Source organism: Mesorhizobium sp. WSM3866 (assembly GCF_002294795.1).
Lineage (GTDB): Bacteria > Pseudomonadota > Alphaproteobacteria > Rhizobiales > Rhizobiaceae > Mesorhizobium.
In genome coordinates, this window is record NZ_NSGC01000008.1 from 164,170 (window position 1) to 218,643 (window position 54,474).

The 54,474-nt window shown below is 63.7% G+C and carries 60 protein-coding genes and 2 pseudogenes (2 of these 62 cut by a window edge); 39 read left to right on the plus strand and 23 right to left on the minus strand.

What is annotated here, in order from left to right:
- Positions 1-843, plus strand: partial view of an extracellular solute-binding protein gene (locus tag CK222_RS19450; RefSeq protein WP_066993114.1) — the 3' portion only. 300 nt of this gene lie to the left of the window's left edge; the window shows 843 of its 1,143 coding nt (coding positions 301-1,143); the start codon falls outside the window, past its left edge; the stop codon is at positions 841-843.
- The gene (locus CK222_RS19455) at positions 836-1,996 is read left to right on the plus strand and encodes an ABC transporter ATP-binding protein (protein ID WP_095801462.1); all 1,161 of its coding nucleotides are present in this window, start codon (positions 836-838) and stop codon (positions 1,994-1,996) included. Before CK222_RS19450 ends, CK222_RS19455 begins: the two co-directional genes overlap by 8 nt.
- A gap of 36 nt (positions 1,997-2,032) precedes the next feature.
- On the opposite strand, the gene CK222_RS19460 is transcribed toward CK222_RS19455, so the two are convergent.
- Positions 2,033-3,013: a GlxA family transcriptional regulator gene (locus tag CK222_RS19460; protein ID WP_066993111.1), complete on the minus strand. Its 981-nt coding sequence runs from the start codon at positions 3,011-3,013 to the stop codon at positions 2,033-2,035.
- 199 nt (positions 3,014-3,212) lie between these two features.
- Here CK222_RS19460 and CK222_RS19465 point away from each other — a divergent pair, with 199 nt between their 5' ends.
- The 10 genes and pseudogenes from CK222_RS19465 to CK222_RS19510 all read left to right on the plus strand — a co-directional run bounded on the left by CK222_RS19465 (position 3,213) and on the right by CK222_RS19510 (position 13,083).
- Positions 3,213-3,899, plus strand: a complete 687-nt coding sequence (locus CK222_RS19465) for a GntR family transcriptional regulator (RefSeq protein ID WP_067321755.1) — start codon at positions 3,213-3,215, stop codon at positions 3,897-3,899.
- Positions 3,900-4,059: 160 nt separating this feature from the next.
- Positions 4,060-4,271: pseudogene (locus CK222_RS32950) on the plus strand (diguanylate cyclase); the annotation flags it as partial.
- Between the two features lie 228 nt (positions 4,272-4,499).
- Positions 4,500-5,420, plus strand: a complete 921-nt coding sequence (locus CK222_RS19475; protein ID WP_095801463.1) for a dihydrodipicolinate synthase family protein — start codon at positions 4,500-4,502, stop codon at positions 5,418-5,420.
- Positions 5,405-6,922: an aldehyde dehydrogenase gene (locus CK222_RS19480; RefSeq protein WP_095801464.1), complete on the plus strand. Its 1,518-nt coding sequence runs from the start codon at positions 5,405-5,407 to the stop codon at positions 6,920-6,922. The genes CK222_RS19475 and CK222_RS19480 overlap by 16 nt, the downstream gene beginning before the upstream one ends.
- Positions 6,919-8,250, plus strand: coding sequence for an FAD-binding oxidoreductase (locus CK222_RS19485; RefSeq protein ID WP_095801465.1), 1,332 nt, complete (start codon positions 6,919-6,921; stop codon positions 8,248-8,250). The genes CK222_RS19480 and CK222_RS19485 overlap by 4 nt, the downstream gene beginning before the upstream one ends.
- 83 nt (positions 8,251-8,333) lie before the next feature.
- Positions 8,334-9,185: a glycine betaine ABC transporter substrate-binding protein gene (locus tag CK222_RS19490; protein ID WP_095801466.1), complete on the plus strand. Its 852-nt coding sequence runs from the start codon at positions 8,334-8,336 to the stop codon at positions 9,183-9,185.
- Positions 9,186-9,262: 77 nt separating this feature from the next.
- The gene (locus CK222_RS19495; RefSeq protein ID WP_095801467.1) at positions 9,263-10,354 is read left to right on the plus strand and encodes a glycine betaine/L-proline ABC transporter ATP-binding protein; all 1,092 of its coding nucleotides are present in this window, start codon (positions 9,263-9,265) and stop codon (positions 10,352-10,354) included.
- A gap of 15 nt (positions 10,355-10,369) precedes the next feature.
- Positions 10,370-11,216, plus strand: a pseudogene (locus CK222_RS19500) (ABC transporter permease subunit).
- Positions 11,213-12,073, plus strand: a complete 861-nt coding sequence (locus CK222_RS19505) for an ABC transporter permease subunit (protein WP_067321777.1) — start codon at positions 11,213-11,215, stop codon at positions 12,071-12,073. The pseudogene CK222_RS19500 and the gene CK222_RS19505 overlap by 4 nt, the downstream one beginning before the upstream one ends.
- Positions 12,074-12,084: 11 nt before the next feature.
- A complete protein-coding gene (locus CK222_RS19510) occupies positions 12,085-13,083 on the plus strand; it encodes a 4-hydroxyproline epimerase (RefSeq protein WP_095801468.1) in 999 nt (332 codons plus the stop codon).
- A gap of 360 nt (positions 13,084-13,443) precedes the next feature.
- Here CK222_RS19510 and CK222_RS19515 read toward each other — a convergent pair whose 3' ends face one another.
- From CK222_RS19515 to CK222_RS19535, 5 genes are all read right to left on the minus strand, one after another.
- Positions 13,444-14,397, minus strand: a complete 954-nt coding sequence (locus tag CK222_RS19515; RefSeq protein WP_095801469.1) for an EamA family transporter — start codon at positions 14,395-14,397, stop codon at positions 13,444-13,446.
- A gap of 137 nt (positions 14,398-14,534) precedes the next feature.
- Positions 14,535-15,104 carry an EF-hand domain-containing protein gene (locus CK222_RS19520; RefSeq protein WP_245433109.1) on the minus strand — a complete coding sequence of 190 codons (570 nt, stop codon included), beginning with the start codon at positions 15,102-15,104 and terminating at the stop codon, positions 14,535-14,537.
- Positions 15,105-15,238: 134 nt separating this feature from the next.
- The gene (locus CK222_RS19525; protein WP_095801471.1) at positions 15,239-16,390 is read right to left on the minus strand and encodes an FAD-binding oxidoreductase; all 1,152 of its coding nucleotides are present in this window, start codon (positions 16,388-16,390) and stop codon (positions 15,239-15,241) included.
- A 24-nt stretch (positions 16,391-16,414) separates the two neighbouring features.
- Positions 16,415-17,734 (minus strand): aspartate aminotransferase family protein, encoded by a 1,320-nt coding sequence (locus CK222_RS19530; protein WP_095801472.1) that lies wholly within the window; start codon positions 17,732-17,734, stop codon positions 16,415-16,417.
- An 88-nt stretch (positions 17,735-17,822) separates the two neighbouring features.
- Positions 17,823-19,313, minus strand: coding sequence for a winged helix-turn-helix domain-containing protein (locus tag CK222_RS19535; RefSeq protein ID WP_164748385.1), 1,491 nt, complete (start codon positions 19,311-19,313; stop codon positions 17,823-17,825).
- A gap of 175 nt (positions 19,314-19,488) precedes the next feature.
- Here CK222_RS19535 and CK222_RS19540 point away from each other — a divergent pair, with 175 nt between their 5' ends.
- On the plus strand, positions 19,489-20,205 hold the full coding sequence (locus CK222_RS19540) for a class I SAM-dependent methyltransferase (protein ID WP_067321804.1): 717 nt from the start codon (positions 19,489-19,491) through the stop codon (positions 20,203-20,205).
- Positions 20,206-20,382: 177 nt separating this feature from the next.
- Here CK222_RS19540 and CK222_RS19545 read toward each other — a convergent pair whose 3' ends face one another.
- The gene (locus CK222_RS19545) at positions 20,383-21,288 is read right to left on the minus strand and encodes an alpha/beta hydrolase (protein WP_095801474.1); all 906 of its coding nucleotides are present in this window, start codon (positions 21,286-21,288) and stop codon (positions 20,383-20,385) included.
- A 194-nt stretch (positions 21,289-21,482) separates the two neighbouring features.
- On the opposite strand from CK222_RS19545, the gene CK222_RS19550 reads away from it, so the two are divergent.
- The 4 genes from CK222_RS19550 (at position 21,483) to CK222_RS19565 (ending at position 24,060) form a co-directional block, all read left to right on the plus strand.
- Positions 21,483-22,631: an amidohydrolase gene (locus CK222_RS19550; protein WP_095801475.1), complete on the plus strand. Its 1,149-nt coding sequence runs from the start codon at positions 21,483-21,485 to the stop codon at positions 22,629-22,631.
- 191 nt (positions 22,632-22,822) lie between these two features.
- Entirely contained in the window at positions 22,823-23,185 is a 363-nt protein-coding gene (locus CK222_RS19555; protein ID WP_067321824.1) for a VanZ family protein, read from the plus strand.
- The gene (locus tag CK222_RS19560; protein WP_095801476.1) at positions 23,136-23,501 is read left to right on the plus strand and encodes a hypothetical protein; all 366 of its coding nucleotides are present in this window, start codon (positions 23,136-23,138) and stop codon (positions 23,499-23,501) included. Before CK222_RS19555 ends, CK222_RS19560 begins: the two co-directional genes overlap by 50 nt.
- Positions 23,491-24,060, plus strand: coding sequence for a DNA-3-methyladenine glycosylase (locus CK222_RS19565; RefSeq protein WP_095801477.1), 570 nt, complete (start codon positions 23,491-23,493; stop codon positions 24,058-24,060). The genes CK222_RS19560 and CK222_RS19565 overlap by 11 nt, the downstream gene beginning before the upstream one ends.
- Before the next feature lie 18 nt (positions 24,061-24,078).
- Here the strand turns inward: CK222_RS19565 and CK222_RS19570 are convergent, their stop codons facing one another.
- Positions 24,079-24,369: a DUF982 domain-containing protein gene (locus tag CK222_RS19570; RefSeq protein WP_095783366.1), complete on the minus strand. Its 291-nt coding sequence runs from the start codon at positions 24,367-24,369 to the stop codon at positions 24,079-24,081.
- A 149-nt stretch (positions 24,370-24,518) separates the two neighbouring features.
- Between CK222_RS19570 and CK222_RS19575 the strand changes: the two genes are divergently transcribed.
- Positions 24,519-24,878, plus strand: coding sequence for a hypothetical protein (locus tag CK222_RS19575; protein ID WP_095801478.1), 360 nt, complete (start codon positions 24,519-24,521; stop codon positions 24,876-24,878).
- A 92-nt stretch (positions 24,879-24,970) separates the two neighbouring features.
- Here the strand turns inward: CK222_RS19575 and CK222_RS19580 are convergent, their stop codons facing one another.
- Positions 24,971-25,573, minus strand: coding sequence for a cupin (locus tag CK222_RS19580; protein ID WP_095783468.1), 603 nt, complete (start codon positions 25,571-25,573; stop codon positions 24,971-24,973).
- A gap of 218 nt (positions 25,574-25,791) precedes the next feature.
- Here CK222_RS19580 and CK222_RS19585 point away from each other — a divergent pair, with 218 nt between their 5' ends.
- Entirely contained in the window at positions 25,792-26,316 is a 525-nt protein-coding gene (locus CK222_RS19585; protein WP_127241652.1) for a hypothetical protein, read from the plus strand.
- Between the two features lie 61 nt (positions 26,317-26,377).
- On the opposite strand, the gene CK222_RS19590 is transcribed toward CK222_RS19585, so the two are convergent.
- Genes CK222_RS19590 through CK222_RS19610 form a run of 5 tightly spaced genes read right to left on the minus strand, consistent with a single transcriptional unit; the run spans position 26,378 to position 30,693 of the window.
- Positions 26,378-27,541, minus strand: a complete 1,164-nt coding sequence (locus CK222_RS19590; protein ID WP_095801480.1) for an arabinose transporter — start codon at positions 27,539-27,541, stop codon at positions 26,378-26,380.
- A gap of 34 nt (positions 27,542-27,575) precedes the next feature.
- On the minus strand, positions 27,576-28,592 hold the full coding sequence (locus CK222_RS19595; RefSeq protein WP_095801481.1) for a zinc-dependent alcohol dehydrogenase family protein: 1,017 nt from the start codon (positions 28,590-28,592) through the stop codon (positions 27,576-27,578).
- Between the two features lie 28 nt (positions 28,593-28,620).
- On the minus strand, positions 28,621-29,016 hold the full coding sequence (locus tag CK222_RS19600; RefSeq protein ID WP_067321846.1) for a cupin domain-containing protein: 396 nt from the start codon (positions 29,014-29,016) through the stop codon (positions 28,621-28,623).
- Positions 29,017-29,035: 19 nt separating this feature from the next.
- On the minus strand, positions 29,036-29,506 hold the full coding sequence (locus tag CK222_RS19605; protein ID WP_095801482.1) for a cyclophilin-like fold protein: 471 nt from the start codon (positions 29,504-29,506) through the stop codon (positions 29,036-29,038).
- Complete coding sequence (locus CK222_RS19610; RefSeq protein WP_095801483.1) at positions 29,503-30,693, minus strand: MFS transporter; 1,191 nt, start codon at positions 30,691-30,693, stop codon at positions 29,503-29,505. Before CK222_RS19610 ends, CK222_RS19605 begins: the two co-directional genes overlap by 4 nt.
- A gap of 148 nt (positions 30,694-30,841) precedes the next feature.
- Between CK222_RS19610 and CK222_RS19615 the strand changes: the two genes are divergently transcribed.
- From CK222_RS19615 to CK222_RS19630, 4 genes are all read left to right on the plus strand, one after another.
- Positions 30,842-31,735, plus strand: a complete 894-nt coding sequence (locus CK222_RS19615) for a LysR family transcriptional regulator (RefSeq protein WP_095801484.1) — start codon at positions 30,842-30,844, stop codon at positions 31,733-31,735.
- A gap of 147 nt (positions 31,736-31,882) precedes the next feature.
- Positions 31,883-32,710: a transporter substrate-binding domain-containing protein gene (locus CK222_RS19620; protein ID WP_095801485.1), complete on the plus strand. Its 828-nt coding sequence runs from the start codon at positions 31,883-31,885 to the stop codon at positions 32,708-32,710.
- A 49-nt stretch (positions 32,711-32,759) separates the two neighbouring features.
- Complete coding sequence (locus CK222_RS19625) at positions 32,760-34,040, plus strand: FAD-binding oxidoreductase (RefSeq protein WP_095801574.1); 1,281 nt, start codon at positions 32,760-32,762, stop codon at positions 34,038-34,040.
- An 18-nt stretch (positions 34,041-34,058) separates the two neighbouring features.
- On the plus strand, positions 34,059-35,030 hold the full coding sequence (locus CK222_RS19630) for an amino acid ABC transporter permease (RefSeq protein ID WP_095801486.1): 972 nt from the start codon (positions 34,059-34,061) through the stop codon (positions 35,028-35,030).
- Positions 35,031-35,033: 3 nt separating this feature from the next.
- Here the strand turns inward: CK222_RS19630 and CK222_RS19635 are convergent, their stop codons facing one another.
- Together CK222_RS19635 and CK222_RS19640 are read right to left on the minus strand one after the other, a co-directional pair.
- The gene (locus CK222_RS19635; protein WP_095801487.1) at positions 35,034-35,849 is read right to left on the minus strand and encodes a PfkB family carbohydrate kinase; all 816 of its coding nucleotides are present in this window, start codon (positions 35,847-35,849) and stop codon (positions 35,034-35,036) included.
- 45 nt (positions 35,850-35,894) lie between these two features.
- Positions 35,895-36,908 carry an SIS domain-containing protein gene (locus CK222_RS19640; RefSeq protein ID WP_095801488.1) on the minus strand — a complete coding sequence of 338 codons (1,014 nt, stop codon included), beginning with the start codon at positions 36,906-36,908 and terminating at the stop codon, positions 35,895-35,897.
- A 187-nt stretch (positions 36,909-37,095) separates the two neighbouring features.
- On the opposite strand from CK222_RS19640, the gene CK222_RS19645 reads away from it, so the two are divergent.
- From CK222_RS19645 to CK222_RS19660, 4 genes are all read left to right on the plus strand, one after another.
- Positions 37,096-37,827, plus strand: coding sequence for a GntR family transcriptional regulator (locus CK222_RS19645; protein WP_095801575.1), 732 nt, complete (start codon positions 37,096-37,098; stop codon positions 37,825-37,827).
- A gap of 438 nt (positions 37,828-38,265) precedes the next feature.
- Entirely contained in the window at positions 38,266-38,844 is a 579-nt protein-coding gene (locus tag CK222_RS19650) for a TetR/AcrR family transcriptional regulator (RefSeq protein ID WP_095801489.1), read from the plus strand.
- Between the two features lie 39 nt (positions 38,845-38,883).
- Positions 38,884-40,182 carry a beta-ketoacyl-ACP synthase II gene (gene fabF / locus CK222_RS19655; protein WP_095801490.1) on the plus strand — a complete coding sequence of 433 codons (1,299 nt, stop codon included), beginning with the start codon at positions 38,884-38,886 and terminating at the stop codon, positions 40,180-40,182.
- A 54-nt stretch (positions 40,183-40,236) separates the two neighbouring features.
- The gene (locus tag CK222_RS19660; RefSeq protein WP_095801491.1) at positions 40,237-41,052 is read left to right on the plus strand and encodes an oxidoreductase; all 816 of its coding nucleotides are present in this window, start codon (positions 40,237-40,239) and stop codon (positions 41,050-41,052) included.
- Between the two features lie 73 nt (positions 41,053-41,125).
- Here CK222_RS19660 and CK222_RS19665 read toward each other — a convergent pair whose 3' ends face one another.
- Positions 41,126-43,075 (minus strand): GGDEF domain-containing phosphodiesterase, encoded by a 1,950-nt coding sequence (locus tag CK222_RS19665; protein WP_245433102.1) that lies wholly within the window; start codon positions 43,073-43,075, stop codon positions 41,126-41,128.
- A gap of 478 nt (positions 43,076-43,553) precedes the next feature.
- On the opposite strand from CK222_RS19665, the gene CK222_RS19670 reads away from it, so the two are divergent.
- On the plus strand, positions 43,554-45,089 hold the full coding sequence (locus CK222_RS19670) for an FAD-dependent oxidoreductase (RefSeq protein ID WP_095801493.1): 1,536 nt from the start codon (positions 43,554-43,556) through the stop codon (positions 45,087-45,089).
- Positions 45,090-45,357: 268 nt separating this feature from the next.
- On the plus strand, positions 45,358-45,543 hold the full coding sequence (locus CK222_RS19675) for a hypothetical protein (protein WP_066992988.1): 186 nt from the start codon (positions 45,358-45,360) through the stop codon (positions 45,541-45,543).
- A 54-nt stretch (positions 45,544-45,597) separates the two neighbouring features.
- Here the strand turns inward: CK222_RS19675 and CK222_RS31775 are convergent, their stop codons facing one another.
- Positions 45,598-45,930: a hypothetical protein gene (locus CK222_RS31775; RefSeq protein WP_127215351.1), complete on the minus strand. Its 333-nt coding sequence runs from the start codon at positions 45,928-45,930 to the stop codon at positions 45,598-45,600.
- Positions 45,931-46,256: 326 nt separating this feature from the next.
- Between CK222_RS31775 and CK222_RS19685 the strand changes: the two genes are divergently transcribed.
- The 5 genes from CK222_RS19685 (at position 46,257) to CK222_RS19705 (ending at position 48,107) form a co-directional block, all read left to right on the plus strand.
- A complete protein-coding gene (locus CK222_RS19685) occupies positions 46,257-46,487 on the plus strand; it encodes a hypothetical protein (protein WP_095801494.1) in 231 nt (76 codons plus the stop codon).
- Between the two features lie 82 nt (positions 46,488-46,569).
- Positions 46,570-46,731 carry a hypothetical protein gene (locus CK222_RS32355; RefSeq protein WP_095801495.1) on the plus strand — a complete coding sequence of 54 codons (162 nt, stop codon included), beginning with the start codon at positions 46,570-46,572 and terminating at the stop codon, positions 46,729-46,731.
- A gap of 118 nt (positions 46,732-46,849) precedes the next feature.
- The gene (locus CK222_RS19695; RefSeq protein ID WP_066992982.1) at positions 46,850-47,155 is read left to right on the plus strand and encodes a hypothetical protein; all 306 of its coding nucleotides are present in this window, start codon (positions 46,850-46,852) and stop codon (positions 47,153-47,155) included.
- A 342-nt stretch (positions 47,156-47,497) separates the two neighbouring features.
- Positions 47,498-47,797 (plus strand): DUF982 domain-containing protein, encoded by a 300-nt coding sequence (locus tag CK222_RS19700; RefSeq protein WP_067321894.1) that lies wholly within the window; start codon positions 47,498-47,500, stop codon positions 47,795-47,797.
- 22 nt (positions 47,798-47,819) lie between these two features.
- Entirely contained in the window at positions 47,820-48,107 is a 288-nt protein-coding gene (locus CK222_RS19705; protein ID WP_067321896.1) for a DUF982 domain-containing protein, read from the plus strand.
- A gap of 51 nt (positions 48,108-48,158) precedes the next feature.
- On the opposite strand, the gene CK222_RS19710 is transcribed toward CK222_RS19705, so the two are convergent.
- Positions 48,159-48,668, minus strand: coding sequence for a DUF892 family protein (locus CK222_RS19710; protein ID WP_095801496.1), 510 nt, complete (start codon positions 48,666-48,668; stop codon positions 48,159-48,161).
- 212 nt (positions 48,669-48,880) lie between these two features.
- Here CK222_RS19710 and CK222_RS19715 point away from each other — a divergent pair, with 212 nt between their 5' ends.
- On the plus strand, positions 48,881-49,069 hold the full coding sequence (locus CK222_RS19715) for a DUF3606 domain-containing protein (protein WP_095778947.1): 189 nt from the start codon (positions 48,881-48,883) through the stop codon (positions 49,067-49,069).
- Between the two features lie 44 nt (positions 49,070-49,113).
- Positions 49,114-49,236 (plus strand): hypothetical protein, encoded by a 123-nt coding sequence (locus tag CK222_RS33385; RefSeq protein ID WP_259979811.1) that lies wholly within the window; start codon positions 49,114-49,116, stop codon positions 49,234-49,236.
- A gap of 288 nt (positions 49,237-49,524) precedes the next feature.
- Here CK222_RS33385 and ligD read toward each other — a convergent pair whose 3' ends face one another.
- Complete coding sequence (gene ligD, locus CK222_RS19720; RefSeq protein ID WP_095801497.1) at positions 49,525-51,294, minus strand: DNA ligase D; 1,770 nt, start codon at positions 51,292-51,294, stop codon at positions 49,525-49,527.
- Between the two features lie 238 nt (positions 51,295-51,532).
- On the opposite strand from ligD, the gene CK222_RS19725 reads away from it, so the two are divergent.
- Positions 51,533-51,751 carry a hypothetical protein gene (locus CK222_RS19725; RefSeq protein WP_141247089.1) on the plus strand — a complete coding sequence of 73 codons (219 nt, stop codon included), beginning with the start codon at positions 51,533-51,535 and terminating at the stop codon, positions 51,749-51,751.
- 248 nt (positions 51,752-51,999) lie between these two features.
- On the opposite strand, the gene CK222_RS19730 is transcribed toward CK222_RS19725, so the two are convergent.
- Genes CK222_RS19730 through CK222_RS19740 form a run of 3 tightly spaced genes read right to left on the minus strand, consistent with a single transcriptional unit; the run spans position 52,000 to position 52,641 of the window.
- Positions 52,000-52,257: a helix-turn-helix domain-containing protein gene (locus CK222_RS19730; RefSeq protein ID WP_095801499.1), complete on the minus strand. Its 258-nt coding sequence runs from the start codon at positions 52,255-52,257 to the stop codon at positions 52,000-52,002.
- A gap of 23 nt (positions 52,258-52,280) precedes the next feature.
- Positions 52,281-52,463 (minus strand): hypothetical protein, encoded by a 183-nt coding sequence (locus tag CK222_RS19735; protein ID WP_066992959.1) that lies wholly within the window; start codon positions 52,461-52,463, stop codon positions 52,281-52,283.
- The gene (locus tag CK222_RS19740; protein ID WP_066992956.1) at positions 52,447-52,641 is read right to left on the minus strand and encodes a DUF3606 domain-containing protein; all 195 of its coding nucleotides are present in this window, start codon (positions 52,639-52,641) and stop codon (positions 52,447-52,449) included. Before CK222_RS19740 ends, CK222_RS19735 begins: the two co-directional genes overlap by 17 nt.
- A gap of 387 nt (positions 52,642-53,028) precedes the next feature.
- Here CK222_RS19740 and CK222_RS19745 point away from each other — a divergent pair, with 387 nt between their 5' ends.
- Both CK222_RS19745 and CK222_RS19750 read left to right on the plus strand, forming a co-directional pair.
- Positions 53,029-54,027 (plus strand): L,D-transpeptidase, encoded by a 999-nt coding sequence (locus tag CK222_RS19745; RefSeq protein WP_095801500.1) that lies wholly within the window; start codon positions 53,029-53,031, stop codon positions 54,025-54,027.
- 148 nt (positions 54,028-54,175) lie between these two features.
- A protein-coding gene (locus CK222_RS19750) for an FAD-dependent oxidoreductase (RefSeq protein ID WP_095801501.1) crosses the window boundary here: on the plus strand, positions 54,176-54,474 show its 5' portion. Its footprint extends 2,140 nt past the window's final position; 299 of the gene's 2,439 nt are visible here — the first part of the coding sequence; its start codon is at positions 54,176-54,178; its stop codon lies off the right edge, out of view.

Genomic DNA, 54,474 nt, shown 5'->3' on the forward strand with positions numbered 1-54,474 from the left:
GCGAAGCCAGGCGACTTCCAGATCGTGCATTCGTCCGGCGTCAACTACTACATCAAATACGTCAATGCCGGCATGAACTCGGAGATCAACGAGGCCAACATTCCCAACATGGCGAATGTGCTGCAGCCGATGATCGAGCCGTTCCGCAAGCTGACGCCAAAGCTCTCGGCGGTGCCCTACGACTACGGCACCACCGGCATCGCCTACAACACCAAGGTGATCTCGCCCGAGGAGGCGAAGGAAAAGGGTGCCGGCCTGCTGCTCGACAAGAAATACGCCGGCAAGGTCGGCGGCTATGCCGACATGACCACCCGCGTCTGGTACGCGGCTTTGGCCACCGGACAGGATCCCAACAACATCAAGGACATGGATACGATCTGGGCCAAGGTGCGCGAGACGCGCGACCTCGCCAAGAAATTCTGGAGCTCCGGCGCGGAACTGATGGACCTGTTGTCCAAGGGCGAGATCGTGGTGACCGACGCCTGGTCGGGCCGCGTCGCCGCCCTGCAGGATCAGGGCCATCCGATCGGCTATCTCGATCCGGCGGGCTCCTATGCCTGGATGGAGGACATGCTGATCCTGAAAGGCTCGCCGATGACCGAATGCGAAGAGCTGATCAACTTCATGCTCGATCCGGCGACCTCGATCGCGGTGGCCGAGGGCCAGAGCTACCCGCCGTCGCTCGACCCGACCAAGGTGAAGCTAACCGAGAAGATCGAGAAGCTGCCGGCTTTCGACAAGACCGGCTCGATGAAGGCGCTGACCTTCGCCGATCCGGTCTACTGGGCGACCAACGAGGACGCCTGGACCAAGCAGTGGGACAGGATCGCGAAAGGTGCCTGACAGAAGCGAAGCGTCACTCAGCCCCCGGCCGGTCTCGGCCGGGGCACCCGGCACAGCTCCCAACATGAGTGCGGAGCAGCCAGCGGTCGAGTTCCGCGACATCGACATCGCCTATGGCAAGTTCGTCGCGGTGCGCGACTTCTCGCTGTCGATCCGCAAGGGCAGTTTCGTCACCCTGCTTGGGCCGTCGGGCTGCGGCAAGACGACGATCCTGCGCTCCATCGCCGGGCTGGTCGACATTTCGGGCGGCCAGATCATGATCGATGGGCGGCGGGTCGACGACGTGCCGATCTACAAGCGCAACATCGGCTTGGTGTTCCAGAGCTACGCGCTGTTCCCGCACAAGAGCGTGTTCGACAATGTCGCCTTCGGCCTGAAGTATCGCAACGTGCCGAAGCCCGAGATCGCGCGCAGGGTCGGCCGGGCGCTCGACATGGTGCGGCTGCCGGGCAGCGAGAAGAAGCTGCCCTCACAATTGTCGGGCGGGCAGCAGCAGCGCATCGCGCTGGCGCGGGCCATCGTCTTCGAACCGCAGGTGCTGCTGCTCGACGAGCCGCTATCGGCGCTCGACGCCAACATGCGCGAGGAGATGCGCGTCGAGATCAAGAAGATCCAGAAGGCAACCGGCATCACCGCCATCTTCGTCACCCACGACCAGGAAGAAGCGCTCTCCATGTCGGACCGCATCGTGGTGATGAACGCCGGCTCGGTCGAGCAGATCGGCACGCCGGAGGAAGTCTATGAGCGGCCCGCCACCGCCTTCGTCGCCGACTTCCTCGGCAAGGCCAACATGCTTGCCGGCACCGTCAGCAGATCTGACGGGCAGATAGCGGTGACGCTTGCCGCTGGCCAGACGGTCAACGTGATGTCGCCGCGGCCGCTGGCGCCGGGCAGCAAGATCACCGTGGTGGTGCGGCCGCAGAAACTGTCGGTCGGTCCTGCAGCAGGCGGCAACCGGCTCTCCGGCCGGGTCGTCTCGACCTCCTATCTCGGCGGCAGCGCCATTTACGAGATCGACTTCGGCGGCAAGACGAGCATCCGCGCCAACGCGCCGATCAACGGCCGCATCGTCCGGGAGGGCGAGATCATCGAGGTCGGGTTCGATCCGAGCGGCTGTGTTTTGCTGGACGAGAACGGGCAGCGGATTTCGTAGCCTACCAAGCCCCTGTTCGCATCGGCCTTAAGGAATTCACTGCTTCGCCGCTTGAGCAGCCAAGCGGCCTGGATGCCTGAGGTTGGTCGGCGTGATGCCGGTGTGCTGGCGGAATACCCGGCTGAAGTGCCCGGCATTTTCGAAGCCGCACCTGTAGGCGATGTCGCCTATCTGCAGGTCGCTGCCTTCCAGCAGCGACTTGGCGTAGTGAACCCGGAGCGCCAGGTACGCGGCCATCGGGCTTGTGCCCAGCTCGGTCGCGAAAAGACGCTCGAGCTGGCGCCGGGAGCAATTCAACCGGCTTGCGATCTCGGTGACCGATATCTTTTCCTGCAGGCTGCTTTCCATCAGCAGCAAGGCCCGTTTCACCGCACGGCTCGACGCTTCGGGAAACAGGTCGCCGACGGGCTGCACGTCCCGGATGTTGCGGATGCGATCGAGCACAAGGATCTTGGCGGCTTTTTCCGCCGCCTTCTGACCGATGAATTGCGACACGAAATAACCGGCGAGGTCTGCCGCGCCGGTGCCGCCGGCACATGTCGCGCGGCCGCGGTCGACCGAATAGAGGCTGTCGGCATGCGCATTCACATCGGGGAATTCGGCGCGAAAATCCTTGATGTGGAACCAGCTGACGGCGGCGCTGTAGCCGTCCAGCAAGCCGTAGCGGGCCAGCACGAAGCTTCCCGTGCACAGCGCGGTTATCGGCACGCCCTTGTCGGCGGCCCGCAGAAGGAACGCCTCCTTTTCAGCGCTGAGATTGCGGTTGGTGTCGAGCAGGCCTCCGACCACGACGACGTTGTCGAAGTCCTCCGGATTGCCGATCGCCTTGGTCGGCAGCAATTCGACGCCACAGCTCGCCCGGATCGGCAGGCCGCGCTCGCCGACGATCTGCCAGTCGAACTCCACCCTGCGGCTGCGATCGCCCTCATCGCCGGCGAGCCGCAGCGTGTCGATGAAAAGCGACAGCGGCGACAAAGTGAAATCGCGCACCAGGAGAAACGCAAACTTCTTGGCCATGCTTTGCGGACCTGTCCCTTGCGTTATCCGAAGCTCATTCAGACAAGATCGCCGTCCGGGCTGTCATTGTGCCACCGATCCATCCGGTCTTATATTGTGTACCAAGAAAATACAATCCGTTGACTCACTTGCAAGTGCATGCGACTCTTCCAACCGTGCCAGGTATGTCGATTGGCAGAGATGATTCCGAAGGTGCGCGATGAAGGGAAGCAAGGGCAGTCTCTATGACGATCTGAAACGTCGCATCCTGACAATGGAACTCGATCCTGACGAGGATCTGGACGAGGTGGCGCTGAGCGAGCGCTATGGCCTGTCGCGGACCCCTGTCAGGGAAATCTTCCGCCGGCTGGAGGGCGAAGGTTACATCGAGATCCGCGCGAACCGGGGCGCCAGGGTCGTTCCGATGAACCATTCGACCCTTCGGCAATTCTTCCTGGTCGCCCCCATGGTCTACGCCGCCATCGGCCGGTTGGCCGTGCAGAATTTCAAGCCTTCGCAGATGGTAGACCTGAAGGACACGCAGGAGCGTTTCCGCGCCGCCAGCAAGTCAGGCGACGCGCTTTCCATGGTGGTCGAGAACAACAGGTTTCACGAGATCATCGGTGAGATGTCCGCCAACGCCTATCTTCAGCCCAGCCTCGGCAGGTTGCTGATCGACCACGCCCGCATCGGCCATACCTTCTTCCGCCCACGCAATGACGACATGCGCAAGCGGCTGCAGACGGCGGTCGAACATCATGACGGCTTCATCTCGGCCATCGGCGCGCATGACGAGGATGCCGTCGTCGACCTGGTGTTCGAGCACTGGGAACTGTCGCGCGAGAACATGGAAATGTTCATCGCGCCGCAGGGAATGAAGGCGGACGCGCTGGTCGGCGATAACTGACGGCCGCTTAGGAAAGCGATTGCGGCCGGGATAGGAAGAACGCCTGCTGCCGGGCCCGGTGCCGGCAGCGAAATCTCCCGCTTAAGACGCAGATTCCGCGGCCGCCACCTCGGGGCACCGATCCGTCAGGCCTGTTCCAGCCAGACCTTTTGCACCGCCGATCGCCGAGGAAGGCAAGAAGGGCGGAACGCTTCGCCTCGGCATGGTCGTGAAGCAAAAAAAGGTCCGCGGGTCGAGATGGCCAATATCAGCCGCACCTGACTGGAGCCGCTGGTCAGGTACCCGCGAATTCACTTCACTTTCGAATCGGTTCTGCTGGAGAGCTGGGAGATCTGCGGCGACGCCACCGAATACCTGCTCCATGTCCGCAAATGCGCGACGGGCGCGCTCTCCAGAATTGTACTCGTGCCATATTTTTTATGTGTACGTAAATTATACAATCTGTTGACTCTCGGATGCTGACGTGCAATCTTGCGCGTTATCAAACGCGATCAACCGGTTTCGAGCGCTGCGAATCCCCGCTTGGGAATTCGCGGATGGCCTCCGTTTTGCCGAATGACGCATTGGTCGAAACGGCCACTCCATCGATGGAGAAATGTCTTGAAGTTTGAGGGCATCTACACGCCGGCGGTGACGCCGATCGGTCCGGACGGTCAGATCGATAACGCGGCCTTCGCCGACGTTCTCGAGTCGCTCATCGAAGCCAAGGTGCACGGCATCATCGTTGGTGGATCGACCGGTGAATATTATGCCCAAAGCGCCCAGGAGCGCTTCGAGCTCGGTGCTTATGCCAAGCAGGTGATCGGCACCCGCCTTCCGCTGGTCATCGGCACAGGCGCTACCAGGACCGAAGATTCGGTCGAATACGCCAAAGCGGCGAAGGAGATCGGCGCCGACGCGATCCTCGTCTCGTCGCCGCCATATGCCTTGCCGACGGAGCGCGAGAACGCGGTTCATGCGCTCACCGTTGACCGCGCGGCCAACCTCCCGATCATGCTCTACAACTATCCGGCCCGCATGGGCGTGATGATGGGCGAGGAGTATTTCTCTCGCGTCGGCAAATCCCGCAACGTCGTCGCCATCAAGGAAAGCTCCGGCGAAATGGGCAATTTGCACCGGCTTGCCCGCAAGTTCCCGCACATCTCGCTTTCCTGCGGCTGGGACGATCAGGCGCTGGAATTCTTCGCCTGGGGCGCCAGGAGCTGGGTCTGCGCCGGCTCGAACTTCCTGCCGCGCGAGCACGTCGCGCTCTACGAGGCCTGCGTGCTCGAAAAGAACTTCGACAAGGGCCGCGCCATCATGAGCGCGATGCTGCCGCTGATGGACTTTCTCGAATGCGGCAAGTTCGTCCAGTCGATCAAGCATGGATGCGAGCTGATCGGCCTGAAGGCAGGCGGCGTGCGGGCGCCGTTGCGGCCTCTCAATTCGGAAGAAAAGCGATCCCTCCAGACTGTCGTCGCCACGCTGAAGCGGACGGTCGCCCAGATCACGTCGGGAGCAAACCAATGCATGAGCCTTTGACCGCCGCCGAATACAAGGCGCTCGCCGCCGAGATTCAATTCCCGACCAATGCCTTCATCGACGGAGCCTTCCGTCCGGCGAATTCCGGCAAGACGTTCAGGACGACCAATCCGGCGACCGGCGAGGTGCTTGCCGACATCGCGGCTTGCAACGCCAGAGATGTCGACTTCGCCGTGGCCAAGGCCAGGGAGGCCTTCGACGACGGCCGCTGGCAGCATCTCGCGCCTGGCGAGCGCAAGACCGTGCTTTTGAAGTTCGCGAAGCTTTTGGAGCGCAACCGCCACGAACTCGCGGTCATGGAGAGCCTCGACAGCGGCAAGCCGATCCGCGAATGCCAGACCGTCGATGTGCCGGACACGATCCATACCATCCGCTGGCATGCCGAGCTGATCGACAAGCTCTACGACAACACCGCGCCCGTTGGTTCGAAGGCGCTGACCATGGTCGTGCGCGAACCGGTCGGCGTCGTCGGCTGCGTCCTGCCGTGGAACTTTCCGCTGCTGATGCTGGCCTGGAAGATCGGCCCGGCGCTTGCGGCCGGGTGCTCGGTCATCGTCAAGCCTGCCCAGGAGACGACGCTGACCACGCTGCATGTCGCGGAGCTCGCCCATGAGGCCGGCATTCCGGCCGGCGTCTTCAATGTCGTGCCGGGGGGCGGCAAGGAGGTCGGCGAACCGATCGGAATGCATATGGGCGTCGACATGGTGGCCTTCACCGGATCGACGCCGACCGGCCGCCGTTTCCTGCGCTACGCGGCCGACTCCAACCTCAAGCGCGTCGTGCTGGAATGCGGCGGCAAGAACCCGGCCGTGGTTCTCGACGACGCCGAAGACCTCGATCTCGTCGCCGAACAGGTGGTCAACGGCGCGTTCTGGAACATGGGCGAGAACTGCTCGGCCACCTCGCGGCTCATCGTCGACGCCAAGATCAAGGACGAGCTGCTGCAGCGTATCGGCGCCTACATGCGCGAATGGAAGACCGGCGATCCGCTCGACCCTGAAAACCGCATCGGCGCGCTGGTCAGCAAGACCCATTTCGAGAAGGTGAAATCCTTCCTCGGCGACGTTAAGACCGAAAAGCTCTCGGTCGCCCATGGCGGCGCCACGCATAAGAGCGCCTATATCGAGCCGACCGTCGTCGACGGTGTCACGCCTGCGAGCCGCCTCTTCCAGGAGGAAATTTTCGGGCCGATCCTGTCGGTGACGACGTTCAACTCGCTGGGCGAGGCGATCGCGCTCGCCAACGACACGAATTACGGCCTGACCGCGTCCGTCTACACGGGGAGCCTGCGCAAGGCGATCAAGCTCTCCCGCGAGATCCGCGCCGGCGTCGTCACCGTCAACTGCTTCGGCGAAGGCGACGCGACGACACCGTTCGGCGGCTACAAGGAATCCGGCTTCGGCGGGCGCGACAAGTCGGTCTTCGCGCATGACAATTACTGCGAACTGAAGACGGTCTGGATCGACGTCTCCGACCGTTCGGTCGATGAGACCGTCCGGTGAGCGATCTCGTCGTCAAGCGGCTTCCGGCTGAATCCGGAATCTCTGGCTGGGAGGCGATCAGCAGACGCTGCTTCCCCGTCCGCACGCTCGACGGCGACATCAAGGCCGACTGGCTGATCATCGGCGGCGGCTTCGCCGGCCTCTCCGCCGCCCGGCGGCTCGCAAAGCTTCGGCCGGGCGACAGGATCGTCCTGCTGGAAGCCGGAGAGGTCGCCAAAGGTCCCGCCGGCCGGAATTCCGGCTATATGATCGACACCCCGCACAATTTGTCGTCGGGCGAATATTCCGTCGCCGGTGAGGCCGAAACAAAGGCGGAGATCGCCGAGAATCGCTTCGCGATCGCTTTCGCCGCCGAGGCGGCCGCGGAATACGCAATGTCCGCGCGCACCTTCGATCCCTCGGGCAAGATCAATGCCGCGGCGACCGAACGCGGCATGACACTCAATGCCAATTACGGCCGCTCGCTCAAGACGATCGGCGAAGAGCATCGCTTCCTCGACGCGAGCGACATGCGGGAAATCACCGGGTCGTCCTACTATCTCGGCGGCCTCTACACGCCCGGCGCCGTGATGATCCAGCCTGCCGACTATATCCGGGGGCTCGCGGCGGGGCTCGCACCGAAGGTCGACATCTTCGAGCACTCGCCGGTGCTCAAGCTCACCCGGGCCGGAAGAGCCTGGAAGGCGGTGTCGCGCACCGGAAGCGTCACCGCGCCGAAAGTCATCCTCGGCGTCAACGGCCATATCGACGATTTCGGTTACTTCCGCGGCCGCCTGATGCACATCTTCACCTATGCATCGATGACCGCCCCATTCACCGCGAAGTCGACGGGCAAGGACCGGTGGGCATTGCTGCCGGCCGATCCGATGGGCGCCACGGTCCGGAAGATAACCAACGACGGGCTCTCGCGGATCGTGATCCGGACCCGGTTCACCTATGACTGGCCCGTGCGGGTCAGCGAGAAGCGCTTGGCCGGCATCGCCGCCGAGCAGCGGACGTCACTCGATGCCAGATTTCCGGACCTCAAGGATGTGCCGTTCGAATATGTCTGGGCCGGACGGCTTTGCCTCAGCCGCAACCACGTGCCCGCCTTCGGCGAGATCGAAGACGGCCTTTATTCGGCGTGCTGCGAGAACGGCCTTGGGACCGTGAAAAGCACGCTCGCGGGCATCATGGCCGCGGATCTCGCGACCGGCACCCAGTCGAACATGCTCGACAAATATGCGGATCAACCCCAACCCGCGCGGCTTCCTCCCGAACCGTTCGCGTGGATGGGCATCAACACGGTGATCCGTTTGCAGGAATTGCGTGCTGGCCGCGAGGGATGAGTTCTCGCCGCGCAATGTGAAGACCGAGCAGACCGCGAAGTCTTCGAACGGGAATGGAAACGGAAACTAAGGAGTGAGGAAACATGAAGACGTTGTGGAAAGCGCTCTGCGCTGCCGCGATGGTCGGGATGACCATGCTGTCCGCTCAGGCGGAAGAAAAGACAATCACCGTTGGCACGATGTCGTGGGAGGATCTCACCCCCATCACAGGCATCACCACGAAGGTGCTTGAGGACGCCGGCTACACCGTCAAGGTGGTCGATTTTTCCGAATGGGGCATCGCCTACGCCGCATTGACCAAGGGCGACATTCAACTGCTCGCCTCGCAGACGGACTATGTCGCGCAGGACTACTGGGACAAGAACAAGAAGCGCCTCGAGAAGATCTCTCCGGTTTCGCACGGCCTCTACCAGGCGATCGCCGTGCCGAACTACGTGACCATCGATTCGCCCGAGCAGCTCAACGACAACGCCGACAAGTTCGGCGGCAAGATCGTCGGCATCGAGCCGGGTTCGGGCCTGATGCGCGACGCCGCCAATGCGGTCAAGGAATACGGCCTGAAGCTCCAGCTGGTCGAAGGCAGCACCGCCGCGATGACCGCCGCGCTGAAGTCGGCCGTCGACCGCAAGGAATGGATCGCCGTCACCATCTGGGAGCCGTCCTGGATGATGCAGAAGTATCCCGTGAAATTCCTCAAGGATCCGAAGGGCATCTTCCCGCCGCCGCAGAGCTACTACTGGATTGCCAAGAAGGGCTTCTCGGCCGACCATCCGCATGCCCGCGAGGTCATCGCCTCGGTCTATGTGCCGCTCGCTGATATTACCGCCATCAACGGCGCGGTCAGCGACGGCAAGAAGATGGATGAAGCCGTCAAGGCCTGGACCGACGCTCACGCCGATCTCCTGAAGCGCTGGGAAAACATCAAGGGCGAGTAATCACACCAACGGCGGGCCGCCGAACCGGCTGCCCGCCTCCAAACACGATAGCCATTTGGTGGCCCATGGGGAAGGCAATGAACATGACCGTGAATGCCCCCAACGAAGTGTTGGTCGACTGCAAATCCGTGTGGAAGGTGTTCGGGAGCCGCGCCTCGGCCGCGGTCAAGGCGATCCCCGAGCGCGGGCTCTCCAAAAAGCAGGTGCTGCAGGAGTTCAACTGCGTGGTCGGTGTTGCCGACGCTAGCCTCCAGGTCCGCCGCGGCGAGATCTTCTGCATCATGGGCCTCTCGGGAAGCGGCAAGTCGACGCTGATCCGTCTGCTTAATCGCCTGATCGAGCCGAGCCTCGGCAAGATCACGGTCAAGGGAAAGGAGATCGCCAAACTCAATGCCTCCGAGCTGCGCGACATGCGCGCCCGCAATATCGGCATGGTGTTCCAAAGCGTGGCGCTCCTGCCGCACCGCACGGTTCTGGAAAACGCCGGCTTCGGCCTCGAGGTGCGCGGCGTCGCCAAGGAAGAACGCAACAAGATCGCCCGTGCTGCCCTCGGAAAGGTCGGGCTCGCCGATTGGACATCGCGCTATCCCTCGGAGCTTTCCGGCGGCATGCAGCAGCGCGTGGGCCTCGCCCGAGCCTTGGCGGCAGACCCGGAAATCATCCTCATGGACGAGCCTTTCAGCGCGCTCGACCCGCTCATCCGCCGTCAGTTGCAGGACGAGTTCCGGCAACTGACGAAGTCGCTCGGCAAGTCGGCGGTCTTCATCACGCATGATCTCGAGGAAGCCATCCGCATCGGCGACCGTATTGCTATCATGAAGGACGGCGTCATCGTCCAGGTCGGGACGGCTGAAGACATCGTGACAAAACCCGCAGACGATTACGTCTCCGATTTCGTGGCGGGCATTTCCAGGATTCACCTGGTCAAGGCGCACTCCGTGATGACGCCAGTGGGCGAATACAAGAGTGCGCAACCGCATAGCGACGTGAACGCCCTGCCCCAAACGTCGCCCGAGGCCGACATCGGCGCGCTCATCGACCTCACGACCCAGTCCGATCGCGATGCGGTCGCGGTGGTCGAGGGCGAAACGGTCGTCGCCGTCGTCACCATCCGCGGCCTGCTGCGCGGTGTCGCCGGCAAGCCTGCGGGGGAACCCGTGGCGGCATAGCTCGGGAGGAGCACTATGGACATCTCGACCATCACCGACACGTTCGACAGTTGGACCGACACGGCTCTCGGCTGGATCAGCGACAATGGCGACTGGCTGTTCGAAACGCTGAGGGCCGGGCTTGAAGGAACCTATGACCGTCCTCTGGCTGCTGCAGCTCGCACCGTTCTACCTGATCGCGATGGTCGCGGCGCTGCTCGCGTGGCGACTGATCAATGCCCTCGCCGGCGTTCTCGCCGGGCTTGCCCTGGTCTTCTGCGCGGTCATGGGGCTCTGGGCCGAGACCGTGAGCACGCTCGCCCTGGTGATTACCGCCACCATATTGGCGCTGCTCTTCGGCATTCCGATCGGCATCGTGGCGGGTTTCGGCAGGGCGTTCGACCGTTTCCTCGAGCCGATACTCGACCTGATCCAGACGCTGCCACCCTACATCTATCTTCTTCCGGCGATCGCGCTGCTGGGTTACGGACCGGCGACCGCGCTCGTGGCCACTTTCATCGTCGCGATGCCTCCTGCCATCCGGCTCACTGCGCTGGGCATCCGAATGACGCCGCGCGAATTCGTGGAGCTGGGACACGCGACCGGCCTGACCCCTTGGCAGATGTTCGTCAAGATCAGGCTCCCCTTCGCCATCCCGAGCGTCATGGCGGGGATCAACCAGAGCCTGATGATGGCCTTCGGCATGGTCGTCATCGCCGGCATCGTCGGTTCGGGCGGTCTCGGCGAGACGATCTATTCGGCCGTGCGCACGCTCGACATTGCAACCTCTATCAACGCCGCCATCGCCATCGTCATACTGACCATGGTGCTCGACAGGCTCACGCAAAGCGCGGCCAGCCGCGCCAAGGGAGGCGCAAGATGAATTTCGATCTGCTCCGCTTTTCGCCGGGAGGTTATCTTGCCCCCGCGGTGGATTGGCTGAACACCAACTTCCATCCGTTTTTCGACGCCGTGGCCAAACTGATCGAGGCGGTGCTCAGCGGCATCGAAGTCGCCCTGCTCTACCCGCCCGCCTATGTGACGATCGTCTTGGCCGTTGCTCTGGCCTTCTTTCTCGTCGGCACCAGGGTTGCCGTCGTGACGGCCGTTGCGCTTCTCTTCTGCCTGCTGGCCGGCTTCTGGGCCGCGTCGATGCAGACGCTGGCGCTGGTGACGGTGGCGGTGATCATCTCGGTGTCGATCGCGTTCCCGCTCGGCATCCTGGCATCGCGCTCCAAGAATTTCGAGGCCGCGATCCGGCCGGTGCTGGACATCATGCAGACGGTACCGCCTTGGGTCTATCTCATCCCAGCCGTCATGATCTTCAGCCTCGGCCGCGTGCCGGCGATCATCGCGACGATCGTCTACGGCATACCGCCGATGCTGCGCCTGACGACGCTCGCCTTCAACCAGGTGCCGAAGGATCTTCTGGAGCTTGGCCAGGCCACCGGGGCTTCGCCGCGATCGATCCTGTTCAAGATAGAAATCCCCTCCGCCACGCCCACCCTGCTGGTAGGCCTCAACCAGTGCATTCTGCTCTCACTGGCTATGGTCGTGCTGGCCGGCCTCGTCGGAGCGGGCGGCCTCGGCGCGGAGGTGACGCGGGGATTGACCCGCATGGAGATGGGGCTCGGCCTGCGGGCCGGCCTGTCGATCGTGGCGATCGCCATCTTCCTCGACCGGCTGTCGAGGGGCGCGCTGGAGCGCAGCCGGGCACCCGGTGCGGCCAAGCCTGCCTGAACGGAGAGATCATGCGCCGCAGCTTCTTCTGCATCGACGCCCACACCTGCGGCAACCCGGTTCGGCTGGTCGCCGGCGGCGGACCCTTGCTGCCGCACGCCCCGATCGCCGAGCGACGCGAGCTCTTCGTGCGCGAGCATGACTGGATCCGGCGGGCGCTGATGTTCGAACCGCGCGGCCACGACATCATGTCGGGCGCCATCATCTATCCCGCCTACCGCGAGGACTGCGATTTCGCCGTCATCTTCATCGAGGTCAGCGGCTGCCTGCCGATGTGCGGCGCCGGCACGATCGGCCTGGTTACGGCGGCGCTGGAAGAAGGGCTCGTTACGCCGCGCATCCCGGGCAGGCTGTCGATCGAGACGCCGGCGGGAAGAGTGGACATCCAGTACGAGAAGCCGGGCGAATTCGTGGACTCCGTGCGGATGTTCAATGTCGCCAGTTATCTGCATGCGGCCGATGTCGGCGTCCATGTTCCAGGGCTCGGCCGGCTCGTGGTCGACATCGCCTATGGCGGCAATTTCTACGCGGTGGTCGAGCCGCAGGAAAACTGGCAGGGTCTGGAGGGCATGTCGGCCAGCGACATCGTCGACCTCAGCCGGCGTCTGCGCGACGCGTTGGCGACTGTCTGCAATCCGGCCCACCCCGAGGACGAGAGAATAAGCGGCGTCCACCACGCCATCTGGTGCGACAAGCCCTTGGGCAGCGATGCCGACGGCCGCGGTGCGGTCTTCTACGGCGACAAGGCGATCGACCGTTCGCCGGGCGGCACGGGAACGTCGGCGCGCATGGCGCAACTTCGCGGCAAGGGCCGCCTGAAAGTCGGCGACAGCTTCCGCCAGGAAAGCCTGATCGGCACTGTCTTCGAGGGCCGTGTCGAGGCGGAGGTTGACGTTGGCCCTTTCAAAGGCATTCGGCCAAGCGTCGGCGGATGGGCGCAAATTATTGGCCACAATACGATCTTCGTGGACGACCGCGATCCGTTGGCCCACGGATTCCAGATCAGGTAGGCGCTTGCTTCGCTGCCTTGTCGTGGCCTCGGTCGTCCGAATGGCCGAGCATGCGAAGCACACGGCCGATATTTACCTAAGCTGGCCAGTCTGGCCATCGTCCTTAGGGATGCGTTTCAATTGTATTAGCATTAGCGCATATTTCTATCAGCCGGTGCCCTCTTAGCGAAGTCCCCGTACTAGGTCCCCGCCGGTTAGGCCCGGTGGCCCTTGCCTTTCGCCACCAAACCCACAAGGGCTCCGGGCCGCTCCCGTGTCAGGGTGTCGACAGACCGTGTCATTCGAACCCCGAAGGACATCGGGCATGGGCGATCGACCGCGCCGATGCGGTAAACTCTCCTTGCACTTGCCATCACCGGGCTACGCGACGCGAGCCGCATGCGGCTTCAACATCGTGGCAAGCACGATGCCGGCGACGATGAAGGCGGCGCCGATGAGATCGTAGTCATGCAGGCTCTCGCCGAGCAGCAGATAGGCGAGGATGGCGACGAACATCGTCTGCAGATAGAGGAGCATGCTCGCCCGGCTGGCGCCGAGCGTCGCCACGCTGCGATTGTAGAGATAGTACATCAGGGCGCCGCCCGGGCCCGCCAGATAGGCGAGCGCGAGCCAGCCATGGGCGTTCAAGGCGGAGCGTTCGTCGTTGACCAGTTCCCACAGATGGAAAGGCAGGGCGACGAGCGCGCCGGCGCCGAGCAGGAGCACCACCAGCGGCAACAGCTCGATGCCGAATTTGGACCGGCGCACCAGCACGGTGTAGAGCGCCCAGCAGAACGCGCTGCCGACGATCCACAATTCGCCCAGGTTGAACTGTAGCTGAAGCAGCGCCGCCAGGTCGCCATGCGCGACGATCACCAGCATGCCGGCGAGCGCAACCACCGCGCCGAGCGCCTGCCAAAGCCCGAGCGGCTCGCCGAGCACGAAACGCGCGAGCACCATCGTCATGACCGGAGACAGCGCCATGATGATGCCGGCCGTGGTCGCGTCGGTGTCGGCGAGGCCGCGGTAGATCATGCCCTGGCAGAGCGTCAGGCCGATCGCTCCGACGGCGGCGATCTCCAGCGGCCGGGATTTGAGAAGCGCGATCATCGCGCCGTGATGGCGATGCACGATGGGCAGCAGGATGGCGCAGGCGAGCGCAAGCCGCCAGAAGCAGAGTCCCCAGGGCGGCATTTCCGGCGCCACCCATTTGGCCGCGATATAGACGCCGGCCGACAGCAGCCAGCACAGCACCGCGGCCGGATAGCCGGAGAGCGAAGGTACCGAGGCGGCGGCGGACTGTTCCGCCGGATGAGCTATCGGCACCGCCTGCATGTCATGCCCCCGTTCAAAGAACGTCAGCGCCCAAGGATGGCGGCAATATATCTCAATCCCTGGCCGTCACATATATGCGCTTCCATGGACAGCGGCGGCTAAGATGCCTCGCTCTGGCTGGATGTGCCTCGGAGCCACTACCGCATGCGCCCGCCACCGGAGCCATGCATGAACGACTGCAGCTCGTCCAGGTCGAGGCTGCCGTCGCCATCCTCGTCGGCGGCGTTGAAGATCCTGCCGACGATATCCTGAACTTCGCCCTGCGACAGTGCGCCGTCGCCGTCGGCATCCACTATCGCGAACATGACCTGCATACGGGCGCGGTGCATCATGCGCGGTCCCATCCGATCAGGCCTGCCAGCCATTCTGTCGCCGTCGCGCCGCGCTTGTCTGTCTTCGCGGTGCCAACGTCCGCCATGCCGGGGTCCCTGTTCAGCCGAACGATCTTCCTGCAGCTTCTCCTGGAGCGCGTCGTCGATCATCCGGCGGATCATCTCGCGCGTCGGACCTGCGGGTTGAGCATTGGCTTCCGGTGTCGCGGTCGGTCCGGGCTTCTGCGGAATGGGCGTGGGCTCCGGCGTAGCACTTGTCTGGGCAAGGACCGGGAAGGTCATGAATAGCAAGGCAGCAGCGGCGGCTGTGGTTCTGTACGGAAGTTTCATCGGGTTCTCCCTTGAGCTGTGACTGTCTCTCAAACTGAGATGCACAACCAACCTGCTCTCGATCCGATGGTTCCGCGCGAAGCCCGACGGCCCAAGAAGTGTTTCGAGCCTGCAGAATGCCGGCGCGCTCCTAGGCGCGTGACACGGACTTCGACATCCCGCCAAGCTCCATCGCTCAATCACCTAAGAGCAATGTTTCGCGCTGCCGACGGCAGCAGGCTCTCGGTGCCGGGCGCGGAAACCGGGGCGCCGTGAAGAACCCAGTCGGCCGCGATCTGCCCGATCACCGGGGCCAGCTGAATGCCGTAGCCGCCGGCGCCGGCGGCGGTCACCAATGTCGGCTCGGAAGCATCGATCGGGCCGACGAAGGGGCGATGGTCGGCGGTCACGGGGTAAAGGCCGGCCCAACCCCGGCCAAGCCGCGCGCCCGGCAGATCGGGCAGCCGCTCAAGGAGAAGCTCCGCCAGTCTGACCTTAGATCGTTCCTCGCAATGGTCGTTATAATTGTCGGGATCCTCCGGCGCGAGCGAGTCGACTTTGTGAATCTCGGCGATCAGTTCGGTGCTTTTCTCATGGCGGAAATTGAGGCCGCTGCCTTCGCCGTTTACCAGATCCATGACCATCGGCATCGTGTAGCCGAGCGGCTCGTCGAGATGGATGACGACCGCCTCGTGACGCTCGGGCCAAATGTGCAGGCGCTGGCCGAAGAGTTCGGCCACCTGCGGCGCCCAGGCTCCTGCCGCATTGACCACGACATCGCAATCGATCGGATCGCCGCTGGTCTCCAGCGTGTAGCCGCGCGCTCGCCGCCTTACCCCCAGCAGCTTGCGATATTGGCGGATTTCGCCGCCCTGGGTGCGGACCGAATGCGCCAGGAAAGTGCACATCTCGTGAGGGTCGAGGAAGCCATTGTCGGGCCCGAACAGCCCACCCTCCAGCCCACCCGGGTTGATATGCGGCACGAGTTCCGTGAGTTCGTTCGCACGATAGAGTCGGGAGCGCAGGCCGGCCTCTTCCTGAATTTCCACCGACTTTGCAAACAGTTCCATCTGCTTCTGCGTGCGCGCCAGCCGCAGATAGCCGATATGGTTGAAGCCAAGCCCCTGGCTCTCCCATTGGCGGAAGCGGCGCAGCGCATGAACGCGAAGCATGACCTCAAACGGATCGGTAAATTGCGATCCGACCACGCCAACCGACCTGCCGCTCGATCCGGAGGCGATCGACTGGCCTTCGAGCACGGTTACGCGCGCGCCCTGTTCGACAAGGTGGAGGGCCGAGCACAAACCCAACGTGCCGGCGCCGATCACCACCACATGAGGAGAAGCTGTCATCCGTGATCCTCCTGTCGGCCTGTCTCAGGACTGGCGAGCGATCTCGCCCAGGGTCTCGTCGATCGCCTGCAGAATGGCGCGGGCGTCCGCCTCGGTCATCGGTGTCGACAGCGCGAACAGGCCATAGCTGGCCGACAAGACGCCGCGGCCAAGCAAGCCCTTGTGGAAGGCATCGAGCTTCCTGCGTTCGGCCTGGCCGGGATAGACGGAGCGGTAATCCGTGACGGGATGCGACGTGAAATGGACCTTGAAGAGCGAGCCCAGGCCGACGCATTGGCCGGCAAGACCATGCTTGCCCAATGAGGCGGCGATGCCGTCGCGCAACAAAGCGCCGAGGCGATCGAGGTGGGCAAAGCTTTCCCTGGTCAGCGCCCGCATCGCGGCAAGCCCGGCGCGCATCGTCACCGGATTGGCGGTGAAGGTGCCGCCATGCGGCAAAGCGGGCTTGCCCTGGGTCGGATCGAACACCGCCATGATGTCGGCCCGGCCGCCGACGGCACCCACGGGAAAGCCTCCGCCGATGATCTTGCCCAGCGCCGCCAGGTCGGGCTCGATGCCCCACAGCCCCTGCGCGCCCGAATAGCCGAGGCGGAAGGAAATCACCTCGTCGAAGATGACCAGGGCACCCGCCGCATGGGCGATCTCGACCAAGGCGTGCAGGTAATCCTGCCGCGCCGGAATGAGGCCGGCGCGGTTCGGCATGGGATCGATCAGCACGCCGGCAATGGTATCGCGCTCAGCGGCGAAGACCGCGCGCAGCGCTTCGCTGTCGTTGAACGGCACGGCGATCACATCGTCCAGCACCCCGCGCGGCGTGCCCCTCGCATAGGGCGTGGAATTCGGCATGTCTCCCCAATTGGCGGGAGTACTGTCAAGGCTGACTTCGGCGAAGTCGTAGGAGCCGTGATAGGCGCCCTCGATCTTGACGATTTTGGGCCGCCCGGTGAAGGCGCGCGCGGCCTTGATGGCCATCATCACCCCCTCGGTCCCGGAGTTGGCGAAGCGGATCCGGTCGACCGAGGGCAAGCGCTCGACCAGCAGCTCGGCAAGCTCGATCTCGCTGACCGTCGGCGCACCGAAGGCCGTGCCGAACGGCAGCTGGTCGATCACCGCGGCGGCCACATCCGGTTGCGTGTAGCCATGGATCATCGAGGTGAAATTGTTGATGCAGTCGTAATAGACGTTGCCGTCCACATCCCAGACCCTGCACCCCTCGCCTCGCGAGGCATAGATCGGAAACGGATCGACAAAGACCGTGGTGCGCGTGTTCCCGCCCGGCATCACCTTCCTGGCACGTTCGAACAGGGTCTTCGACAGGGGCATTGCGTCTGGATAGTGCGGCATGGTTCGATCGTATGGCTTTGTTGGCGCAGTGCGCAATCGGCCAGGCGAGGCCTGCGACGTGACCACCAAGACCCAATTGAAGCCAAAGCTAGGCCAACCCCGCCATGCGAAGTCCGCTGATGTAGAGAGCGCGCTTTTCGGGCCTGACGATGGGGTGGTGCTCGTCGACCCAGGCCACCGAGAGGTTCGGCTGTAGCCGCAGGGCCTCCTTCAACGCCGCGGCGGCGGTGGCGACATCGCCGGCAAGGGCAGCCGTCGCCGCATAAGTCCGCCAAGCGGTGCCGAAAGCCGGCCGAAGCTGAACGGCCCGGCGCTCCAGATCGGCCGCCACATCGAACCGTCCCGCGGTGAAGTGGCAGATACCCATGGTGGAAAAGATCGCTGCCTGAATGAAATCCCGCGGGCTGAGCCGCGCGGCAATCGCCAGGTGATGCAAGCCATCCTCCGCCATGTCGCCATAGCCATAGGTGGAACCCAGAATGCAGTGCGCGAGCGAGAGCCCAGGATTGCGTTCGATCGCCTCCAGCAATTCGTCTACCGCCGAGCGAAAATTTCGCGACACCATGTGAACATAGCCGGCCGAAAGATGCGCCCAGGGATCGTCCTGATCGCGCACGACCGCCGCTTGTGCCCTCGTCAAGGCGGAGGCCAACAGCTCACGGGGTTTTGGCGTCAGGCCAAGTGCTGCCCGCGCGCCGGTCGTCCAGGCAAGAAGGCTGTTGGCGCGGGCATAGTCGGGATCGATCTCAAGCGCCTTGACGAGCAGACCCTCGGCCATGTCGAGGTCTTTCTCGGATCCCCACGTCCATACATGCGGCATGGCCTTCATCACAAAGCCCCAGGCGTCGAGCCTCTCGGCGGGACGGCTATGCAGGCGCAGACGCTCGGCTTCGTAAAGCTGAGGCTCGATCGAAGCCATAACCTTGTGGGTGATCTGGTCTTGCAACGCCAGGAAATCGCCGCTCTCGACATCGAAGCGTTCCGCCCACACCTGCGTACCCGCGCTGGCATCGCTCAGCGTCGCCGTGATCCTCAGGGCCTGCCCGGACTGGCGCACGCTGCCCTGCAGGACGTAGCGGACTTTCAGCTCGCGGCGCAGGCGATCGAGCTCGATGTGCTGCGGGTCATAGGCAAAGGAAGAACTCCGGTCACGCACATGCAGACCTCGCAACCGCGACAGGCCGGTGATGATGTCCTCCGACAGGCCGTCGGCAAAGTAGGACTTTTCGGGATCGTCGCCGATCAGGCGAAAACGGGTCACCGCGATCGACGGCCCCTCGTCCGCTTCGGCTGCACCGTTTCGCGTATCGCTTGCGTCAAGCCGCACCTCGCCGGTCAGCCGGTAGCCCACGCGCGCGACCGACAGGATCGAATGCGAGGCGTCGGGCCCCTCGCCCAGGACCTTGCGCAAGGCGGCGATCTGCACCGACAGGTTGCCCTCCTCGACCGCCAGTCCGTTCCAGGCTGCATCGAGCAGTTCGTCCTTACCGACCACGACTCCGGCCGAGCGCAGCAGGCGCTCCAGAAGCAGCATGGCCCGGTAGCCTACCGAAATCGGCACTCCGCGTCGGTAAAGCATTCCCGCTCCCGCATCGAGCAAGAAAGGACCAAAACTGTAGCGCCGCTCCTCCATCAGCTCACGCTAATGCAATGAGGCGTTTTTTGGAAGTTTTCGGAAGTTTTAGCACCTCGGTTCGCTACATTTAGCGGCCCGCATTTCACCTTGATTGCTCCTGACCGAGAGGAGCGATCCCATGACTGCCGCCACCAAGATCGAAGTTGCCGTGCCCCCCTCTGCCCTGTTCCAAGAAATGTGGGGCATCTATCGCAAGGTTCTGGACAACAACTACCTGTTTCACCGTGAAGCTTATGCGGTGCTTCGCCAGTTGCTGCAAAACCAACGCCCTGGCTTCTCTTTCCTGGACCTTGCATGCGGAGACGCCTCGTTCAGTGCGGCTGCCTTGGAGGGCTTGCCCGTCGGTCGCTACGTCGGCATCGACCTGTCGCGGACAGCGCTCGATGAGGCAACCGCCAATGTCGCCGGTCTGTCATGCGCCGCCGAACTGCGGCGCGGGGAATTCGTAGAGTGGCTGACCGCCTCGGAGGAGCCTGTCGACTTCGCCTGGATCGGCCTGTCCTTGCACCATTTACGCTTCGACAAAAAACTCGAGGTCATGCACCAGCTGCGGCGCCTTGTCGGCCCATCCGGGACACTTCTGGTCTACGAGAACACATGCAAAATGTGGGAGAGCCGGGCCGGCTGGATGAGACGATGGGAACGGCAGCGCAAAGATTTTTCAGCGCTCAGCAGCCTCGAATGGCTGCTGCTCGCCACCCACGTGCATAGCATGGATTACCCTGAGACGGCGTCTTCCTGGCGGAATCTTGGCCGGCGGGCCGGCTTCCGCGAGGTGCGTGAGCACTACAGGAGTCCTTCGAACCTATTCCGGTTGTTCAGCTTCAAGGCTTAGCGGCTCGCGGCCGACAACTTCGCGTCGACGAGCCGGGCTCGGCGAACTCACACGCGGACCAAAGCTCTACCTGAATGGTCGAAATGCAGGGCGCGAGTGGGCGGGACATCGAGCTGCCAGGCGCGGCATCAAAGCGGTCAGGTCGGGAACATGCCAATCCTGCCTGGCCGCCGGTGGCTACACAAATTCGCGGGCAAAGCTGCCCGCGCTCAGAAGCGCGCGCCGTCCGGCGCTCAATTGCGCATTCCAGACCGGCCAGGCATGAATCATATGCGGCCAGATTTCGAGGCGTGCCTCGACGTCCGCTATGCCGGCGGCCTCGGCGAGCCGCGTCGCGTCCGACAGCAGCGTTTCGGCGGAACCGACCTGGATCAGCATTGGAGGAAATCCGGTCAGATCGGCAAACAAGGGCGAGATCAGCGGATCGCGCCGATCCACACCATGGGGAACATAGGCGCCCGCCAGTTCCTCCAGATAGGCCCGGTGGATGATGGGGTCGATCGCGTCCTTGGCTGACAATGTCGTGCCGGACATCGAAAGATCCGTCCAGGGCGAGACCAGCCAAAGGCAGCCCGGCAATCGCTCGCCCGCCGCGCGCAACCGGCCGACCAGTGACAGGCTGAGATTGCCGCCGGCACTGTCTCCGCCGACAACGATGCGATCCGGCGCGATTCCTTGCTCGGCGAGGAAGCGCCACGCCGCGAGCGCGTCTTCGTGCTGCGCGGGAAAGGGATGTTCCGGCGCGCGCCGATAGCCGACCGCAAGCGTGCGCATTCTCATTGCCCGGCCGGCCTCTGTCACCATTCGACGATGGCTTTTGATCGAGCCGGAGCAGTAACCGCCACCATGGAAGAAGAGCAGCACCTTGTCCGTGTCGGACCCGGGCGCCAAGGACCACTCGGACGCGAGGTCGTTGAAGGTCACCGCCTCGCATCGGATATCGGCCGCGACCGGCGAGGACGAGCCGACCTCGTCGAGTCGCGCCCGGCGTTCGTCCCAGCCCACCGGCCGCGGCTTCGACGCCAGCAAGGCGCGAATTGCGTTGATTTCCTTTAGATCGAGGTTTTCGCCCGCACCGCTCATTTCTACGCCCCGACCAAGCGCGCCGCGACTAGTAGCGCTTTGAGCTTTGGCAACGGAAATCGTTGGGATAGTCGCTGGATGTGTCAAGCTGCGTCAGCGAATTCGCCCATGGACTATTTGAATTGATCGGCATGGCACGGCGCGAGCAGAACCCTATTGTGTTTGTGTGAGCTGCAAACCACGCGGAGACGAACGTGACCCTGACCAACCGAGACCTGGTCGAGCTGACGGAATGGCGGCGCAAGCTGCATCGGCAGCCGGAAATCTCCAACGAAGAGGAGAAGACGGCGAAGGAGGTCGTCGACTTCCTCGCCGATACCGGGCCCGACAAGGTGCTGACCGGGCTCGGCGGCCATGGCGTGGCGGCGGTCTATGACAGCGGGCAAGCCGGGCCGACGGTGCTGTTTCGCTCCGAGCTCGACGCGCTGCCGATCCACGAGCTTTCGGGCGTCGCGCATGCCTCGCAGGTGCCGGGCAAGTCGCATATGTGCGGCCATGACGGGCACACAGCGATCCTGGCTGCGCTCGGCCGCCAGTTCGGGCGCCAGAGGCCGGCGCGCGGCCGCGTGGTGCTGATGTTCCAGCCGGCGGAAGAGACCGGCAATGGCGCGGCCGGCGTCGTTGCCGATCCGCGCTTTTCCGAGATCCAGCCTGACTTCGCCTTCTCGCTGCACAATCTGCCGGGCGTGCCGTTCGGCGAAGTGAGGCTCAAACCCGGCGTGGTGAATTGCGCCTCGCGCGGCATGCGGATCGTGCTCGAAGGCAAGACCGCGCATTCCTCCATGCCCGAAACCGGCAGCTCGCCGATGCTGGCGGTCAGTGAGCTGATGCCTCAATTGCCGGCGCTCGGGCGCGGCACCTTCGCCGTCGACGATTTCGCCATGGTCACCGTCACCCATTGCTCGATGGGCGAAGCGGTGTTCGGCATCGCGCCCGGCTATGCCGAGGTGTGGGCGACGCTGCGCACCCGCCGCGACGAGCGCATGGCGGAGTTGGTTGCAGCGGCGGAGGCGCTGGCGGCAAGAATCGCCGCCCAACACGGCCTTTCCGTCCGCCACAACTACCACGAGATTTTCGTGGCCAGCGTCAACGCGCCGGACGCGGTGGAGCATCTCGAGCGCGCGCTGGACGAGGAAGGCGTGTCGCGCGGCGAGGAAGCCTTGCCGATGCGCGCCTCGGAGGATTTCGGCATCTTCGGCCACAGCGCCAAGTCGGCGATGTTCTTCCTCGGAGCCGGCGAGCGCTACCCGGCGCTGCACAATCCCGACTACGATTTCCCGGACGACCTGATCCCGATCGGTTCGAAGATCTTCATGCGCGCGGCGCGCAATCTGCTGGGGTGAGCGGGCTGGAAAGGAGGCGCATTCCGGCCGGAATTGCGTCGGAACAGAGAGACAGGGCAGTTCACCTTTTCCATGAAACGCTGAACTGAGACGGTGCGCAGGGCCGGCCGGACAGCTTTCGCCGGCGGTTTGCGTGTGCCGCGTTAGCGCCCTGTATTGTTATGCCGGCTTGCCGCTTGTATGAGCGGGGAATGACCTCGATTTCCCGTCTTACCGCGCTCGTGCTGCTGGCGGCCATCACGTTTGCCACCCTCTCACCCGTCCAAATGCGCCCGCATCTCGGTGAGGCGAACATGGAACGCGCACTGGCCTATGCCCTGTTCGGCCTTGCCTTGGCCTTCGGATTCCGCGCCCGTCTGATGCACGCAATGCTGTTTGTCTGCGCCGCGGCCGGCCTATTGGAATTGCTGCAGGCGGTCGATCCCGGCCGGCATGCCCGGCTCCAGGATGCGCTCGTGAAAGCGGCGGCCGGGCTCATTGGGATTGCCTTGGCGCGGATTGTGTTTGCCGTCGCGAGCAGGGCCGTCGATCGTTCGGCAGGTCCGAGGATTTGAATCCCGGCACGGCAGCGCACGCAATAGCCGCGCGGAACCCGCTTGGGGTTCTTCGCTGGCGCGGCGCTATCGCGCGGAAAAGTTCCGCGAGGTCGGCGACCGGATCATCAAAAACCAGCTGGCGCGGCACCGGCGCGAGATCGCGCCCGACCTCGATCTGGGCGATGCGGCAGCGCTCATCGAGACACTCCTGGAGAACGTGGTCCACCGCGCTATCGAACGGCACCCCGTCAGCGTCGCCGGCGAACGCGCGATGGACCAGTGCCGCAGGATGATCATGGCTTACCTGACGAGCGTTAATCGCCATGCCGCCTAGCGCTCACGCCGACCAGCACCACAATTTCTTCGCGCGCGAAGCCGTAACTGTGGCGCGCGCCTTGATCGGCGCGCGGCTCGGCCTCGCCGGCGTCGGCGGCATCATTGTCGAGACCGAGGCCTATCGCCCCGACGATCCGGCCTCGCACAGCTATCGCGGCCGCACGCCGCGCAACGCGCCGATGTATGGCGCCCCCGGCACGGCCTATGTCTATCGCTCCTACGGCTTGCATTGGTGCCTGAACGCGGTGTGCCTGCCGGGCAGCGCGGTGCTGATCCGCGCGATCCAGCCGCAATCCGGCATCGCCGCCATGCGCGACAGGCGGGGAACCGACCATGACAGGCTGCTCTGCTCCGGCCCGGGCAAACTCTGCCAGGCGATGGGTGTCGACGGCTCGCATAACGGCCTGTCGCTCATCGCGCTGCCCTTCGAGTTTGCCGCCTCGGAAACCAACGCGGCCGCCATCCTGAGCGGACGCAGGATCGGCATCACGAAGGGCGTGGAGGCGCAGTGGCGGTTCGGCCTCGGCGGTTCGCCTTATGTCAGCCGGAAGTTTTGACAGATCGATAGCGATCGATCACGCCGCCATCCATTCCTGCGCGGCACGCGCCGCGGCCAGTTCCATTGCTTCGGCAGCGAGAATGCCGCGCGACCTCGCGAACGCTTCGAAGGCGACGCGTGCGGCTTCGGCATCCTGTTCACCCGCGACCGCCGCCCGGCACAGCGCGAGGGTCGTTGCGTAGGTCGGGCTGCGGCTGCCCGTCCATTCGTCGAGAAACTGATAGGCCTCGAAGACGGTGTTTATCTCGCGCGGAAAGCCGAGCCCGACGAAGATTGCGACGGGCTGAGAGAAACGCTTGGCGGGCATTGGTGTGGGCTCCATGAGGTAAGCTGCTTCGACAACGCGCGTCCCGCAGGCCGGTTGCAGCTCGAAAGCGATTTTGGTTCCCGTCGACGGATGCTTGCCCGAAGCCTCCGTGTGTGTTTTCTCGCCCGCACATTAGGAAAGGCTTGCGGATGCGAATCGCAATGATCCTCGCGCTCAGCGCGGCGCTGGCTGGATGCGTGACCTCTCCGGTCGACTACGGAGCGAAGCTGTCGCAGCAGGACCCGAAATGGGCCTCGCCGGACTGCCAGCAGGCCCGCATTGCGGCCTCGGACTATGACGCGCGCGAAAAGGAGCACCCCGGCTGGGGTTTTGGCGTGCTGCTCGGCCCGTACAGCATGGGGATGGTGGCAGCCGTGAAGGAGCATGAGCAGCAACAGCGACGGCTTCTTGCCCGCCAGGTGCACCTGCAATGCTCCAGCCAGCCGTTGCCCAAGGAGCTGGATTTCGATCCGGCAACCTACGCGCCGAAGAAAACGCAATATCCGTAGGCGAAAGCGCGCCGCTGCGACTTCGAATCGGCGGCCGCTGTTTCTTGTTGAAGGCGCAGGTGGGGATGGCCTCGCTTGATGGATGCTTGCATTCAGCGTTCGCCCCACGCCTTCAGCAATGGTCCGTCGCGGCCATAGACCGGATCCTTGCGCGGCCGGCTCACCTTCGGGATCATGCGTAGCGCTTCCGCGTGCTGCTCGGGCTTGGTGCATTCGTCATAGGTGCCGGAGGGCGGATAGGCGCCGACGACGAGGAAATCGTCGGAAGCCGAGAGCCGCTGGTGACCGGTGCCGGCCGGCAGGACCGCGACGTCGCCGGCCTTGACCGTGAGCGCGCGGCCCTTGTCGCCGCCGAAGCGCACCTTGGCCGTGCCGCGCGCAATGCCCAGCACCTCATGGATGCGCGAGTGGTAGTGGACATAATCGTAGATGCCGTTGCGCCAACTGCCGCCCCAGCCATTCGCCTTGAATAGCTCCTCGAAGACGGCTGCCGGATCGAGATCGTCCGGCAACGTCACGGCGCCGCGGTAAACGATCAGCGGCCAGGACGGATGGTTCGGAACCAGGCCGTCGTCCTTGAAGCGGAAGGCATTGGCTTTCCTCTGCCTTACCAGATCCGCGAGCCTGGACGTGCCCGGTCTTGCGATCCCAGTCAGCTTCTCCGCTGCTTTCTTGATGCTCTCGACAATGCTCAAAGCCGGGCCCTCCATAAGTGCCGCTTGCAACGCCTTGCGACCTCGGCCGACCGAACTCAACCCGTGGGGACAGCCTTGGTTCCAGAGGTTGGCGACGCCCGCTCGTCACGAGCGACCCCCATTGCTTCCCGGCATCGCAGCGGTCAAGCTGCGGGAGGTTGCCGGCATCCCATGCGCGACGCCGGCAATGGCCGCGCGCCCTTCCCGAGGAGTTCAAAATGCGTGCATTTTGCCTTTCGACCATCGGCGTTTTCGTTTCGGTGCTGCTTGCGGCATCCGCCTTCCCGGTCCTCGCTTCAGGCAGCGCGGCGAAGGGCCAAAATCTCCATCGACTGTGCCGCCAGGTGAAGAACGACGATACGATCCGCGCCTACTCGCACGAGCTCTACGGCGGCACGGTCAAGGCGTTCAAGAAGCTCTTTCCGGACGCCAAGGGCGCGCCGGCGGAATCGGAACTGCAGGCGCAGGCCAACTACCGCTGCATGAACGGCAAGGTGCTGGCCTGCTTCGTCGGGGCAAACCTGCCCTGCGCCAAAATGAACGCCGCGCGCGACAATCCCGGCGCGGACGAATTCTGCAGGACCAACCCGAATGCCGACGTCGTGCCAGCCTTCGCGACCGGTCACGACGCGCTCTATTCCTACAAATGTCTGGACGGCAAGGCGGTGGTGACCGGCGAGACCTGGGTGCTCGACAAGCGCGGCTTTGCCGCCCGGTTGTGGGCCGAAGTGCCCCGGCACTGAGGCTGACCGAAGAGCCGATCTGACGACCTGCAGAGACGGCTTAGCGGCGGCGCGCTTTCCGTTACATCCTTGCCCGGGCTGACCTGCGGCGAAGCAAGAGCGCGATGGCCAAAGCCGGAAGTGCCGCCGCGGCGGCGGCGAGGAAGACGAACCGCAGCCCGGCGGACGCGGCGATCAGGCCGAGCGCCGGGCTGCCGAAGCCGAGCGCCACGTCGAGAAAGACAGTGTAGAGTCCCATGGCAAGGCCGCGGCTGCTTGCGGGGAGATGGGCGACCGCCTCGGTGCCGAGGCCGGGATAGACCAGCGAGTAGCCGAGCCCGGTCAGGCCCGCTCCGATTACCGCGACGAGCGGCCCCGGCGCCAGCCAGATCGATAGAAGGCCCGCCGCCTCGACCACCACGAAGATGGCGGCGACGCGGGCGCCGCCGAGACTGTCCGGCAGGTGGCCGAAGCACAGCCTTGCCGCGATCAGCGATGCCGCATAGGCGGTGAAGGGAAGCCACACCGGATGCCAGCCGCGCTCGGCAAAGAGCAGCGCTGCGAAGGACAGGATCGCGCCATAGCCGAGGCTGCTGAGGGCTGCTCCGACGCCCGGAAGCCAGACCGCTTGCGCGACGCTCGTCCAGGACTGCGGCGCGGCGCTGCCGGCGGCCTTGACGCCGCGCATCGGTAGAGTGGCGAGCAGTGTTGCAAGGGGCAGGACCATTGTGGCAAGAGCGATCGCGGCGAAGCCCCCGGCTTCATAGAGCGCGGACCCGATCGGCGCGCCGAGCGCCAGCGCCGCGAACATTGCCATGCCGATCCAGGCGATGACCTTGCCGGAGTTCTGTCCGCCGGCAAGCGCCAGGCCCCAGGCGACGCCGCCGGTGATGATGAAGCTCTCGGCCGCGCCCAGCACCGCCCTGCCGGCGAAGAGCACCGTCGCGGACGCGGTCGGCTGAGCGAGCAAGGCCAGCGAGCCGAGATAGATAAGCCCGGCCAGCGCGGCGGCGACAAGGCCGACCACGACGGCGCGCTTGCCGCCACGCAGATCAGCATAGTTTCCGGCACCAATGCGCGACAGCAGCGAGGCGACGAACTGGCTGCCCGTCACCAGCCCGACGGCGAACGGGCCGAAGCCGAGCCTGTCATGCAGATGCAGCGGCAGGACGGGCAGCGCCAGGCCGATGAGCAGGAAGCCGGCAAAGATCGCCGCCATGATCGGCACCAATCTCGCGGCTTTCATCGGCTGCAGTGCCCGTCGCGACCATCGCCGGCGCCTAGACCTCGAGCATGACCTTGATCGCGCGCCGCTCGTCCATGGCGCGGTAGCCTTCGGCGACCTTGGTCAGCGGCAGCTTGAGGTCGAAAACCTTGCCGGGCTTGATCCTGCCCTTGAGCACGCGCTCCATCAGGTCGGGCAGGAAGCGGCGCACCGGCGCCGGGCCGCCCAGCATGCGCTTCTGGCCGAAGAACAGTTTCTGGCCGTCGAAGCTTACGCCATGCGGCACGCCGACATAGCCGATGGTGCCGCCGGGGCGCGAGCAGGCCAGCGCCTGGTCGAAGGATTCGGCCGTACCGACGCATTCCAGCACCGAGTCCGCGCCGACGCCCGCGGTCAGTTCCTTGACGCGGGCGATGCCTTCCTCGCCGCGCTCGGCCACGATGTCGGTCGCGCCGAATTCGCGCGCGAGTTTCTGGCGGCTCTCGTGCCGGCTCATGGCGATGATGCGCTGCGCGCCCATCTCGCTCGCCGCGAGCACGCCCATCAGGCCGACGGCGCCGTCGCCGACGACGACAACGGTCGATCCTTCGCGCACCTCGGCCGCATCCGCCGCATACCAGCCGGTGCCGAGCACATCCGAGACGGCCAACAGGTCAGGCACCAGGTCGGCCGGCGGAACCTCGGAAGTCGCCACCAGGGTGCCGTCGGCCAGCGGCACGCGGGCATAAGGCGCCTGCGCGCCCGACATGAACTCGCGTTGCACGCAGGAAGACTGGAAGCCGAAGCGGCAATGCGGGCAGGTGTTGTCGGAGAGGCAGAAGGAGCCGACGACGAACTGGCCGGGGCGCACGTTGCGCACCTCCGCGCCGACCTCGACGACGATGCCGCAATATTCGTGGCCCATATGCATCGGGCGATCGATCGGCTGCAGCCCGCGATACGGCCACAGGTCCGAGCCGCAGATGCAGCTCGCCGAGAGCTTGATGATGGCGTCCGTCGGGCGAAGGATCTTCGGGTCCTCGATTTCCTCGCAGCGGATATCGCCGGGCTTATGAAGAACAGTTGCGAGCATTTTGCTTTCCTTTTCGTTCGATCGGTGATCAGGCGCGGTAGTCGGCGTCGCTGACATGTTCCAGCCAGTCCACGACCTTGCCGTCCTTGACCTCCTGGAGGGCAATGTGGGTCATGGCCGTCTCGGGAGACGCGCCGTGCCAATGCTTCTCGCCGGGCGCGAACCAGACGACGTCGCCGGGGCGGACCTCCTCGAGCGGCCCGCCCTCGCGCTGCACGCGGCCACGGCCGGAGACGACGATCAGCGTCTGCCCCAGCGGATGCGTATGCCAGGCGGTGCGGGCGCCGGGCTCGAAGGTGACCTGCGCACCCTGCACCCGGGCGGCATCGAAGGGATTGAAGAGCGGATCGATCCGGACCGTGCCGGTGAACCAGTCGGAAGGCCCCTTGCCGGACGGCCTCGTGCCAGCGCGAAGAATGTCCATGGTGATCTCCTTTGCGTTCTCACACGCGTTCGATGCGCAGCGGGAACTCGCCGCGTATGTGCAGGGCCTCTTCGCCCTCGTCGAAGCGGCCGAGCCTGATCAGCCCGGGATGGCGGTAGTCGGCGTAGAACATCGCCAGATTGCCCCAGGGCACGAAGTAGCAGAGGTCATAGGGCTGCTCGTTGCCGAACGGGCCGCTGCCCTCTTCGGTCAGCTTGCGCGGCAGATAGGCGATCTTCTCGTTATGCGCGTAGTCGTCGATCGTGAGATCGAGCGGCAGCATGGAAAAGAAATCGCGTGCCGAAGGATTGTCGTAGAGCGTGGCCGTCATGGTTCGGCCATCGAATGTCATTCTGATCTTCATGTCGGCGGGTTCCTGGCTGGCCGGGCCCCTGCCCTGCTGGCTGCGGGCGCGCCGCGGCAGGAGCGTTGATGCGAGCGCGGCGCCGAGCAATGCGCGGCGACTGAGCTTGGGATGGCCGGTCGTCATGGCACGGCCCTCCCGCCCATGCGCGATGCGGCGAACGCGGCGAGCGTCGATCCGCAAAGCAGCGCCGCGCCGAAGGCAAAGGCTCCCCACCAGCCGACCGTGCCGAAAAGCGTGCCGCCGATCGCGGCGCCGCCGGTAATGGCAAGCTGGATGACGGCCACCTGCAACCCGCCGCCGGCCTCCGCGTCTTCAGGCAGCGTGCGGCTGAGCCAGGTGCCCCAGCCGACGGGCGCGGCCGTGCCGAAGAAACCCCAGACGAAAAGCAGCAGGGCCGTGGGAAGGGGTATTGCGCCGAGGGCGATGAGCGCGAGCGCAAGCACGGCCATGACCAGCGGAATGACGATCAGGATGCTGAACAGACGCGCGCGCAGCAGCCGGCCGATGCACCAGGTGCCGCCGACGCCCGCGAGCCCCATGACCAGCAGGATCGCCGAAAGCGTCGCGACGTCGACCTGGGTGACCCTTTCGAGGAAGGGACGCAGATAGGTGAAGAGCGCGAACTGACCCATGAACAGCATCATGACCGATGCCATGCCGACGGCGACCGGAGGACGGCCGAGAAGAGCCAGGCTGTTGCCCAGCCCCTTCCGCCGGCGCGGCGGGAGCGGCGGCAGGCTGAGCCACTGCCAGACGAGCGCCAGGAACCCGAGCGGCACGACCAGGAAGAACGCGCCGCGCCAACCGACATAGGCCCCAAGCAGGCTGCCCAGCGGCGCGGCAATGGTGGCCGCGACGGCGTTGCCGGCGTTCAGCATGGCGAGGCCCTTAGGGACCTGCTCCTCGGGGACAAGGCGCATGACGATCGCGGTCGACATCGACCAGAAGCCGCCGATCGCCAGGCCGAGCAGCGCGCGGCCGGCCATCAGGAACGCGTAGATGGGGGCGAAGGTGACGGCAAGCCCGGACGCGATGAGAAGCACAGTGAAGCCGGTGACGACCAGCCTGCGATCGGTGCGGCGCGTCAGGCCGGCGACCAGCAGGCTGGTCACGACAGCGAAAATGCCCGAAATCGAGATCGCCCGGCCCGCCCGACCCTCGGTGATACCGAGATCGGTCGCGATCGGCGACAGCAGGCTGACCGGCATGAACTCCGAGGCGATGAGCACCGAAACGCAAAGCGCCATCGAGAGCACCGCCCCCCGCATGGCGCGGTCTTCGACAAGCCTTATGTCGTAAGTGGTTTCCATTCGGGGGCATCCTTGCAAACCGGGCGCCGGAATCGGCCACGGCCGCCGCGACCTGCCCGGAAGATATTGCAGTGCAACCAATTCGATTAGAGCAGATAATCCGTATGGACTTATCGACCTGTGATATAAATCGACCAGGAGGTTCTCCATGCAGCGCGGCGACATGAAAGATTTGCTGTGGTTCCTGGCTGTCGCACGGGAGCGCAGCTTCACCAGGGCGGCGGCGGAACTCGGCACGTCACAGTCGACGCTCAGCCACACCATCAAGCAGCTGGAAGCTCGCCTCGGCGTTCGCCTGCTTACGCGCACGACGCGAAGCGTGGCGCCGACGGAAGCCGGCGAGCGGCTCTACCAGTCGCTCGCCCCACGCTTCGAGGAGATCGAGGTAGATCTCGCGGGTCTGGTCGCCTTCCGAGACAAGCCCGCTGGCACGGTACGCATCACGCTGTCCGACCATGCGCTGCAGACGACGGTCTGGCCGAAGCTCGAGCCGATGCTCTGCGACTATCCCGACTTGCGCGTCGAGCTCTACAGCGACAACGGCATGCGCAACATCGTGGAGGAGCGCTTCGACGCCGGCGTGCGGCTTGGCGAGAGCGTGGACCGGGACATGATCGCGGTGCGGATCGGCCCCGACTGGCGGCTGGTGGCCATCGCCTCGCCGGAGTATTTCTCCCGCCGCCCAGTCCCGAGGACACCGCAGGATCTGGTCGGGCATGACTGCATCGGCCTGCGGCAGGCGACGTTTGGCGGGCTCTATGCCTGGGAGTTCGAGAAGAAGGGCCGCGAGCTTCGGGTCCGGGTCGATGGCCAGCTGACCTTCAACTCGACCTTGCCGATGATCGATGCGGCGCTAAGCGGCTACGGCATCGCTTATGTCCCGGAAAACCTCGTCAGCCGCCACATCGCGGACGGGCGGCTGACGCTCGTGCTCGATGATTGGAGCCTGCCCTTTCCGGGCTATCACCTCTATTATCCGAGCCGGCGGCAGCTTTCTCCGGCGATGGCAGTCGTCGTCGAGGCGCTTCGGCATCGGAGTTGAGCCTGGGGCCGGGGCGGCACGAGCGCCGAGCAGTGGACGCTCATTGCAGGCTGAACTCGGCAATGCCCGACAAAAGATGCTTGACTCGCCCTGCCCCTTCCGGACAATTTGCGTTGTCAGACATCTTACATACGAGAGGGAGGTTTCGTGAGGAGATTGATCGCTTGTTTCGCGCTGGCTGCCGGCGCGCTCGCATTCGTGTCGGCAGCGCGAGCGGGAGAAACCCTGGATCGCGTCACATCCAAGAAGGCCATGGTGGTCGCGACCAACAGCGGCTGGCCGCCGCAGAGCTTTCTCGACGAAAGCAACCAGTTGGTGGGTTTTGATATCGACGTCTCGAAAGAGATCGCCAAGCGTCTGGGCGTGGAGGTCAGCTTCGAGACGCCCGACTGGGCCACAATGACCGGCGGCCACTGGCAAGGCCGCTACGACCTCGGCGTCGGCTCGGTGACGCCGACCAAGGCCCGGGCCAACGTGATCGATTTCGCCGGCATCTATTATTACAGCCCTTATGTTTATGTGGTCCACAAGGACAGCAAGGCGAAGTCCGTGAACGACCTGAACGGCAAGGTGATTGGCGTCGAAACCGCCACGACTTCGGAAGATTTCATCCGCCGTCAGCTGGAGATCGACGCTCCGGGCCTTCCGCCAGTCGAATACAAGCTGCAACCGGGCGAGATCCGGACCTTTGCCGATTCCATGCTGCCATTCGACGATTTGAGACTTGGGGACGGCGTGCGGCTCGACGCAGTCATCGCGCCCGAGCAGACCGCCCAGAACGCCATCAAGAACGGGTATCCGCTGCGCATCCTTGAGGGCGACTACGCCTTCCGCGAGCCGCTGGTGGTGATCGCGGACAAGGGTGATGCCGAGTGGACCACCAAGATCGGCGGCATCATCGACGAGATGAAAAAGGACGGCACGCTCGCCACGCTGACCACCAAATGGTACGGCAAGAACTACAGCACCGACTGACGTTCTTCGCGGGCGGCTTTCAAGGCCGCCCGCTCTCATGCGATTCATCATGACCTATCCCGATACTTACTATCGCCTAACGCTTGCCGACGAGAAGGTCAGACCACCATTGGCGGGTCTGGCCGAATGCGACACGGTCATTGTCGGCGGCGGACTGGCCGGTCTGACGACGGCGCTGCAGCTGGCGCGCGCCGGGCGCGAGGTCGTCCTGCTCGAAGCCGAGCGCGTCGGCTTCGGGGCCTCGGGCCGCAACGGCGGCTTCGTCAGCCCCGGCTTCGCCACCGGCAGCGACAATATCGCCGCGATGGCCGGCACCGCGGCGGCACAGAAGCTGCACCGATTGTCGATCGAAGGCGTCGAATTCGTGCGGCAGACGATCAAGGATCTCGACATCAAGGCGGCAAAGCCTCGCCCCGGAATTATCGGCGTGCTTCGCCATGACGGCGGCGCCGAACTGAAGGCCCACGCCGAACGGCTGGCGCGGGATTTCGACTATCCGCTCGAATATCTCGAGCGTGACCAGGTGCGCGCGGTGCTGCAGTCCGAGCGCTACTATCAGGGCCTGCGCGACCCCAGCGCCTTCCACATGCATCCGCTCAACTATCTGCGCTCCGTCGCCGAGGAGATCGAGCGGCTGGGCGGCAGGATCCACGAGGCGTCGAGCGCCGTCGAGGCGAGACTCGACGGCCCGCAAAAGACCATGCGCACAGCAACCGGCGAAGTACGCGCGCGGCAGGCGGTGTTCGCCACCGGCGGCTACACAGGACGGCTGCTCGGCCAGTTGAGGCGGGCCATGTTGCCGATTGCGACCTATGTGATGCTGAGCGAGGAGGCCCCGGAGCTCATCGCCAGCGCCATCGCGACGACCGACGGCATAGGCGATAGCCGCCGCGCCGGCGACTACTACCGGGTCGTGGAAGACGGGCGGCGGCTGCTCTGGGGTGGGCGCATCACCACGCGGGCCGCTTCGCCGGCGGCGCTGGCCTGGGAATTGCGCCGGGAGATGGTCGGAACCTATCCTCAGCTCGCTGCGCTCAAGACCGAACTCGCCTGGTCGGGGCTGATGGCCTACGCCCGGCACCTGATGCCCCAGATCGGACAGCTGCAGCCAGGCGTCTGGTATCTCACGGCGTTTGGCGGCCATGGCATCAACACCACCGCCATGGCCGGCAAGGTGGTGGCCGAGGCGATACTCGGCCAGTCGGACCGTTACCGGCTGTTCGAACGGTTCGGACTGACCTGGGCGGGCGGGCCGGTCGGGCTTGCCGCGGCGCAACTCACCTATTGGAAGCTACAGGCGCAGGATTGGTGGCGCGAACGCCCCCGCTGACCACAGGGAGATCGACAGGTGATCGGCAGACTGCTGCTCAATTATCCGGACGCCGCGCGTCGCATCGGCATGTGCCTGGCGCTCGCCGCGTTCGCTGCAGGCCTCTACGGGCTTGGCATCAAAGCCGACTGGATCGGCAAGCTGGTTCCGAGCTCCCTCGAATGGCTTGCCGCCAATCCCGCGGCAGCGCGGGGCGTTTCGGCGGTGCTGATCGCGCTGATCGCGGCGGCCAACTGGAAAGCCCTGCAGCAACTCGGGCGCAAACAGCAGATCGTGGCGGTGTGGATCGAGCTGTTCGTGTTGCTGATGCTGTTCTTCTATTCCTTCGACCTGTCGTTCTCTTTCATTGGCAGGAAGATCGGCTTCCTCGTCTCGCAGGGCGTGGTGACGACGCTCTACATCTCCGCCATTTCGATCGCCATCGCCACGGTCATCGCCTTCATCGGCGCCATAGCCAAGCTCTCCAAGAACGGCGTCATCTATGGCCTGGCAACGTTCTACACCTCGCTGTTCCGCGGGCTGCCGTTGCTGATGCAGATCTACATCATCTATCTCGGCCTGCCGCAGGTCGGCTACGTGATCGGGGCCGTGCCCGCCGGCATCATGGCGCTGTCGCTTTGCTACGGCGCCTACATGACCGAAATTTTCCGCGCCGGCATCGAAAGCATTCCGCGCGGCCAGACCGAGGGCGCCACCGCGCTTGGCCTCAGCCCCAACCAGACGATGTTCCTGGTGATCCTGCCGCAAGCGATGCGCGTCATCGTTCCCCCGACCGGCAACCAGTTCATCGCGATGCTGAAGGATTCCTCGCTGATTTCGGTGGTCGGCGTATGGGAGATCATGTATCTGGCGCGCACGCAGGGCCAGACCGAGTTCCGGCACATCGAGATGCTGATCACCGCCTCGATGATCTACTGGCTGCTGTCGATCGGGCTCGAATTCCTGCAGTCCCGCATCGAGGAACGGTTCGGGCGCTCGCTGAAGCGCTGAACTTCAGTGCGGCATTCCCTCCTGGGGGAAGCCGCCGAGATGGCAGCAGGTCAGCGCGGCGCGGTCGCGGCCGCTTTCGAGACATTGCAACAGCGGCTTTTTGGCCAGCCAGGCGTGGAGAAAGCCGGCAATGAAACTGTCGCCGGCGCCGGTCGTGTCGACGACCTCGACCGGACGGATGCCGGTCTCGGCGCGCTCGCGGGCCGTCACCGCCATCGATCCCTCGGCACCGCGCATGACGACGGCGCAGCCTGCGCCGCGCGACAGAAGGTCCACCGCCATCGCCGCCGCGGCACCATAGGGTTCGCCGGTCGAGCAGAAGGCTATGCTCAGGCCCTCGACGCCGAGATTGGCCGGATCGGCGTTGACCGAAATGTCCTGCGAGACGCTGACGCCTGCCCGCGACAGGCGCCAGCGCAAGGCGCCGCCGTCATCCAGCCAGCCGATATGGACGTGATCCATCGCCTCCATGATGGCAAGTTCGGCCTCGTGCGGCGCGTATCCGGCGCAGGCGCCGAAATCCTCGGCGGCGATCAGCCGCTCACCTGACGGCAACACTTTGATGTCGGTCCAGGCGGTGTTGCGGTCGCCGACTCGCAGGTGGTCGACCACGACCCGATTGGCTTCGAGCTCGGCGCGGGTGCGCTCGCCTTCGGCGTCGCGGCCAACGGCACCGAAATAGAAGCTCCTATTGCCAAGCCGGGCGAGCTGGACGGCGACGTTGAGCGCGTTGCCGCCGACCAGCGAGCGCCCGATCGGCAAGCCGAGGCGGTCAGTGCAATTGTCGCCGACGGCGGCAAATCGAAATTGAGCCGTCATATCCCCTCTGCTACGCCATGAAGCGCTGCCGCTAAAGGCACGCGCTCAATAGGCTACGCGTTTATAGTAGCGGCGCGTCGTCAGCGGGTGGTTGCGGATCATCTCGAGATGAGCACTGACGCGTTCGAGGGCGGTGGCCAGCACGACCGGCGAAACCAGCGCGCGCACGTCCGCAGAAATGCCGGGCAGTTCGAAGGCGGCCGTGTCGAGCACCGTCGACTTGTCCGTGTAGTTAGCTGCGAAATTCTCGACCCGCTCGGCCAGCGGCCGGGCGCTGTCCTCGCCCTTGAAGAGAACAACGCTCACGTCTCTTTCCACCAGCTCCAGCGTGCCGTGGAAAAAATCGGAGGCATGCACCGGACGGGTTCGGATCCATTGCATCTCTTCCAGGATGCACATGCCGTAATACCAAGCCTGCGGCCAGACGTTCCCGGCGCCGGTTATGATGTGATAGTCGGAGGCGGACAGTTTTTGGGCGAAGTCGGCGGCTTGCTTTTCATAGCTCCGCTTCACCTCCAGCAGCAATCGCGGCAACTGCGCCAGCTCGGCGAAAATCCGTTCGGATTCGGCCAGCTCGCCGCGATGCTTCAGCACCGAAAGCGCGATGAACAGCGACTGGAGGTAGAAGGACTCGCAGGAGGTGTCGTCCTCAGCGAAGTTGACGAAGACGTGGTCCCCGCCCGCGCCGAGCGGCGTCTCCTCATGCCCGACCAGCGCGATCACCGTCGCTCCGATCTCCTTGATCCTAGCCAGCAGCGCCACGCTTTCCTTGGTGGTGCCCGAGAGCGAAGGCAGCACGACGATCGACTTCTCGGTCAGGTGCACGGATTGGGCAAGCTGCAGCTCGGCAGTGATATCGACGAAGGCGGGAAAGCCGGACCGGCGCTGCAGCAATTGCGCGGCCGGATGCATCAGAATCGCCGCGCCGCCGGTGCCGAGGAAGAAGATGTTTTGAGCCCCGCCGGCGAGACATTGCGCAACGGCGGTTTCGATGCGCTCCCGCAAAGCCACCGCCCCCGATTGAATGCGTACAAACCGGGCTTCGTCGAAATTGAGCATCGTTCCCTCGATCGCTTCTGTTGTAAGACAACTGACATCTCAATGAGCGCATTTCAAGAGAAATTTTGCGGACCGGCTTCGGTCCATTTGCGTATGCAGCAAAGTCAGGCGCCACGACATGCCCCGCTTGACCTAGCCGCGATTGTCCGACAACAAAAGGAGAGTTGGCACAATGGGGATAACGGACTTGGACGAGCCGCTTCGCGATGCGCGCACACTGGCGGTCCAGCTCCGCGACCGCCTTGCCGACCTGATCAGAAGCGAGGGGCTCAAGCCCGGCGACCGGCTGCCGACCGAGTCGCAGTTGACGCAGCGCTTCCGCATCTCGCGCCCTGCCCTGCGCGAAGCGCTGAAACTTCTCGAACAGGACGGCGCCATTTCCGTCACCCACGGCCTCGGCCGCTTTGTCACGGCGAACTCTGCCGTGCAGGTCGACCGGCCGATAACGATGTTCGAAAGCGTGACCGACATGTCGCGCCATTACGGCTACGACACCATCAACAAGGTTCTGTCGATCGCCGAGGAAACGCCCGATCCGGTGATCCAGCAGCAATTGCGGCTGGCCGACGGAGAGCGCGTCATAAGACTGGAACGGCTGCGGCTGCACAACGACGTGCCCCTCATCTACTCGCTGGATTACGTGCCGCGCAGCCTTTTGCCCGGCCGCCTTTTCGACATCGAATGGAGTGGTTCGCTGCTCGCGCTGTTGGAGAAACACCGCCATCAGCCGCGTATGTCGGCCGCCTCGGTTTCAGCCGTGACGCTGCCGGACGAAATCGTGCAGCGCAACGACCTGCGCGATTTCGGGCCGGCGCTGCTCATTACTGAAACCTGTTTCGATGCGACCGGGACACCGGTCGTCTATGCCGCTGTCTATCATCGCGGCAGCCATTTCGCCTTCAGCTTCGCACGGCGGTGACGCCCAACGCCGGCGATTCGGGCCGGCGACGGCGGTGTTCGCCGGGACGCTGCCGATTGGGAATTGAGTTCGAGAATAGCCTTCGAATAGGTCCTCTGGTCCACGCGTCTTTTGTTAGGTCCTGGCCAACGCTCTGAGACTCTTGTCCGGCAGCTTGCCAGGCCGCGATCCGTGGCGGGGTAGTCCGGCAGCGTTGCGCTCATCTGCATGTCGCCCACGGTCGAGACCGTCACCTCCCCGCCGGATCTCGAGAGCGCGTAGAGCTGTTCGCGGTGGCCCGGCAACGAGAAGCTCACGGAATCCCGGTCGGCGGGGCGCATTTGGCCTGCAGCAAACCTGAGCCCCCGACGAGCCGCCTATCCCGAATCCTAAATAGATTGCGTTCAGTCTCTAAATGGCATATAGATTTCGTACGCAATCTAAATATGGAGGCCGATCATGCGCGTGAGCCGCATTCAGGCTGAGAAGAACCGGCAGACCGTGATCGACGTGGCCAGCCGCCTTTTTCGGGAACATGGGTTCGACGGCATCGGCCTCAAGGATCTGATGAAGGGTGCCGGGCTGACCCAAGGCGCCTTCTACAAGCAGTTCGCGTCGAAGGAGGACTTGGTCGCACAGGCTTCCAGACGGGCGGTGGAGAGTACGGCTGCCCGATGGGCGACAGCGACCGCAGCCAATCCCAGCGATCCGCTTGGGGCGGTGATGGCATTTTACCTCAGCATGGGCCATCGCGAGCAAAGGATGGACGGCTGCCCGGTCGCGGCGCTCGGCTCGGATGCCGCCAGGCAGCGGGCCGAGGTGAAAGGGTCGTTCGAAGCCGGCATCAAGCAGTATCTCGAAATCATCGGCCGGTTGATCGCCGCGACCGACGTAGACGAGCCCAACAGCAAGGCCATGGCCATTCTTTCGACGATGGTCGGCGCGCTGACGTTGTCGCGCGTCGTCAACGACCCCGACCTCGCTCAGGCCTTTCTGGATGCGGCCACCGAACAGGTTCGCGACGCAGTCACGGCTTGAACCGCGCGGGACTGACGGCCGGGATTGATAGGAGAATAGATGCGACGGATCGTTGTAACGGGCATGGGCGCGGTCACGCCGCTTGCGGCGGATGTCGAGACGTCCTGGTCGCGTCTCCTGGCCGGCCGCTCTGGTATCCGCAGGCTTGCGGACGAGGTGGTGGAAGATTTGCCGGCGAAGATCGGCGGCGTGGTTCCTTCCCTGGAGGATGATCCCCAAGCCGGCCTCGATCCGAACGGTTTCCTGGCGCCGAAGGATCAGCGCAAGGTCGACCGCTTCATCCTGTTCGCGCTGGCCGCTGCAGAAGAGGCGCTTGCCCAGGCGAGATGGAAACCGGCCTCGGAAAAGGATCGGGTTCGCACGGCGACGATCATCGTTTCAGGTGTCGGAGGTTTTCCCGCCATCACCGAGGCGGTACGGACCGTCGACCAGCGCGGCGTTCGGCGCCTTTCACCGTTTACGGTGCCGTCTTTCCTGGTGAGCCTCGCGGCTGGCCACGTCTCGATCCGCTACGGCTTCAAAGGCCACATCGGCGCGCCGGTAACCGCATGCGCCGCCGGCATCCAGGCGATCGGCGATGCGGCTCGCATCATCCGCGCCGATGAGGCCGATATCGCTTTGTGCGGCGGCACCGAGGCATGCATGAACACCGTCAGCTTGGGCGGCTTCGCAGCGGCACGCTCGCTTTCGACCTCCTTCAATCACCGTCCCGATCAGGCCTCTCGTCCGTTCGACCTGTCGCGGGACGGGTTCGTCATGGGCGAAGGCGCCGGCATCCTGGTCATCGAGGAATTGAGCCATGCGCTGGCTCGCGGCGCGAAACCGCTCGCCGAGGTCGTCGGCTACGGCACCACGGCGGATGCCCATCATGTCACTTCCGGCCCCGAGGACGGCGATGGCGCGCGACGCGCCATGGAGATCGCGATTGCCCAGGCCGGCATCTCGCCACGCGAGATCCGCCACCTCAATGCGCATGCGACCTCCACGCCGGTGGGCGACCTGGGAGAAATCGAAGCGATCAAAAGGGTGTTCGGCGCGGATTTCTCGATCGCCGTCAGCGGGACCAAGTCGGCGACCGGACACCTGCTCGGCGCCGCCGGCGGTCTCGGCGCGATCTTCACGATATTGGCGCTCAGGGACCAGGTGGCGCCGCCAACCCTCAATCTGGGCGCGCCCGATCCGGCCGGCGACGGGATTGACTTCGTCGCGAACCAAGCCCGGCCAATGGAAATGGACTACGCGATCTCCAATGGTTTTGGCTTCGGAGTTGTGAACGCCAGCGCGCTGTTCCGGCGCTGGGACGGGCACGGCGCGAACGGTCGAGCCGCTCCTGGCTGACGCATTTGCTTCCGCCTTCCGATTTCCCCATTCCAGCCGCAAGAAAGTGATCTCATGACCAAGACCAATCCTGGCGTCGCCCTCGTCACAGGGGCATCCTCGGGCATCGGGCGCGCAACAGCTGCAGCCCTCCGGAACGTGGGCTTTCGCGTGTTCGGAACCAGCCGTCGCGCGGTCTCCGAACAGTCCGATGGCGTTGCCATGCTGACCGGCGACGTGACCGACGACGCGTCCGTATCGAAGCTGGTCGAAGAGGTGCTGGCCGAAACAGGGCGCATAGACTTGCTGGTCAACAATGCCGGCATCGGCCTGCTTGGCGGCGCGGAGGAGTCCTCGACTGCGCAGGCTCAGGCGCTTTTCGATGTGAATGTCTTTGGTGTCATCCGGATGACCAACGCGGTGCTGCCGACAATGCGACACCAACGCAGCGGCAGAATCGTGAATTTGAGTTCCGTGCTGGGCCTGATTCCGGCTCCCTATTCCGCTCTCTATGCGTCGACCAAGCATGCGATCGAAGGCTATTCAGAATCGCTGGACCATGAACTGCGCTCGTTCGGAATTCGCGTGGTGCTGGTCGAGCCCGCCTACACCCGCACGTCGTTTGAAGAAAATCTCGCCAGGCCCGATCAGTTGCTGGACATCTATGGCATCGCGCGCGCCGGCATGGATGTGGTTCTGCGGAAAGCCATCGAGACAGGCGATGCGCCCGAGGTCGTGGCCAAGACGGTCTTGCAAGCGGCGACCGCCTCCGTTCCGCGGAGGCGCTATGCTGCCGGAAAAATGGCTCGCCAGATCAGCTTGCTGCGCCGTTTCGTTCCCGAATCCGCCTTCGACAAGAGCCTGCGAAAGCAAAACGGCCTGCCGGCCTGATATCCAAGTCGCCGACAGTGGTCATTCGAGGCTCTCTGACACAGGAGTTGGGCAGCCGCAGCCGCCCACCCCCTTAGGCGGCGCTGCCGGTTCGGCGCGACGGGAGTTGCCCGGGATCAAAGGCGGCATTTGCGGCGGCAGAGGTGTCGAAACGCCTCGGCTCGAAGGCCAGCGCATCGTGCATGGGAAGCGCTGCCGAGAAGAGGAAGCCCTGCCCGATCATGCAATCGAGCGAGCGCAGGATCAGGCGATCGGCGTCCGTTTCGACCCCCTCCGCCATGACCTCTATGCCAAGCGTTCGTCCGAGATCGATGACGGCCTTGACCAGCGCCTGATCTTCCACGGATTTGGCCAGATCGCGAACGAAGTCCTTGTCGATCTTAATCTTGCGGATCCGACTGTCCTTCAGCGAAACCAGGGTCGAAAAGCCGGTGCCGAAATCGTCCAGCACGATCGATATGCCCGCGTCCGCCAGGCGTTCCAGCTTTTCGTCGACCCGGGCGCGATCCACGGGCGCCTCTTCGGTAATCTCTATCTCGAGCATGGCCGCGGGGACATTCCTCGTCTTCAGGATGTCCAGCATCATATCGTCGACATTGCCTGCCTCGAGTTCACGCGGCGACAGATTCATCGCAACGCGCACATCCTGGCGCCCTTTCCTCGCCAGTTCCTCGATCATGGAGCAGCAATTGAGAAAGACCTTCTCCGTCAGCAAGGAAAGCAGACCGGTTTCGCGTGCCGCTGTCACGATCTCCGGCGGGGGAATGGCGCCGTGAACCGGGTGCTGCCACCGCAGCAGCGCTTCGAAGCCGGCGACCGCTTGCGTGTCCAGCCGCACGATGGGCTGGAACCATGAGCAAAGCGTGCCTCTCTCGATAGCTGCGCGCAGGTCGCGCTCGATGCAGTGCTTGCGTTCGAGCCCGTGATCGAGCTCGGCATCGAAGAGGCAGTATTCGTTCCTGCCGCTGCGCTTGGCCGCGTAAAGCGCGAAGTCGGCGCGCAGCAGCATCTCCGTCAGTCGCGGTGTCTCCGATACGTATATACCGATCGAGGCGCCGACACGCACCGATTTCAATGCCGGATCCGGATTGGCGATGGCCGCGATGATCAAGGACGCAAGCTCGTCTATCGAGTGCTGCGAGCTTGCGGCGGGAAAGAGCAGCACGAACTCGTCGCCGCCGATGCGCGCGATCGTTGCCCCCGGCGGCGCGTGGCTCTCTATCCTGCGCGCGACCCGGACCAGCAGGTCGTCGCCGATATTGTGACCATAGGTGTCGTTGACGGATTTGAAGCCGTCGAGATCGATCAGCATGGTCACGAACGGACCGTCGGAAAAACCCATCTCGCCGATTGCGTGCTCGAGCCCGTGCCTGTTGAGCAAGTTCGTCAGCGGATCGCACCTGGAGTTTCGTTCCATCCGGGCTGCGAACGCCCTCGCCTCGTATTTGAGGCGGCTCGTCTCCTTGAAGCGGGTCTGCCCGAGCAGCGAGCTTCTGATCATGCCTCCAAGAAAAAGCAGGACCGTGAGGCCGAGGACGTAGTTCTCGATATTGCCTTTCGCCAACACGCATCCTGCGGCGATCAGAAGCGGCAATGTCAAGAAGTTGATCGAAGCCGGCGCGTATGACGCACCATAGGTGACCGAACCGGCCGACAGGCCGGCGAGCACGATCAGATAGAGCGGCGCCTGGGGGGTGGTGTATCCATCCGACAGCACGGCCAGAAAAGACCAGGCGATGCCCGATGCCAGCGCTAACAGCCCGTAAACGGAAAGTCGCGCATCGACCGGCCTCGACCGGCCATCGGGCCCATTAAAGGCAATTTCCGGCTGGGTGAGGGCCAGTCCTATGCGGGCGCCGTTGATGATGGTGACCGCCACAAACCACAGCGCCGCCGCCGGGCCACCGCCCGAGAGCATCTGCACGGCCAGGATCAGGGCCGAGAGAACGGTGCCGATGGGCATCGAGATGAAAAGGCCCTTCTTCAGGTCAGCGAACTGATCCCGCAGAATTCCCGCTTCCACGGCTTCGCTTTGCCCCTGAAGGGCTGAACCTGGGCCGGGCTGGTCGGAATTTCTCATGCCTAGTGGCTAAACGAGCGGAATGAAAATCGCGTTAAGGATTTCAGCGACTTACGCCGCATCAGTCATGGATAGGCGAGCGCGACGGTCCGGCCCGCCTCCCCATCGGGGTCGAGGCTGTCCACAACTCCAGCCGAACGGACTGTTCCCCACGCTGCCTCTGCGCTTCGATCTACCCCGGTGTGGCGGGAGTTTGCGAAAATCTTTGGGTCCGTTTGGAAACCGATCTGACGAAACTCCATCAAATCATTCGTCGGCCGCTACGGTCACCAGAGGATGGGTGTCGATGTCGTGACAGGCCTCGAACTTTGCCCATCGACTGGCGCAAAGCAGGCCAGGCGATCGTTGATTTGCCCAAACCAGCGTCGGGAGTCAGTCTGGCTCGGTCGGACTCCAATCGAATAGCGCAGGGAGAAAGAAGATGGCTCAAGACCACTCTAAATCGAACGGACCGGATCTGGCCCAAGGCATTGCGCTAGCCGACCTTGCCGATGGCGCAAAGCTGGTCGGTCACTGTGGCGATGAACAGGTGCTGTTGGTGCGCCGCGGGACAGAGGTCTTCGCAATCGGAGCGGCGTGCACGCATTATGGCGGGCCGCTGGTCGACGGTCTTGTCGTGGAGGAAACCGTTCGATGTCCGTGGCACCACGCCTGCTTCGATTTGCGCACCGGCGAAGCCGTGCGTGCGCCTGCGTTCAGTCCACTCGCCTGCTGGTCGGTGGAACATCGCGGCGATCGCATATTCGTGGGCGAGAAGCGCAAGCGAGCGGCTCAAACGCCCGGCAGCGGAGGCGCTGGCCAGTTTGCCGGCAGAATCGTGATCGTCGGAGGCGGCGCGGCCGGTTTCGCAGCCGCCGAAAGACTACGGCGCGAAGGCCATCAGGGCAGCATTGTCATGCTCAGCGACGACGAGGCGCCGCCCGTCGATCGCCCCAACCTTTCCAAGGACTACCTCGCCGGCAAGGCGCCGTCGGACTGGGTTCCGCTGCGTCGGGAAAGCTTCTATGCCAAGAACGGCATTGATCTGCGCCTCAAAGCCAGCGTCGCCGACATCGATGTCCGGTCCGGCGAGGTCGTGCACGCAGACGGGAACCGAACTGCCTACGACCGTTTGCTGCTTGCTACGGGAGCCGAACCGGTCCGCCTCACGATCCCGGGCGCCGATCAGCCACAGGTCCATACGCTGCGCTCGCTCTCCGACTGCAGCACGATTATCGAGGAAGCCGAGACGGCCCGCAGCGCCATCGTGCTGGGCGCCAGTTTCATCGGCCTCGAGGTTGCCGCGTCCCTGCGTGCGCGGAACATCGAAGTTCATGTCGTCGCGCCCGACGAACGGCCGATGGAGCGGGTCCTCGGGCCGCAGATGGGCGACTTCATCCGCAGCCTCCACGAGCAAAATGGCGTCGTCTTTCATCTCAAGGACACCGCGACCGCCATCGACGGCACGAACGTACAACTGAGCAGCGGCCTTACGCTGACCGCGGATCTCATCGTCGCTGGCATCGGCGTGCGGCCGCGGCTCGGGCTTGCCGAAAAGGCTGGGCTCAGGCTCGACCGCGGCATCATGGTGGACGCCTTTCTGGAGACGAGCGCGCCGGGCATTTTCGCGGCAGGCGACATTGCGCGATGGCCCGATGCCCACTCCGGCGAAAACATCAGGGTCGAGCACTGGGTGGTCGCAGAAAGGCAGGGACAGACGGCAGCTCTGAACATGCTCGGACAGCGCGAGAAATACACTGCCGTGCCGTTCTTCTGGAGCCAGCATTATGACGTCCCGATCAACTACGTTGGACATGCGGAGCGATGGGAAGAGATCGCGGTGGAAGGCGACATCGCCGCCAAAGATTGCGTCCTGCGTTTCAAGCGCAAGGGACGCACACTGGCGGTCGCCTCGATTTTTCGCGACATCGAAAGCTTGAAGGCCGAATTGGAGATGGAACGCCAGAGCGCTACCTGATGAAGCATGCAGAGGCCGCTTAGCGCAGCGCACGCACGGAGGCGGCCGGCGTCGGTCTGCAATGCGCTCAAATCCGACATCCGACCGGAACGGCCGACCGCTGCAAATGTGATGCAGTTGAGGACCAAAGGCCGTTTTGCCGTTTCAGACGGCCTAGCGAAGGCTGATTTGCCGCCATGCGATCGGCGGTACCAATCGCCTACGAAAAGCAACAACGCGATGAAACCTTTCAGGGCTTCTTTCCGTTCGGTCGGAGGAGGATCCAACAATGACCGAACCCGGCGAAAGCAGTTCCCATAACCGGATCGACGACAAGCAGCTCGTCATTTTGCTGAAACAGAAAACAGGCATTTCGGACGCGCAAGCCAGGAGGCTGATAAAAGCGGTTGGACGCGATCGTCCTGCGCTGTTGCGGGAAGCCAGAATCATCAGGGCGAGGCACTCGGGCGTCTAGTTCACGCCGCCGCTTGAGCCGGTCGATGGACCTTTCCGAAAAACGGCCATCCCCTCAGCGTGCGACCAGCCGAGAAACCTTGAGCCGCGGCGCGAAGAAGCAGCGCAAATAGGGCTGATTGGTTATCACGTAGTTGTTTTCGCAGATATGATATTGGCCATCCGGTGATTCCTGAACCCGGTCTCGCGGGATGTTGAAACCGTCGGGCAAATAGGTATAGCCGCCGTCGGCTCTGGACCGCACCGAAGACTGAGGGATGGCGCGGCAATCTTGACTGCCGCAGCACTTGAATCTCGTTACCGGGTCAATCTTGTCTTCATACCAATCATGCGCATTGGCGCCTGTTGCGGCGGCAATGCACATGGCTGTGAAGATGACCCTTCGCATGGCATTCCTCGTGTGCGGAGGCGCTGCTCATTCGGGCGTCATGTATATTAGCGTTGCGCCGAAAATGCCATTGCATCGCGAAGGCCCGGCACGGCAGCCGTCTGCCTCGCCCGCTCACACCAGCCATCGTTTTGGATGGTCTCGCCGGTCATGAACGCGTTCTGCATAAGATACAGACAGGCGGGCGCGCGATGTCGGAGGGCGTGGCGAAGCGCTTTTAGTCGTTGGTTGCTGCGTCTCGTTGCCCCAGAATCGCTTGTGCCTCCTGGCGGCATGCACAAGAATCGGCGGCTTGCGCAGACCTGCCGATTGCGAGATGGTGGGCGATGATCGCCGGTAGGTATCTGGATCACAAATTGGAATGCCCGTATTGCGGTGTGATCCGGTTGCAGATCCCCATCGATGCTCAACCCATTACCCAAATCCATTGTGCCGAATGCGGCAAATATCTGGGTACGTGGGACGAACTCCAGACCGAGTTCGAGCGCCAGGGCGGCACCGAGGGGGTGTTCCGTCTGGACAAAGGGCGTATCCAGAAGCTCGCTTCCAGCCAATAACGAACCGCCGGTGGCAGCCAAGCCCGGAATTGGCGGGAACTAATTTCTGACTTGAACGTTGCGCCGCCATAGGGGACTTCCCATGGCGCTCACATCTGACAGTCAGTCACAGGAAGCTGTTGTTCAACGGCTTGTCCGGGAGATCGGCATTACCGAAGCGCAGGCGTTGGAACTTGTTTCTTTCCTAGGCTTGAATTGGGGTTCGCTCGTTCGCGAGGCGAAGGCACTGTCGTTCAGGAAGTAGCCTGTTGACGAGCCAGATCCGGTTTTCTTGCACGCGTGCCAAGGCACGCGCTGGAAAGTGCGCAAAGATACATTAGCGATCGCTTGACGAATCCGCCGACCGCACCAGTCTTGCGTCTATGGCAAGAGGCATCAAGGTCGGAGACGAGGTCGCCATCACCGCAACGGTTCGCCGGCGGGTGACGGAGGACCGCGTCAGCGTGTCGATTCCCTCCTATGAGCAGCCGCATTCGATCATCGACCGCACGTCGACCGTGAAGAGAGGCCAGCCGATCGAGCTCGTCGGAGATGTAACGCGCGTCAATGGGGACCGGGTGACAGTGAAGCTCGGCGTACCGGTTACAGTGGACATCGACAAGGTCAGGCTGGTGACCACCAGCAAGCCTCCCGCGCGAAAGCCACCGGTGGTTCAGCGGCCGGCGTAAGGAAGACTGTGCCTGCCGGCAGTTCCGGACGGAAACCCGAGTCACGCTTTCTAGAATTGCTCCGGCAAAAACCCGCCCGGGGAGGAGCGCGGGCGGGTTTTCGCAAGAGCGGCCACATGACTCGCTCACGGATGGCGGCCCTCATTTCGGAGCAAAGGTTCGCCCCGCCGCTGCGTACCGAACAGCAAGACCCGCGGAAGGTTCCCATCGAGCCGAACGCTCCCGCACGCGCCCTCATCTTGACGGCCAAAAACCGCAAACCCATATCGCAGCCAGGCCAGGATCGTTGAAGGTTCCGGCCCGTCTCAGAACTCAAATTGTTCGTTCGACTTGGAGGATCTTATGAACGATCGGATGTTTGACAGCCCTGTTTTCGTGAAGAGCGGGAACAGCCTCATCCAGGAAATCGCGTGCCTCGATGACGCCCTGGAATTTCTCTACGAATGGCCCAAGAACAGACGCGGCACCATCTACGAGACCGCCCTGCGTGCCTGTCAGCGAGCATTCGACAGCGACTATCCGCTAACGGCGGCCAGAGACGCGTTCTGCGGCTTCGCAAAGTCGGTCAAAATCCACGAGGACGTGAGTGTCACTTTGCCTTGGATGACCGGCAAGGGCCCAGGCAGCGGCGTGACTGCGTAGCCGCAAAAAGGAGGCAGTCACGATGCTTGCAAAACCGTTCGAAAAGCCGATCCGCGTCTGGGTCGGACTGGGATTTCCGCGTCAGCTGAACACTGTCGTAGATGCCTATCAGTTCGTCGCCGACTGGTGTGGCAACAGCCCTGAGCAGAAGGCGGCGATGCGTGCCTGCAAGGCCGCCTTGGCCGGCGAAATCGACGCAGAAACGGCGAGAGGCGTCTTCGTTGCCTTTGCCCGCCGGAAGGACATCCTCATCGAGGAGGGAGCAGTTCCGCTCCCAACTGGAAAGGCAGCCCAGCCGAAGCACGCTTGATGGGACCGAGGCGGCGGCCAACGCCGCCTCGTTTCACCTGTAGGACGCGAACTAGCGCTTGGCGCTGTCGCTGTCGGCATCGGCCCGGGCGAGGAATGTCTCGGTGACCTGCGGAAGATTGGCCTTCAGCCACTCGGCCATCGCTTCTTCTTCGCGCAGGTTCTGCTCACAGACCCGAGCAATCTCGGCTTCACCCACGGCTTCAGCGGCAGCCATGAGGATCGTATAGGAAGCGATCTCCATATGCTCGAAGGTGTAGCTGGCCAGAGAGCCTTTCATCACCTCGTCGCCGGCGAACACGCCGCTGATCGACTGCGCCATTGCGGTCAGTTTTCCGCCTGCGTCCTTCAGTGTTGACGAACCTTCTTCCAGGCCATCCAGGCAAGACTTCAATCGTCTCGCCTGCTCCTTGGTCTCGGCGAGGTGAGCGCGGATGCGTTCGCTGAGTTCCGGATAGCTCTCGAGCCGGCCCAGCTGGCCGGACAGCATCGTCTCGGCTTGCTCTTCCATTGCGTGAGCATCCCTCAGCCACTGGATCAGCCATTCGCGTGATTCAGACATAGTTTGTTCCTCCTGTTTGGGTGCGCCCGAACCACAAGGACTGCGGATTGTTCCGTGGCGAGAGTGACGGGAGTGGGCATGACGAGCAGCAGGCCCGCGGCTCCTCGAAAAGCGTCGCTGACAGGACGGAAGCCACGTCCGCATACCAAACTCCCAGAGGCTGGAACATTCCCAAAGGGAGGCGGTTTTGTTCCTATCCAGGAGGAACAACCATGGCAGACGACACGACCAAGCGCGATTTCCGCGACCGCGGCCGCGTGTCAGGCGATGAGGAATATGAGGTCGCCCACTTCGCGAGGAAATTCCAGCTGACAATCCCCGAGGCTCGCGACCTCATCAAAAAGCACGGAAACGATCGTGCGACGCTGGAGCGCGAAGCAAGGGCGGTGGCGAGCCGCTGACGGGCGTTCGCACTTGTGCGGAGATACTGCGAAGGAGACTTGACATGGCTAACAACCTATCCCGCGAGGAGGAGCAGCGTGGCACCAGCAGGGTCTTCATGTGGGGCACCGTCGCCGCGGCCGCAATCTTTGTGGCCCTTCTGGCGCTATTTTGGTTCGGCTCGTGATTGCCGTCGGCCACAAGGCCAAAGACCTTGCGGCGTACCACAGCCCTGCTCGACCGGTCGGGGCTGCGTCCTTAATTTGGGATTTCGAAATGAGGCAACCGACGGCATGGGCGGGGGGCGATGGGGAGCCGTCGGTTACCAGGAACAGGGGCCATCGAATCAAAATATGCATAGGCCCTTATATGATCATGCCAGCAATTTGCGTTCTTGGAAACTGGTTCCGCCCGAAAATTCAATCGCCTATGCCTAAGAACGCAGATTCGAGATGATCTTCACGGGCCTCGCCCGCTACGCCGCATTTCGCTGAGCCGCCCTGAACGGATGGTCCATGGTAAACGCATCCGGCCGGATACGCCGCTCTACCTGCACCCAAGTAACGGGATGCGCGATGGGGAAGCCGGGGCGGGCCCGCGGCGAAAAAGCGCCGGCGGCCGTGTTGCCTCGCCCGTTGCGAAGATAGTCGATAAAGATGCGGCCCTTGCGGGCCGCCGGCGCGGCCGACAGCAAGTAGCGGTCGGGTTCTGCGTCGGCGAGGACCTGGGCAATCGACCTGGCGAGCTGCCGCGCGCGGTCGTGGGTCATTTTCGCCGCCAGCGGCGCCAACAAGTGAATGCCCTTGCCGCCCGTGACCTTCGGCCAGCTTTCCAGACCTGACGCTGCCATGATGTCCCGCAGCGCCAGCGCGGTCTCAGTCACTTGCGCCCATTCCACGCCCTCACCAGGGTCGAGATCCAGCACGATCCGGTCGGCATGCTCGATGTCATCCACCGTGGCATTCCACGGGTGGAGCTCGACCGCATCCATTTCGACCAGCCCGAGCAAGCCGTCGAGGTCGTCAACCCAGACCCGAGTGCCCTCCCCACCTTCTCGCTTCTCGACGCGCAGCTGGTGCACCGCTGCCGGGATCTCGGGCAGCATTCCCTTGTGGTAGAAAGTTGCCCCGAAGGCATGACGGACGAGCTTCAGTGGGCGACGGCCGAGGTGCACCAGCGCCTGATCGGCGACCAGACTCCAATAGCGAACGAGCTCATCCTTGGAAGGCGAAACCGCATCGGGCAGCAGCTGCAAGATATTCTCACGCGGCACGCCGTGATCTCGGTCCGCTCTTCGTTTCGACGGCGCCGGCGGCTTTGGCGGGACGGCCACCAGGTCCTCGCGGAGCCCCTTGAACACGGCTTCGCGCAAGATCCCGCGATCGGTAACGCCGCTGAACTGCACCTCGGCCAGGACTTCGGGTCTCACCCAGGTCGCCTTTGGCTTCACAATGGGCTCCGACAAAGGCGATTTGCCGATGATCAGCGGATCGAGCCGTTCGCGAACGCGTCGCGCCACTTCAAGCGTATAACCGCTCTGAGCCTTGCCTGCATAAAGCAGCCGATCGCCCTCGCACCTGCCGATATAGAGCGATGCGATCCGGCGCGGCTCAGCACCAAGCTTCTCGACGAACGCGACGATCGGAAAGGTGTCGCTCTTGATGCATTTGACCTTGACCCAGCTCGTCTGCACGCCGGAACGGTAGGGCGCGTCCGCGCGCTTCGACACGATCCCCTCCAGGCCCATCCGGCAGGCATGATCGAACATCTCCCTGCCGCTCACCTCCAGATGCTCGGCATAGGTCAGCGTCGGCGCGCTGTCCTTCAGCAGCGTTTCGAGCGCTGCCTTGCGTTCGACCAGCGGCTGCTGTCGCAGATCGCGGCCGTCGAGGTGCAGCAGGTCGAAGGCATAGAAGATCAATCTCGAAGAGTTTGCGTTGCCCAACTCGCGCTCCAGCGCCTGGTAGTCAGGCAGGCCGGTGTCGCCGATCACGACAGCCTCGCCATCGATGATCGCAGATTTCACCGGCAAGCCTGCCGCCGCCTGGACAATCCTCCTGTAGCGATGTGACCAGTCATAGCCGCGGCGCGTGAAGGCTCGCGCAGTTGCGCCTTCCACGATGAGCTGGGTTCGGTAACCGTCGTACTTGATCTCGTGCAGCCATTCGCCGCCTTCGGGAGCTTTCTCGACCAAGGTGGGCGATTGGAACTCGATGAAGGAAAGCCGGTCTTTGCTGCTGGTCATGCACGCGCGACTCCACGAACCGCGACTCAAGCCGGAGCAGTCCCATCAGTTCCTTCCATTTTAGTAAAATCGTATGTTTGTCCAACTTGGCCAAGCGCGGCCTCGCAAAGGCAACACGTTGCCCTCCGGGCCGCAGAGTGCTCGATTATCTGATCAGATGTTTTATCAGTTGAGTGCGGAACAATCCTTAGCCGGCGACGTTTGGCTGCGGGGTGGATCTTCTTCAGGTGGGCCGTCAATGAACAAGTCAATCGTAATGGATTCGGTCGAGATAGACACGCTGGAAGACAGGTATTACGTGCGCGTTATCGAGGATGGCGTTGTCACCATCAAGGGTTTCGGTTCCGAAGCGGACGCGAAAGCTTTTGCCAAGCACGAACACACGCGACTGGGACTTGACGCTGTCAAGCAGCCGGGCACCGGCCAAAAGCTGCGATACGGGTTTCCGGAAGGTTGATGCCGCCTCGAAGATCGAGGAGTCTCTGACTTCCCCTTCGGGAACGCCGCCAACGCGCGGCCGCGGTCCTGCCCTACAAATAAGTCAGCCATACGCGTCGTTCATTTGCCTGGTCGAGGTTGAACCAGCTTGAAGTCGAAGCTCTCCGGCAAACGTCCACGAGTGCTCACAGGCCTCACGGAGGACGCGACCTCCGGTTTGCGTGGACAGTTAGCTCGCTGCCAGCAGCGCTCGGCAGCGGGACCAGCTTAGCGGCGCTGTTTATGGCGATAGCCATTCATTTCGGGCCTGACGGCCGAAAGCGAGGGCCCCTTCGCCGTGAACACGACGCCTGCCGCCTCAAAAGCGCGACGGATGCGGGTTCGTTTCTCGACCCGCAGGATTCTGATCCCGTTCTCGAAGTCGCGAATGGTCCCTTCGCCTAGGCTGGCCTTGGCGCCGAGGCGCACCTGCGACCAATGCAGGAGTTCTCGTGCGGCTCGCGACTCCTCTGGCGTCAAATCCATCAAGGGGTCTCCCCTAGGGCTTTTCAGCTGTCAATTTCCAGCTTCGTGTGTCCCGGCTGCTCATGCCAGATCACCTGCCGGAGGTCGCCCCAGTCCACTGCCTGCCCGCAGGCGGGACATATCCGGAACTGGTCCTCTTCGTTGGCGGCTGCTCTGACCCGCAACCGGGCAAAGATCGGCGGCCCCAAATCAGAAAGCTTTGTCACCCAGCTTCCTTGCCTCACGTTGCAAAATCTTACGGTCGTTGCCGTGCTCGCTGATCAGCTCCCGAACCTGTTCAGGCGTGATGCGATGCTGCTTGGCAAAGTAGCGAACCTCGTAATCGTCGTCCGCCGACACACGGTCGCGGTCCCGGAAATCGCGCTTCGTTTTGACGTCTGCCATGGTTGCTCCTCCTGGCAAAACGAACACCGCGAAGGCAGGAATGTTCCAAACCGCTAATGTGTGCGTGAAGCGCTACGGCCGGGATGGGGTCGGCCACGGCATTGCCTGGGGCTGAGGCGTCAAGTGAAGTAACCGGCGGCATGGGCGGGGGGCGTTGGGGAGCCGCCGGTCACCAGGCAAGGGCCCATCGAATCAGAAAATGCATAGACCCTTATATGATCATGCCAGCATTTTTCGCTCTTGGGAACTGGTTTCGGCATAAAATTCAAGATCGTACGCCCAAAGGTGCACGTTCTAATGATTTTCACGCCGGCGCTGCGACAGGAACCAGATCGGCACGCCCGCGTCATAAAGACAGGTTTCTGTCGTAACCCGGGAGTGAAGTCGATGGTCCGGCTCTTCGTTGTCGCTGCCGTGGCGCTCGCGCTCGCATGCAGCGGAGCTCAGGCGGCGAGGCTTGACCTCGACGCGGTCAATCAGGCGCAATTCAGCGAGGGCGAGCCGAAGGACGTCAGTCCGATGCTTCTCAAGGCGCAGATCCTTCTCGATCGCGCCCGCTTCTCGCCGGGCCTGATCGACGGTCGCCTCTCCGACAATTTTGCCAAAGCCGTGGCGGCGTTCCAGGCGGCGAACGGACTGGCTTCCGACGGCAAGCTCACACGCGAGACCTGGGACAAGCTGACGGCGAGCTCCGCCGAGCCGGTTCTGGTGGCATATGAGGTCACGGTCAAGGACGTGCGCGGCCCCTTTACCAGGCGCATTCCCACCCGCCTGGAGCGGATGGCCCGTCTGAAGCGCCTCGGCTATCGCAACGCGCGGGAGAGGCTGGCCGAGCGTTTCCACATCAGCGAACAATTGCTGAAGACGCTCAACCCGCGCGTCGGGTTCCGGAAGGCAGATGTGAGCCTCGTAGTGCCCGATCTCGGACGGGGCGACGCCCCGGCGGAGATCGAGACCATCGAGGTCGACAAGGCATCCCGCCAGGTCCGCGCGCTCGATCCATCAGGCAAGCCGGTTGCGGTCTATCCGGCCTCGATCGGCAGCGAGGAAAAGCCGGCGCCGAGCGGCGCCGCGGAGGTCAAACGCGTGGTGCGCAATCCGACCTATCACTACAATCCGAAATTTGCCTTCAAGGGGGTCAAGAGCAAGCGGCCCTTCACCATCGCCAAGGGACCGAACAATCCGGTGGGATCGGTCTGGATCGACCTCTCGATCGAAAGCTATGGCATCCACGGCACGCCGGATCCCGGCAAGATCGGCACGACCTACTCGCATGGCTGCATCCGGCTGACCAACTGGGATGCCGAAGACCTCGCCGCCATGGTCAAGCCGGGCACGAAAGTCGAGTTCAAGGACGAGACGGCGCAGGACGGGCAGGCGCAGTAAAAACGCCGGGAGGAGCGAGCCGCCAAGGCGGGATCGCTGCATAAGCCTAATTTATCGTTACCCCTAGTTTTTCAGAACGTTACACGGCCTTCCGTCGCCTGTAGCTTCGGCGGCGCGCTTTTGAAAACGATCTGGAATTGGTGGTTCGATGCAAGCACATGCGAGAGTGGTGATCGTCGGCGGAGGATGCGTCGGCGCCGGCATCCTTTACGGCCTGGCCAAGCGCGGCTGGACCGACGTTGCGCTGCTCGAGCGGACCCAGCTTACGGCCGGCTCCACCTGGCATGCGGCGGGCCTGATCCCGTCCTATACCCGCAACATCAATGTCGGCCGCATGATCAAGAAGACCATCGAGATCTATGAAGGGCTGGAGGCCGAAACCGGCCAGCCGGTCGGCTGGCACAAATGCGGCCAGCTGCGCATTGCCAACAGCCGCGACCGGCTAGA

Excerpts from the sequence above, each read along its gene's own strand:
- CK222_RS19515 (WP_095801469.1), bottom strand. The coding sequence starts at position 14,397 with ATGCAGGCGGTGCCGATAGCTCATCCGGCGGAACAGTCCGCCGCCGCC.
- CK222_RS19670 (WP_095801493.1), top strand. The coding sequence starts at position 43,554 with ATGGCTCAAGACCACTCTAAATCGAACGGACCGGATCTGGCCCAAGGC.
- CK222_RS32355 (WP_095801495.1), top strand. The coding sequence starts at position 46,570 with ATGGCGCTCACATCTGACAGTCAGTCACAGGAAGCTGTTGTTCAACGG.
- CK222_RS19635 (WP_095801487.1), bottom strand. The coding sequence starts at position 35,849 with ATGACGGCTCAATTTCGATTTGCCGCCGTCGGCGACAATTGCACTGAC.
- CK222_RS19570 (WP_095783366.1), bottom strand. The coding sequence starts at position 24,369 with ATGCCCGCCAAGCGTTTCTCTCAGCCCGTCGCAATCTTCGTCGGGCTC.
- CK222_RS19715 (WP_095778947.1), top strand. The coding sequence starts at position 48,881 with ATGGCAGACGACACGACCAAGCGCGATTTCCGCGACCGCGGCCGCGTG.
- CK222_RS19700 (WP_067321894.1), top strand. The coding sequence starts at position 47,498 with ATGAACGATCGGATGTTTGACAGCCCTGTTTTCGTGAAGAGCGGGAAC.
- CK222_RS31775 (WP_127215351.1), bottom strand. The coding sequence starts at position 45,930 with ATGCGAAGGGTCATCTTCACAGCCATGTGCATTGCCGCCGCAACAGGC.
- CK222_RS19605 (WP_095801482.1), bottom strand. The coding sequence starts at position 29,506 with ATGACGACCGGCCATCCCAAGCTCAGTCGCCGCGCATTGCTCGGCGCC.
- CK222_RS19505 (WP_067321777.1), top strand. The coding sequence starts at position 11,213 with ATGAATTTCGATCTGCTCCGCTTTTCGCCGGGAGGTTATCTTGCCCCC.
- CK222_RS19595 (WP_095801481.1), bottom strand. The coding sequence starts at position 28,592 with ATGCTCGCAACTGTTCTTCATAAGCCCGGCGATATCCGCTGCGAGGAA.
- CK222_RS19725 (WP_141247089.1), top strand. The coding sequence starts at position 51,533 with ATGAACAAGTCAATCGTAATGGATTCGGTCGAGATAGACACGCTGGAA.
- CK222_RS19730 (WP_095801499.1), bottom strand. The coding sequence starts at position 52,257 with ATGGATTTGACGCCAGAGGAGTCGCGAGCCGCACGAGAACTCCTGCAT.
- CK222_RS19660 (WP_095801491.1), top strand. The coding sequence starts at position 40,237 with ATGACCAAGACCAATCCTGGCGTCGCCCTCGTCACAGGGGCATCCTCG.
- CK222_RS19510 (WP_095801468.1), top strand. The coding sequence starts at position 12,085 with ATGCGCCGCAGCTTCTTCTGCATCGACGCCCACACCTGCGGCAACCCG.
- CK222_RS19575 (WP_095801478.1), top strand. The coding sequence starts at position 24,519 with ATGCGAATCGCAATGATCCTCGCGCTCAGCGCGGCGCTGGCTGGATGC.
- CK222_RS19705 (WP_067321896.1), top strand. The coding sequence starts at position 47,820 with ATGCTTGCAAAACCGTTCGAAAAGCCGATCCGCGTCTGGGTCGGACTG.
- CK222_RS19740 (WP_066992956.1), bottom strand. The coding sequence starts at position 52,641 with ATGGCAGACGTCAAAACGAAGCGCGATTTCCGGGACCGCGACCGTGTG.
- CK222_RS19685 (WP_095801494.1), top strand. The coding sequence starts at position 46,257 with ATGATCGCCGGTAGGTATCTGGATCACAAATTGGAATGCCCGTATTGC.
- CK222_RS19555 (WP_067321824.1), top strand. The coding sequence starts at position 22,823 with ATGACCTCGATTTCCCGTCTTACCGCGCTCGTGCTGCTGGCGGCCATC.
- CK222_RS19535 (WP_164748385.1), bottom strand. The coding sequence starts at position 19,313 with ATGCTTTACCGACGCGGAGTGCCGATTTCGGTAGGCTACCGGGCCATG.
- CK222_RS19615 (WP_095801484.1), top strand. The coding sequence starts at position 30,842 with ATGCAGCGCGGCGACATGAAAGATTTGCTGTGGTTCCTGGCTGTCGCA.
- CK222_RS19525 (WP_095801471.1), bottom strand. The coding sequence starts at position 16,390 with ATGACAGCTTCTCCTCATGTGGTGGTGATCGGCGCCGGCACGTTGGGT.
- CK222_RS19490 (WP_095801466.1), top strand. The coding sequence starts at position 8,334 with ATGAAGACGTTGTGGAAAGCGCTCTGCGCTGCCGCGATGGTCGGGATG.
- ligD (WP_095801497.1), bottom strand. The coding sequence starts at position 51,294 with ATGACCAGCAGCAAAGACCGGCTTTCCTTCATCGAGTTCCAATCGCCC.
- CK222_RS19590 (WP_095801480.1), bottom strand. The coding sequence starts at position 27,541 with ATGAAAGCCGCGAGATTGGTGCCGATCATGGCGGCGATCTTTGCCGGC.
- CK222_RS19495 (WP_095801467.1), top strand. The coding sequence starts at position 9,263 with ATGAACATGACCGTGAATGCCCCCAACGAAGTGTTGGTCGACTGCAAA.
- fabF (WP_095801490.1), top strand. The coding sequence starts at position 38,884 with ATGCGACGGATCGTTGTAACGGGCATGGGCGCGGTCACGCCGCTTGCG.
- CK222_RS33385 (WP_259979811.1), top strand. The coding sequence starts at position 49,114 with ATGGCTAACAACCTATCCCGCGAGGAGGAGCAGCGTGGCACCAGCAGG.
- CK222_RS19745 (WP_095801500.1), top strand. The coding sequence starts at position 53,029 with ATGGTCCGGCTCTTCGTTGTCGCTGCCGTGGCGCTCGCGCTCGCATGC.
- CK222_RS19585 (WP_127241652.1), top strand. The coding sequence starts at position 25,792 with ATGCGTGCATTTTGCCTTTCGACCATCGGCGTTTTCGTTTCGGTGCTG.
- CK222_RS19545 (WP_095801474.1), bottom strand. The coding sequence starts at position 21,288 with ATGAGCGGTGCGGGCGAAAACCTCGATCTAAAGGAAATCAACGCAATT.
- CK222_RS19480 (WP_095801464.1), top strand. The coding sequence starts at position 5,405 with ATGCATGAGCCTTTGACCGCCGCCGAATACAAGGCGCTCGCCGCCGAG.
- CK222_RS19640 (WP_095801488.1), bottom strand. The coding sequence starts at position 36,908 with ATGCTCAATTTCGACGAAGCCCGGTTTGTACGCATTCAATCGGGGGCG.
- CK222_RS19695 (WP_066992982.1), top strand. The coding sequence starts at position 46,850 with ATGGCAAGAGGCATCAAGGTCGGAGACGAGGTCGCCATCACCGCAACG.
- CK222_RS19565 (WP_095801477.1), top strand. The coding sequence starts at position 23,491 with ATGCCGCCTAGCGCTCACGCCGACCAGCACCACAATTTCTTCGCGCGC.
- CK222_RS19465 (WP_067321755.1), top strand. The coding sequence starts at position 3,213 with ATGAAGGGAAGCAAGGGCAGTCTCTATGACGATCTGAAACGTCGCATC.
- CK222_RS19530 (WP_095801472.1), bottom strand. The coding sequence starts at position 17,734 with ATGCCGCACTATCCAGACGCAATGCCCCTGTCGAAGACCCTGTTCGAA.
- CK222_RS19650 (WP_095801489.1), top strand. The coding sequence starts at position 38,266 with ATGCGCGTGAGCCGCATTCAGGCTGAGAAGAACCGGCAGACCGTGATC.
- CK222_RS19625 (WP_095801574.1), top strand. The coding sequence starts at position 32,760 with ATGACCTATCCCGATACTTACTATCGCCTAACGCTTGCCGACGAGAAG.
- CK222_RS19540 (WP_067321804.1), top strand. The coding sequence starts at position 19,489 with ATGACTGCCGCCACCAAGATCGAAGTTGCCGTGCCCCCCTCTGCCCTG.
- CK222_RS19610 (WP_095801483.1), bottom strand. The coding sequence starts at position 30,693 with ATGGAAACCACTTACGACATAAGGCTTGTCGAAGACCGCGCCATGCGG.
- CK222_RS19710 (WP_095801496.1), bottom strand. The coding sequence starts at position 48,668 with ATGTCTGAATCACGCGAATGGCTGATCCAGTGGCTGAGGGATGCTCAC.
- CK222_RS19460 (WP_066993111.1), bottom strand. The coding sequence starts at position 3,013 with ATGGCCAAGAAGTTTGCGTTTCTCCTGGTGCGCGATTTCACTTTGTCG.
- CK222_RS19600 (WP_067321846.1), bottom strand. The coding sequence starts at position 29,016 with ATGGACATTCTTCGCGCTGGCACGAGGCCGTCCGGCAAGGGGCCTTCC.
- CK222_RS19675 (WP_066992988.1), top strand. The coding sequence starts at position 45,358 with ATGACCGAACCCGGCGAAAGCAGTTCCCATAACCGGATCGACGACAAG.